Source organism: Streptomyces amritsarensis (genome assembly GCF_001953875.1).
Taxonomy (GTDB): Bacteria; Actinomycetota; Actinomycetes; order Streptomycetales; family Streptomycetaceae; genus Streptomyces; species Streptomyces amritsarensis.
Genome location: NZ_MQUR01000011.1, coordinates 1 through 56110, shown reverse-complemented (window position 1 = coordinate 56110; position 56110 = coordinate 1). Strand labels below are relative to the sequence as shown.

General features: G+C 72.0%; 53 protein-coding genes and 1 tRNA gene (1 of these 54 cut by a window edge). 24 read left to right on the top strand and 30 right to left on the bottom strand.

Annotated elements, in window-relative coordinates:
- Positions 1-1727: the 5' portion of a pyruvate dehydrogenase (acetyl-transferring), homodimeric type gene (gene aceE, locus AVW11_RS07570; RefSeq protein ID WP_030841246.1), read on the bottom strand. The gene continues 1006 nt to the left of window position 1, outside the view; the window shows 1727 of its 2733 coding nt (coding positions 1-1727); the start codon lies at positions 1725-1727; the stop codon falls past the left edge of the window.
- A 469-nt stretch (positions 1728-2196) separates the two neighbouring features.
- Here aceE and AVW11_RS07565 point away from each other — a divergent pair, with 469 nt between their 5' ends.
- The 6 genes from AVW11_RS07565 to AVW11_RS07540 all read left to right on the top strand — a co-directional run bounded on the left by AVW11_RS07565 (position 2197) and on the right by AVW11_RS07540 (position 6743).
- On the top strand, positions 2197-2625 hold the full coding sequence (locus AVW11_RS07565) for a DUF3052 domain-containing protein (protein ID WP_030841248.1): 429 nt from the start codon (positions 2197-2199) through the stop codon (positions 2623-2625).
- Between the two features lie 184 nt (positions 2626-2809).
- Positions 2810-3268, top strand: coding sequence for a peroxiredoxin (locus AVW11_RS07560; protein ID WP_030841250.1), 459 nt, complete (start codon positions 2810-2812; stop codon positions 3266-3268).
- Between the two features lie 140 nt (positions 3269-3408).
- Entirely contained in the window at positions 3409-3984 is a 576-nt protein-coding gene (locus AVW11_RS07555) for a TerD family protein (RefSeq protein WP_030657021.1), read from the top strand.
- 160 nt (positions 3985-4144) lie between these two features.
- Positions 4145-4720 carry a TerD family protein gene (locus AVW11_RS07550; protein ID WP_030841252.1) on the top strand — a complete coding sequence of 192 codons (576 nt, stop codon included), beginning with the start codon at positions 4145-4147 and terminating at the stop codon, positions 4718-4720.
- A 33-nt stretch (positions 4721-4753) separates the two neighbouring features.
- The gene (locus AVW11_RS07545; RefSeq protein WP_030841254.1) at positions 4754-5866 is read left to right on the top strand and encodes a DUF475 domain-containing protein; all 1113 of its coding nucleotides are present in this window, start codon (positions 4754-4756) and stop codon (positions 5864-5866) included.
- A gap of 136 nt (positions 5867-6002) precedes the next feature.
- Positions 6003-6743, top strand: a complete 741-nt coding sequence (locus tag AVW11_RS07540; protein WP_030841256.1) for a TerD family protein — start codon at positions 6003-6005, stop codon at positions 6741-6743.
- Between the two features lie 194 nt (positions 6744-6937).
- Here the strand turns inward: AVW11_RS07540 and AVW11_RS07535 are convergent, their stop codons facing one another.
- Entirely contained in the window at positions 6938-7705 is a 768-nt protein-coding gene (locus tag AVW11_RS07535; RefSeq protein WP_030841258.1) for a TerD family protein, read from the bottom strand.
- A gap of 194 nt (positions 7706-7899) precedes the next feature.
- On the opposite strand from AVW11_RS07535, the gene AVW11_RS07530 reads away from it, so the two are divergent.
- From AVW11_RS07530 to AVW11_RS07515, 4 genes are read left to right on the top strand one after another with little or no spacing between them, the layout of a single operon-like run.
- Positions 7900-9066 carry an HpcH/HpaI aldolase/citrate lyase family protein gene (locus AVW11_RS07530; RefSeq protein ID WP_030841260.1) on the top strand — a complete coding sequence of 389 codons (1167 nt, stop codon included), beginning with the start codon at positions 7900-7902 and terminating at the stop codon, positions 9064-9066.
- A gap of 26 nt (positions 9067-9092) precedes the next feature.
- Entirely contained in the window at positions 9093-11639 is a 2547-nt protein-coding gene (locus AVW11_RS07525) for a phosphoribosyltransferase (protein WP_079250553.1), read from the top strand.
- Positions 11636-12466, top strand: a complete 831-nt coding sequence (locus tag AVW11_RS07520) for an HAD family hydrolase (protein WP_030841264.1) — start codon at positions 11636-11638, stop codon at positions 12464-12466. The genes AVW11_RS07525 and AVW11_RS07520 overlap by 4 nt, the downstream gene beginning before the upstream one ends.
- Positions 12463-13122 carry an O-methyltransferase gene (locus tag AVW11_RS07515; RefSeq protein ID WP_030841267.1) on the top strand — a complete coding sequence of 220 codons (660 nt, stop codon included), beginning with the start codon at positions 12463-12465 and terminating at the stop codon, positions 13120-13122. Before AVW11_RS07520 ends, AVW11_RS07515 begins: the two co-directional genes overlap by 4 nt.
- A 69-nt stretch (positions 13123-13191) precedes the next feature.
- On the opposite strand, the gene AVW11_RS07510 is transcribed toward AVW11_RS07515, so the two are convergent.
- The 3 genes from AVW11_RS07510 to AVW11_RS07500 form a co-directional block, all read right to left on the bottom strand.
- The gene (locus AVW11_RS07510) at positions 13192-13410 is read right to left on the bottom strand and encodes an FmdB family zinc ribbon protein (RefSeq protein ID WP_030841271.1); all 219 of its coding nucleotides are present in this window, start codon (positions 13408-13410) and stop codon (positions 13192-13194) included.
- Positions 13411-13461: 51 nt separating this feature from the next.
- Positions 13462-14193, bottom strand: a complete 732-nt coding sequence (locus AVW11_RS07505) for a DUF4383 domain-containing protein (protein ID WP_234330898.1) — start codon at positions 14191-14193, stop codon at positions 13462-13464.
- Between the two features lie 152 nt (positions 14194-14345).
- Positions 14346-15629, bottom strand: a complete 1284-nt coding sequence (locus AVW11_RS07500; RefSeq protein ID WP_060178116.1) for a hypothetical protein — start codon at positions 15627-15629, stop codon at positions 14346-14348.
- A gap of 65 nt (positions 15630-15694) precedes the next feature.
- Here AVW11_RS07500 and AVW11_RS07495 point away from each other — a divergent pair.
- Positions 15695-15769: transfer RNA gene (locus tag AVW11_RS07495), tRNA-Val, on the top strand.
- A gap of 232 nt (positions 15770-16001) precedes the next feature.
- Complete coding sequence (locus AVW11_RS38005) at positions 16002-16433, top strand: hypothetical protein (RefSeq protein WP_063898487.1); 432 nt, start codon at positions 16002-16004, stop codon at positions 16431-16433.
- Here the strand turns inward: AVW11_RS38005 and AVW11_RS38920 are convergent.
- Positions 16419-16550 (bottom strand): hypothetical protein, encoded by a 132-nt coding sequence (locus AVW11_RS38920; protein ID WP_263973227.1) that lies wholly within the window; start codon positions 16548-16550, stop codon positions 16419-16421. The two genes, AVW11_RS38005 and AVW11_RS38920, sit on opposite strands and share 15 nt — an antisense overlap.
- 417 nt (positions 16551-16967) lie before the next feature.
- Here AVW11_RS38920 and AVW11_RS07485 point away from each other — a divergent pair, with 417 nt between their 5' ends.
- On the top strand, positions 16968-17873 hold the full coding sequence (locus tag AVW11_RS07485; RefSeq protein ID WP_240528143.1) for a glycoside hydrolase family 26 protein: 906 nt from the start codon (positions 16968-16970) through the stop codon (positions 17871-17873).
- A 320-nt stretch (positions 17874-18193) separates the two neighbouring features.
- Here AVW11_RS07485 and AVW11_RS36415 read toward each other — a convergent pair whose 3' ends face one another.
- Together AVW11_RS36415 and AVW11_RS07475 are read right to left on the bottom strand one after the other, a co-directional pair.
- Positions 18194-19246 (bottom strand): glycoside hydrolase family 26 protein, encoded by a 1053-nt coding sequence (locus tag AVW11_RS36415; RefSeq protein ID WP_051699580.1) that lies wholly within the window; start codon positions 19244-19246, stop codon positions 18194-18196.
- Between the two features lie 76 nt (positions 19247-19322).
- Entirely contained in the window at positions 19323-20567 is a 1245-nt protein-coding gene (locus AVW11_RS07475; protein WP_240528142.1) for a glycosyltransferase family 2 protein, read from the bottom strand.
- A 434-nt stretch (positions 20568-21001) separates the two neighbouring features.
- Between AVW11_RS07475 and AVW11_RS07470 the strand changes: the two genes are divergently transcribed.
- A complete protein-coding gene (locus AVW11_RS07470; protein ID WP_076043573.1) occupies positions 21002-22321 on the top strand; it encodes a UDP-glucose dehydrogenase family protein in 1320 nt (439 codons plus the stop codon).
- A gap of 160 nt (positions 22322-22481) precedes the next feature.
- On the opposite strand, the gene AVW11_RS39210 is transcribed toward AVW11_RS07470, so the two are convergent.
- Positions 22482-22556 (bottom strand): 50S ribosomal protein bL37, encoded by a 75-nt coding sequence (locus AVW11_RS39210; RefSeq protein WP_099895366.1) that lies wholly within the window; start codon positions 22554-22556, stop codon positions 22482-22484.
- Positions 22557-22680: 124 nt separating this feature from the next.
- On the opposite strand from AVW11_RS39210, the gene AVW11_RS07465 reads away from it, so the two are divergent.
- Positions 22681-23337 carry a TRADD-N-associated membrane domain-containing protein gene (locus tag AVW11_RS07465; RefSeq protein ID WP_240528141.1) on the top strand — a complete coding sequence of 219 codons (657 nt, stop codon included), beginning with the start codon at positions 22681-22683 and terminating at the stop codon, positions 23335-23337.
- Positions 23338-23353: 16 nt separating this feature from the next.
- Positions 23354-23578: a DUF2277 domain-containing protein gene (locus tag AVW11_RS07460; protein WP_030841298.1), complete on the top strand. Its 225-nt coding sequence runs from the start codon at positions 23354-23356 to the stop codon at positions 23576-23578.
- Positions 23579-23612: 34 nt separating this feature from the next.
- Here the strand turns inward: AVW11_RS07460 and AVW11_RS07455 are convergent, their stop codons facing one another.
- The 4 genes from AVW11_RS07455 to AVW11_RS07440 form a co-directional block, all read right to left on the bottom strand.
- Positions 23613-24146: a hypothetical protein gene (locus AVW11_RS07455; RefSeq protein WP_234330902.1), complete on the bottom strand. Its 534-nt coding sequence runs from the start codon at positions 24144-24146 to the stop codon at positions 23613-23615.
- A gap of 191 nt (positions 24147-24337) precedes the next feature.
- Positions 24338-24979, bottom strand: coding sequence for a DedA family protein (locus tag AVW11_RS07450; protein ID WP_030841304.1), 642 nt, complete (start codon positions 24977-24979; stop codon positions 24338-24340).
- Positions 24980-25249: 270 nt separating this feature from the next.
- On the bottom strand, positions 25250-26914 hold the full coding sequence (locus AVW11_RS07445; RefSeq protein WP_076043572.1) for an alkaline phosphatase D family protein: 1665 nt from the start codon (positions 26912-26914) through the stop codon (positions 25250-25252).
- A 186-nt stretch (positions 26915-27100) separates the two neighbouring features.
- A complete protein-coding gene (locus tag AVW11_RS07440) occupies positions 27101-27754 on the bottom strand; it encodes an HNH endonuclease family protein (RefSeq protein WP_076043571.1) in 654 nt (217 codons plus the stop codon).
- 524 nt (positions 27755-28278) lie between these two features.
- Here AVW11_RS07440 and AVW11_RS07435 point away from each other — a divergent pair.
- Positions 28279-28860: a TMEM165/GDT1 family protein gene (locus AVW11_RS07435; protein ID WP_060178119.1), complete on the top strand. Its 582-nt coding sequence runs from the start codon at positions 28279-28281 to the stop codon at positions 28858-28860.
- 268 nt (positions 28861-29128) lie between these two features.
- Entirely contained in the window at positions 29129-29650 is a 522-nt protein-coding gene (locus AVW11_RS07430; protein ID WP_079250552.1) for a DinB family protein, read from the top strand.
- Between the two features lie 266 nt (positions 29651-29916).
- Here AVW11_RS07430 and AVW11_RS07425 read toward each other — a convergent pair whose 3' ends face one another.
- Together AVW11_RS07425 and AVW11_RS37085 are read right to left on the bottom strand one after the other, a co-directional pair.
- On the bottom strand, positions 29917-30624 hold the full coding sequence (locus AVW11_RS07425) for an HAD-IA family hydrolase (RefSeq protein WP_076043570.1): 708 nt from the start codon (positions 30622-30624) through the stop codon (positions 29917-29919).
- Between the two features lie 174 nt (positions 30625-30798).
- The gene (locus tag AVW11_RS37085) at positions 30799-31695 is read right to left on the bottom strand and encodes a peptidoglycan-binding domain-containing protein (RefSeq protein WP_076043569.1); all 897 of its coding nucleotides are present in this window, start codon (positions 31693-31695) and stop codon (positions 30799-30801) included.
- A gap of 191 nt (positions 31696-31886) precedes the next feature.
- Between AVW11_RS37085 and AVW11_RS07415 the strand changes: the two genes are divergently transcribed.
- Complete coding sequence (locus AVW11_RS07415) at positions 31887-33956, top strand: MDR family MFS transporter (RefSeq protein WP_076043602.1); 2070 nt, start codon at positions 31887-31889, stop codon at positions 33954-33956.
- A gap of 48 nt (positions 33957-34004) precedes the next feature.
- Here the strand turns inward: AVW11_RS07415 and AVW11_RS07410 are convergent, their stop codons facing one another.
- The gene (locus AVW11_RS07410) at positions 34005-34484 is read right to left on the bottom strand and encodes a GNAT family N-acetyltransferase (RefSeq protein ID WP_030841328.1); all 480 of its coding nucleotides are present in this window, start codon (positions 34482-34484) and stop codon (positions 34005-34007) included.
- A gap of 188 nt (positions 34485-34672) precedes the next feature.
- Between AVW11_RS07410 and AVW11_RS07405 the strand changes: the two genes are divergently transcribed.
- Entirely contained in the window at positions 34673-35068 is a 396-nt protein-coding gene (locus tag AVW11_RS07405) for a nuclear transport factor 2 family protein (RefSeq protein WP_030841331.1), read from the top strand.
- 191 nt (positions 35069-35259) lie between these two features.
- On the opposite strand, the gene AVW11_RS07400 is transcribed toward AVW11_RS07405, so the two are convergent.
- Positions 35260-35607: an antibiotic biosynthesis monooxygenase family protein gene (locus AVW11_RS07400; RefSeq protein WP_076043601.1), complete on the bottom strand. Its 348-nt coding sequence runs from the start codon at positions 35605-35607 to the stop codon at positions 35260-35262.
- A 107-nt stretch (positions 35608-35714) separates the two neighbouring features.
- On the opposite strand from AVW11_RS07400, the gene AVW11_RS07395 reads away from it, so the two are divergent.
- Positions 35715-37784, top strand: a complete 2070-nt coding sequence (locus AVW11_RS07395) for a phosphatase PAP2 family protein (RefSeq protein WP_076043568.1) — start codon at positions 35715-35717, stop codon at positions 37782-37784.
- A 555-nt stretch (positions 37785-38339) separates the two neighbouring features.
- Here AVW11_RS07395 and AVW11_RS07390 read toward each other — a convergent pair.
- Positions 38340-39584: a cytochrome P450 gene (locus AVW11_RS07390; RefSeq protein WP_076043567.1), complete on the bottom strand. Its 1245-nt coding sequence runs from the start codon at positions 39582-39584 to the stop codon at positions 38340-38342.
- 241 nt (positions 39585-39825) lie between these two features.
- Here AVW11_RS07390 and AVW11_RS07385 point away from each other — a divergent pair, with 241 nt between their 5' ends.
- Positions 39826-40995: a steroid 3-ketoacyl-CoA thiolase gene (locus AVW11_RS07385; RefSeq protein WP_030841339.1), complete on the top strand. Its 1170-nt coding sequence runs from the start codon at positions 39826-39828 to the stop codon at positions 40993-40995.
- Between the two features lie 447 nt (positions 40996-41442).
- On the opposite strand, the gene AVW11_RS07380 is transcribed toward AVW11_RS07385, so the two are convergent.
- From AVW11_RS07380 to AVW11_RS07355, 6 genes are all read right to left on the bottom strand, one after another.
- Positions 41443-42342, bottom strand: coding sequence for an ECF transporter S component (locus AVW11_RS07380; RefSeq protein ID WP_060178301.1), 900 nt, complete (start codon positions 42340-42342; stop codon positions 41443-41445).
- On the bottom strand, positions 42339-44147 hold the full coding sequence (locus AVW11_RS07375; protein ID WP_076043566.1) for an ABC transporter ATP-binding protein: 1809 nt from the start codon (positions 44145-44147) through the stop codon (positions 42339-42341). Before AVW11_RS07375 ends, AVW11_RS07380 begins: the two co-directional genes overlap by 4 nt.
- A complete protein-coding gene (locus AVW11_RS07370; RefSeq protein WP_076043565.1) occupies positions 44144-45304 on the bottom strand; it encodes an energy-coupling factor transporter transmembrane component T in 1161 nt (386 codons plus the stop codon). Before AVW11_RS07370 ends, AVW11_RS07375 begins: the two co-directional genes overlap by 4 nt.
- Before the next feature lie 128 nt (positions 45305-45432).
- Positions 45433-46092 (bottom strand): SCO2322 family protein, encoded by a 660-nt coding sequence (locus AVW11_RS07365; protein WP_060178298.1) that lies wholly within the window; start codon positions 46090-46092, stop codon positions 45433-45435.
- Positions 46092-47366: a prenyltransferase/squalene oxidase repeat-containing protein gene (locus AVW11_RS07360; RefSeq protein WP_076043564.1), complete on the bottom strand. Its 1275-nt coding sequence runs from the start codon at positions 47364-47366 to the stop codon at positions 46092-46094. The genes AVW11_RS07365 and AVW11_RS07360 overlap by 1 nt, the downstream gene beginning before the upstream one ends.
- Before the next feature lie 300 nt (positions 47367-47666).
- Positions 47667-48716: an MBL fold metallo-hydrolase gene (locus tag AVW11_RS07355; protein WP_030852316.1), complete on the bottom strand. Its 1050-nt coding sequence runs from the start codon at positions 48714-48716 to the stop codon at positions 47667-47669.
- A gap of 181 nt (positions 48717-48897) precedes the next feature.
- On the opposite strand from AVW11_RS07355, the gene AVW11_RS07350 reads away from it, so the two are divergent.
- Entirely contained in the window at positions 48898-50361 is a 1464-nt protein-coding gene (locus AVW11_RS07350; protein ID WP_060178295.1) for an aldehyde dehydrogenase, read from the top strand.
- Positions 50361-50594, top strand: coding sequence for a ferredoxin (locus AVW11_RS07345; protein WP_030852321.1), 234 nt, complete (start codon positions 50361-50363; stop codon positions 50592-50594). The genes AVW11_RS07350 and AVW11_RS07345 overlap by 1 nt, the downstream gene beginning before the upstream one ends.
- Before the next feature lie 52 nt (positions 50595-50646).
- On the opposite strand, the gene AVW11_RS07340 is transcribed toward AVW11_RS07345, so the two are convergent.
- The 6 genes from AVW11_RS07340 to AVW11_RS07315 form a co-directional block, all read right to left on the bottom strand.
- Positions 50647-51018, bottom strand: a complete 372-nt coding sequence (locus tag AVW11_RS07340; protein WP_030852324.1) for a VOC family protein — start codon at positions 51016-51018, stop codon at positions 50647-50649.
- Positions 51019-51142: 124 nt separating this feature from the next.
- Complete coding sequence (locus tag AVW11_RS07335) at positions 51143-52183, bottom strand: TauD/TfdA family dioxygenase (protein WP_060178294.1); 1041 nt, start codon at positions 52181-52183, stop codon at positions 51143-51145.
- 30 nt (positions 52184-52213) lie between these two features.
- Positions 52214-53227, bottom strand: a complete 1014-nt coding sequence (locus AVW11_RS07330) for a HesA/MoeB/ThiF family protein (protein ID WP_076043563.1) — start codon at positions 53225-53227, stop codon at positions 52214-52216.
- Positions 53224-54123: a hypothetical protein gene (locus tag AVW11_RS07325; RefSeq protein ID WP_076043562.1), complete on the bottom strand. Its 900-nt coding sequence runs from the start codon at positions 54121-54123 to the stop codon at positions 53224-53226. Before AVW11_RS07325 ends, AVW11_RS07330 begins: the two co-directional genes overlap by 4 nt.
- Positions 54120-55331, bottom strand: coding sequence for an acyl-CoA dehydrogenase family protein (locus AVW11_RS07320; protein WP_076043561.1), 1212 nt, complete (start codon positions 55329-55331; stop codon positions 54120-54122). The genes AVW11_RS07325 and AVW11_RS07320 overlap by 4 nt, the downstream gene beginning before the upstream one ends.
- Positions 55332-55353: 22 nt before the next feature.
- The gene (locus tag AVW11_RS07315) at positions 55354-55674 is read right to left on the bottom strand and encodes a hypothetical protein (RefSeq protein ID WP_030852338.1); all 321 of its coding nucleotides are present in this window, start codon (positions 55672-55674) and stop codon (positions 55354-55356) included.
- Positions 55675-56110 lie beyond the last annotated feature (436 nt).

The window sequence follows — 56110 nt, the reverse complement described above, 5'->3', positions numbered from 1 at the left end:
GACTCCTTGTACGCGAGCAGCAGGTCGCGGTCGACCGCCTCGTACTGCTGGCCCAGCGGGTTGTAGATCTTGGCGCTCGGGAAGAAGGCGTCCATGCCGAAGGTGCGGTACTCGTCGGGCGCGATCAGCACGAAGCGCTTGCCGATCTCCTTGTCCCGCATCAGGTCCTTCAGGATGCGGACGAAGGCCATCGTGGTGGCGATCGACTGGTGGCCCGAGCCCTTCTTGGCGGCCGCGTAGGTCTTCTCGTCCGGCAGCTGCAGCGGCTTGGCGCGCACCACACGGGTCGGCACGTAGCCGCCGTGCGCACTGCGCTGGTCGTGCATGTACTGGATCTCGGGCGAGTTGCGGCCCGGGTGGTAGTACGGCGGGGCGCCGCTCTCCAGCTGCGCGTCCGTGATCGGGATGTGCAGCCGGTCGCGGAAGCGCTTGAGGTCGTCGACCGTCAGCTTCTTCATCTGGTGCGTGGCGTTGCGGCCCTCGAAGTTCGGGCCGAGCGTCCAGCCCTTCACCGTCTGCGCCAGGATCACCGTCGGCTGGCCCTTGTGCGCCTTGGCCGCCGCGTACGCCGCGTAGACCTTCTTGTGGTCGTGACCGCCGCGGCCCAGGTGCTGGATCTGGTAGTCGGTCATGTTCTCGACCATCGCGCGCAGCCGCTGGTCGCCGCCGAAGAAGTGCTCGCGGATGTACGCGCCCGACTCGGTGGCGTACGTCTGGAACTGCCCGTCGGGCGTGGAGTTCATCTTGTTGACCAGGATGCCGTCGCGGTCCTGGGCCAGCAGCGGGTCCCAGGAACGGTCCCAGATCAGCTTGATCACGTTCCAGCCGGCGCCCCGGAACTGCGACTCCAGCTCCTGGATGATCTTGCCGTTGCCGCGGACCGGGCCGTCGAGGCGCTGCAGGTTGCAGTTCACGACGAAGGTCAGGTTGTCCAGGCCCTCGCGGGCGGCGATCGACAGCTGGCCGAGCGACTCCGGCTCGTCCATCTCGCCGTCGCCGAGATACGCCCAAACGTGGGACTTGGAGGTGTCCGCGATCCCGCGCGCCTCCATGTACCGGTTCATCCGGGCCTGGTAGATCGCCCCCAGCGGGCCGAGGCCCATCGAGACGGTCGGGAACTCCCAGAAGTCCGGCATCAGCCGCGGGTGCGGATAGCTGGAGAGGCCGTACGGCGCCTTCGACTTCTCCTGGCGGAACGCGTCGAGCTGCTGCTCCGTGAGCCGGTCCAGGAGGTAGGCGCGGGCGTAGATACCGGGGGAGGCGTGGCCCTGGAAGAAGATCTGGTCGCCGCCGTCGCCCTCGTCCTTGCCCCGGAAGAAGTGGTTGAAGCCCACGTCGTAGAGGGAGGCGGAGGAGGCGAACGTGGCGATGTGGCCGCCGACGCCGATCCCGGGACGCTGGGCGCGCGAGACCATGACGGCCGCGTTCCACCGGGTGGCGTTGAGGACCTTGCGCTCGATCTCCTCGTTGCCGGGGAAGAAGGGCTCGTCCTTGGTGGCGATCGTGTTGACGTAGTCCGTGCTGCGCATCTCGGGCACGGCCACGCGCTTCTCGCGCGCCCGCTCGATCAGCCGCAGCATGAGATAGCGGGCCCGTTCCCGGCCCCGCTCGTCGACCGCTGCGTCGAGGGAGTCGAGCCACTCCTGCGTCTCCTCCGGATCGAAGTCCGGGACCTGACTGGGGAGGCCGCCAATGATGATCGGATTGCGATCGGATGCGGAAGCCACGCTGTTCCTTCGCTGTCGGGGGAGTCGGGCTGAGGCCTGACTGGGGCGCCGCCTCCCATGGTCTTACGCTCGGCCGTAATCGTCATCCGTACCACTGGGTAATCCCTGCGATCGGCGAGGAGAGCCGGCACGGTACGGACGGGTCCGGTTCCGCGGTGCGGGGTGGCAAGTGCGACCAAATCGCAACCTTACGCCCAGGCCGGTCACCGTCCCCGGGAGGCCGTTCGTCCCTCAAACAGGTAGGAAAGTCCTCATGCGATGCGAATGAGCTGGAATGGTGTGGGATGAATCACCAGAGGTGCACACGGGCACGCTGAAAGTTGCGGCGAGACGGCCGCAATCGTCACCGTTTCGACGGTCTCGGCGGCCGGGTACTTGCGCGATCCGCCGCGCCCGTGTGGACTACGCCCAATGCTGCGCGTACGCGCGCCGCCGAAGACATTCACCGAACATGAGCAGGAGGCACCCCGTGAGCGCGACCGCGGACCACGCGGAGAGCCTGGCCGCCCGGCTGGGTTTCCAGTCCGAACAGGTGGTCCAGGAGATCGGCTACGACGACGACGTCGATCAGGAATTCCGTGACCTCGTCGAGGAACTCGTCGGCGAACTCGTCGACGAGGAGTACGACGATGTCGCCGACGCGGTTCTGCTGTGGTTCCGCGAGGACGACGGCGATCTGACGGACGCGCTGGTCGATGCCACCGAGCTGGTCGAGGACGGCGCACTGATCCTGCTGCTGACCCCCAAGACGGGCCGTGACGGCTACGTCGAGGCCAGCGACATCAGCGAGGCCGCCGAGACCGCCGGCCTCTCGCAGACCAGGAGCGTCAGCGTCGGCAAGGAATGGGCCGCCACCAAGCTGGTGACGCCCAAGACCGCCGCCAAGTCCAAGCGCTGAGCCGCGCCCGCTGCCGAGCGGACACGCTTCCACACCCCGCCGACCAGGTGACCCCGGTCGGCGGGGTGTGTGCGTTTCCCGCGTTCCGCGCGTTTCAGGGACCCCGGTACGCCCGGTCAGGATCTAGGCTGTGACTCACCCGAACAGCCCAACGCGGGGATGCGGGAACGAAGGGATGCGAGAGATGGCGATCGAGGTCGGCGACAAGGCCCCGGACTTCGAGCTCAAGGACAACCACGGCGCCACCGTGCGGCTCTCCGACTTCCGGGGGGAGAAGGCCGTGGTGCTGCTCTTCTACCCGTTCGCCTTCACCGGCGTCTGCACCGGCGAGCTGTGCGAGCTGCGCGACCAGCTCCCGCGCTTCCAGAACGACGACGTCCAGCTCCTCGCCGTCTCCAACGACTCCGTGCCGACCCTGCGGGTCTTCGGCGAGCAGGAGGGGCTGGAGTACCCGCTGCTGTCGGACTTCTGGCCGCACGGCGAGACCTCGCGCGCCTACGGCGTCTTCGACGAGGACAAGGGCTGCGCGGTCCGCGGCACCTTCATCATCGACAAGGACGGCGTGGTGCGCTGGACCGTCGTCAACGGACTGCCCGACGCGCGTGACCTGAACGAGTACGTCAAGGCGCTCGACAGCCTCTGAGCGCGTCCGCACGGTCCATTGCGTGCAGTTCCCTGCGAAAACCGTTTACAGGCGGGAACCCGTCACTAGGATCGAAACGTTGATCCGGTAGCAACCGCACGACGGGGCACCGCCCCACACAGAAACCCTATGGAGGACCCGTGGGAGTCAGCCTCAGCAAGGGCGGCAACGTCTCGCTGACCAAGGCCGCGCCTAACCTGACGGCGGTCATCGTCGGTCTCGGCTGGGACGCTCGCACCACCACCGGTGTCGACTTCGACCTCGACGCCAGCGCGATCCTGACCAACGACCAGGGCAAGGTCGCCAGCGACGCGAACTTCGTCTTCTTCAACAACCTGAAGAGCCCCGACGGATCGGTCGAGCACACCGGTGACAACACCACCGGTGAGGGCGAGGGCGACGACGAGGCGATCAAGGTCAACCTCGCCGGGGTCCCGGGCGACGTCGCCAAGATCGTCTTCCCGGTCTCGATCTACGAGGCCGAGACCCGCCAGCAGAGCTTCGGACAGGTCCGCAACGCCTACATCCGCGTGGTGAACCAGGCCGACAACACCGAGCTCGCCCGCTACGACCTCTCCGAGGACGCCTCGACCGAGACCGCCATGGTCTTCGGCGAGCTCTACCGCAACGGCGCGGAGTGGAAGTTCCGCGCCATCGGCCAGGGCTACGCCTCCGGCCTGCGCGGTATCGCGCAGGACTTCGGCGTCAACGTCTGAGTCCGAGAGCAGTTCGTCCGTCCGGCGCCGTGCACTGTGTGTACGGCGCCGGACGCGCTTCGCCCGCACCACGGCACCACTGCTCCGCCGCACCACAGCTCCGCCCGCTTGACCGCAGCACCGCCACATCGCCACACCGTCGTCCGGGGAGGACCACAACATGGGCGTCACACTCGCCAAGGGGGGCAATGTCTCCCTGTCCAAGGCCGCACCGAACCTCACCAGGGTTCTGATCGGTCTCGGATGGGACGCGCGCTCGACCACGGGAGCCGACTTCGACCTCGACGCCAGCGCGCTGCTCTGCAACGGCGGCCGGGTGCTGGGGGACGAGTACTTCGTCTTCTACAACAACCTGAAGAGCCCCGACGGCTCCGTCGAACACACGGGGGACAACCTCACCGGCGAGGGCGACGGCGACGACGAGTCGATCATCATCGACCTCACCAAGGTCCCGGCGAACGTGGACAAGATCGTCTTTCCGGTCTCCATCCACGAGGCGGACAGCCGCCGGCAGAGCTTCGGCCAGGTCAGCAACGCGTTCATCCGCGTGGTCAACCAGGCCGACGGCCAGGAACTGGCCCGCTACGACCTTTCCGAGGACGCCTCCAGCGAGACCGCGATGATCTTCGGTGAGGTCTACCGGTACGGCGGCGAATGGAAGTTCCGTGCGGTGGGGCAGGGGTACGCGTCGGGGCTCCGGGGCATCGCTCTAGACTTCGGGGTCAACGTTTCGTAAAGCCGTACAAGACGCATGGGGTGCCAGGTGCCAGTGGTTCTGAAAACCTTCGGCTGGTCGTTCGCCATCACGGCGCTCGGCCTCGCCTTTGCCGCGTGGCAGTGGGGGTGGGAGGCGTTCGGGATCGTACTGATCCTGTCGATCCTCGAAATCTCGCTGTCCTTCGACAACGCGGTCGTCAATGCCGGAATCCTGAAGAAGATGAATGCCTTCTGGCAGAAGATCTTCCTCACGATCGGCATCCTGATCGCCGTCTTCGGTATGCGGCTGGTCTTCCCGGTGGCGATCGTCGCCATCAGCGCGAAGGTCGGCCCCATCGAGGCGATCGAGCTGGCCCTGGACCACCCGGAGCAGTACGAGGCCCTGGTCACCGACGCCCACCCGGCCATCGCCGCGTTCGGCGGAATGTTCCTGCTGATGATCTTCCTCGACTTCATCTTCGAGGACCGCGACCACAAGTGGCTCGCCTGGCTGGAGCGTCCGCTGGCCAAGCTCGGCAAGGTCGACATGCTGTCGGTCTGCATCGCCCTCATCGTGCTGCTGGTCTCCGCGATGACCTTCGCCGTCAACGCCCACACCAGCACCGGGCACGCGGACAAGTCCGCCACCGTGCTGCTCGCCGGCGTCGCCGGCCTGATCACCTACCTGATCGTCGGCGGCCTGTCCTCCTACTTCGAGGACAAGCTGGAGGAGGAAGAGGAGCGCGAGCACGACGAGGAGGAGAAGGCCAAGGCCGCGGGCAAGCCCGTCTCCGCCGTCGGCCTGGCCGGCAAGGCCGCGTTCTTCCTCTTCCTCTACCTCGAAGTCCTCGACGCCTCGTTCTCCTTCGACGGGGTCATCGGCGCCTTCGCCATCACCAACCACATCTTCTGGATGGCGCTCGGCCTCGGCATCGGAGCCATGTACGTCCGTTCGCTCACGGTCTACCTGGTCCGCCAGGGCACCCTGGACGACTACGTCTACCTGGAGCACGGCGCGCACTACGCGATCGGCGCGCTCGCCGTCATCCTGCTGATCACCATCCAGCACGAGATCAGCGAGATCATCACCGGCCTCATCGGCGTGGTGCTGATCGCGGCCTCCTTCTGGTCCTCGGTGCGCCGCAACAAGCGCCTGGAACTGGAGGGTTCCACCGCCGAGGCATGACCGCGGCGCTAATGCGGAACGCTCCATTGCGGGGCGGTCCGCCGGGTTCACGGACCCGGCGGGCCGCCCCGTTCTCCGTGGTCTTCGCGGGGACCAGGGGATCAGGACCAGGGGATCAGGACCAGGGGGGTAGGGGATGGGCTTCTTCGACGGCATCTTGGGCAGCCGGGCCGTGCAGTTCCAGTCGGGCAGTGCCTCGTCGAACGCGATCGAGCTGACCAAACGGCAATCGACGGTGTCGCTCACCAGGCAGGGCGCCGTCCACGGCAACCTGCGCGTCAACCTGTCGTGGCGCATGCGCACCTCGGACATCGGCGGCCGCTCCGGGCAGAGCGGCCAGCTGTTCCGCCATCCGTTCAAGCTGTTCAAGCCGGACATGGTGCAGGCGCACACCCAGGGCATGGTCAACGTCGACCTCGACATGGGCTGCCTGTACGAGCTGACCGACGGCACCCGCGGCGCCGTCCAGCCGCTGGGCAACCTGCTGGGGGACCTCAACGACCCGCCGTACGTCAAGCTCAGCGGGGACGACCGGTTCGGCTCGGGGTCGGGGGAGACCCTCTACATCAACCTCGACCACGCCGACGAGATCAAGCGGCTGCTGGTCTTCGTCTACATCTACGACCAGACCCCGGCCTTCGACCGGACGCACGCCATGGTCACCCTCTACCCCGTGACGGGCCCCAGGATCGAGATCCCGCTGGACGAGCGGCACCCGCAGGCCCGCTCCTGCGCCGTCGTCTCCCTGGAGAAGGTCAAGGGCGAGCTCGTCGTCAAGCGCGAGGTGAAGTTCGTGTACGGGTTCCAGTCCGAGCTGGACCGGCTGTACGGCTGGGGGCTCCAGTGGGGGCGGGGCTACAAGAGCACCAAGAGGTGACCGGAGCTGCCGAGCCCCCGGGCCCGCCGGGCCACCGGGGTCCGCCGGCCACCCGGCCCGACCCCCAGGCGCCCGCGGAGCCTGGGCCTCTCACCGCCAGGTGCCCCTGGGCCCGGGCCTGCGAAGCCCGAGGCCCCCGGGCCCGCGGCCCCGGAATCGGTTCCGCGCCCGGTTCCGTGCCGGGCGCCGCGCTCTCAGCGTCGGATGAACTGCGGGCCCTGCACCGGCAGCCGGAAGGACGGGTCGCCGCCCGGACCCGGCACCGGGGCCGGGGACACCGGCTGCGGGTACCCGTAGGCGGGCTGGGCGGTCGGCGGAGCCTGCGTCGGCGGGGTCATCAGGGCCGTCTGCTCGGAGGCCGGGCCCGCCGCGGGGGCCGCGGCGCCGGTGCCGGCGCCCGTGTCGGGCTCGGCGGCGTTCTCGTCGACCGAGATCCCGTGGTCGGTCGCCAGGCCGACCAGGCCGTCGGAGTAGCCCTCGCCGAGCGCCCGGAACTTCCACCCGTCGCCCCGGCGATACAGCTCCCCGCAGATCAGCGCCGTCTCCGCGCCGGTCTCGGGCCGCACGTCGAAGTAGGCCAGCGGCTCGGAGCCGCCGGTCGCGGTGGCGTCGTAGAGCAGGATCCGCAGGTCGCGGACCTGCTCGAAGGGGACGTCCTCGGCCGAGGCGACGACCAGGATCCGGTCCACGCTCGGGGTCACCGTGCGCAGGTCCGCCTGGACGGCGTCGGTGATCGCGTCGCCGATCTGCTTCTTGCCGAGGCGCCAGACGGCCCCCGAGGGGTGCCGGGGCTGGTTGTAGAAGACGAAGTCCTCGTCCGAACGCACCCGGCCGTCCGGGCCCACCAGCAGCGCCGAGGCGTCCACGTCCGGCACCTGGGGGCCGCCGGTCCAGCGCAGCACCGCCCGGACCGCCACGGGGGCCACCGGGATGTTCGAGCCCTTCTGCATCGCGTGCGTCATGCACGTCATCCTGCCCTCCCGGGGTGGAGCGGGACAATGCGGCCCCCCGTAGGGCCTTGTACCGATCGCGAGAGCTGGGCATGGTGCAAGAGGGTTACCTGAACTTCATGTGCTTGAGGAACTCTTGACTCACGTTCGTACGTACTATTACCGGCCATGCCAGTTGGGCCGCCGAGGTTGTACGGGGGAAGCACATGCGTCACTTTGGGCACATATCGCCCACGGTCCGTAAGGACCTCTTCCACCAGGAACCGGCGGAGTTCACCGGGGCCTCGCCCGCCCGCGTCCTCGCGGCGGCCCTCGGAGCCACCCTCTACAGCCCCGCCACCCGCCCCGCACTGGCCGAGGACATCCGCAAGCAGGCAGCCCGCGGAGTCGTCTCCATGGTCCTCTGCCTGGAGGATTCCATCAGCGACGCCGATGTCGTCGGGGCCGAGGAGAACCTCGTCCGCCAGTTCTCCGACCTCGACGGCGACGCCGCCGAGCTCCCGCTGCTCTTCATCCGCGTCCGCACGCCCGAGCAGATACCGGACCTGGCGCGCCGCCTGGGCCGCTCGGTGCGGCACCTGGCCGGATTCGTACTGCCGAAGTTCGACGAGCGGCGCGGCATCCCGTTCCTCGAAGCCGTCGCGGACGCGGAGGCCGCCGGTGGACGGGACCGGCTGTATGCCATGCCGGTGCTGGAGACCCCCGAGCTCCTCCACCTCGAAACCCGCGTCGAAGCCCTCGCCGGCATCTCCCGCACGGTCAACAGCCACCGCGAGCGGGTCCTGGCGCTGCGCCTGGGCGTGACCGACTTCTGCTCCGCCTACGGGCTGCGCCGCACCCCCGACATGACCGCCTACGACGTCCAGATCGTCGCCGGCGTCATCGCGGACGTCGTCAACGTCCTGAGCAGGGCCGACGGCACCGGCTTCACCGTGACCGGCCCCGTCTGGGAGTACTTCCGCAGCCAGCAGCGCCTCTTCAAGCCGCAGCTGCGCCGCAGCCCCTTCCTGGAGGAGGGCGTCGAGGAACTGCGCACCGCGCTGATCGAGCACGACCTGGACGGCCTGCTGCGCGAGATCGAGCTCGACCGGGCCAACGGGCTGCTCGGCAAAACCTGCATCCACCCCGCCCACGTCACGCCCGTGCACGCCCTGTCGGTCGTCTCCCACGAGGAGTTCTGCGACGCCCAGGACATCCTGCGGCCCGAGCGCGGCGGCGGCGGAGTGATGAGATCGGCTTATACGAACAAAATGAATGAGGTGAAGCCCCACCGGGCCTGGGCCGAGCGCACCATGCTGCGCGCCGAGGTCTTCGGTGTGGCGAAGGAACAGGTCGGCTTCGTCGACCTGCTCACGGCCGGGCTCCAGGTGTGAACGGGCCGGTGCCGAAGCAGACGGCGATGACCACGAGGACCACCACGAGGACCACAAGAAGGGGCAAGACGATCGACGAGGTGTGGTCGGGAACCTGGGTCGCGGACCGGCTGGGCGTCGCCCTGCACGACTCCGAAGGCGGGCCGCGGCCGGGCCCCCGGCTGAGCCCGCGGCTGACGGACCTGCTCGGGCTGGCCCTGCGGCGCAACCCCAAGCGCGCACACCTGCTCGTCTCACAGGTACTGGGCAAGCACGTCCCACAGTCCCCGCACACCGTGTACGCCGCCGGACACGGGCTCGGCACACGCGTGCGGGCACTGCTCGGCGACGACGCCGCGGCGGCGGCCGTCGTCCTCGGCTACGCCGAGACCGCCACCGGCCTCGGCCACTGCGTCGCCGACGGCCTCGGCTCGGCCCCGTACCTGCACTCCACCCGCCGGCCCGTGCCGGGCGTGGCGACGGCCGGGGGCTTCGAGGAGGCGCACTCGCACGCCACCTCCCACCTGCTGCTGCCCGAGAACCCCGCGCTCCTCGCCGGCGACGGGCCGCTCGTCCTCGTCGACGACGAGTTCTCCACCGGCAACACCGTCCTCAACACCATCCGCGACCTCCACGCCCGCCACCCCCGCTCCCGCTACGTGGTCGTCGCCCTCGTCGACATGCGCTCCCCGGCCGACCGCGACCGCCTCACGGCCTTCGCCGCCGAGCTCGGCGCACGGGTGGACCTCATCGCCCTCGCCTCCGGCACGGTCACCCTCCCGGACGGCGTCCTCGCCAGGGGACAGGAGCTGGTCGAGGAGTACGAGCAGACCTCCGCGGCGGACGCGGCCGGACCGGGGGGCGCCCCGCGGCCCGTCCTGCGCGTCGACCTGAACTGGCCGCACGGCCTCCCGGACGGCGGCCGCCACGGCTTCACCCCCCTGCACCGCCGGCGCCTGGAGGCCGCCCTGCCGGACCTCACCGCCCGGCTCACGGCCGCGCTCGGCAGCGCACCCGGACGGGTCCTCGTACTCGGCAACGAGGAGCTGATGTACGTGCCGCTGCGCCTCGCCAAGGCGCTGGAGGAGACGGGCACGGCCGACGAGGTCCGCTTCTCCACCACCACCCGCTCCCCGGTGCTCGCCGTCGACGACCCCGGCTACGCCATCCGGACCCGCCTCGTCTTCCCGGCCCACGACACCCCCGCCGACGGCCCCGGCGACCGCTACGCCTACAACGTCGCCCGCCCCTCGGACGCCGCCGGCTTCGACACCGTCGTCGCCGTCGTGGACTCGGCCGGCGACACCCCCGAGCTGCACACCGGACTCCTGGCGGCACTCGCCCCGCACACCGGCCGCCTCGTCCTGGCCGTCGTCCCGTCCTACCTACCGCGGACACCTCCCACCGCGTCCGGCACGCCCGCCGGCACCCCCGACCACCGGCAGGAGCCGATCATGACCGAGCCCCTGCGCGGGCCCGCCTTCTCCTCCTACGCCCCCGAGGACGTCGGCTGGCTGCTCCAGGACCTCTCCGGCGTCCAGCTCGAGGCCCCGACCGAGGAACGCGAGGAGGCCATCCAGGCCGGCGGCGCGCACTACGCCGAGTCCCTGCCCGTCGAGTACCAGCCCTCGCCCCAGTACCAGGAGCTCTACCGCAGCGCACTGGCCGCCTCCGCCGCCCGCGTGGCCCGCGCCGTCGGCACGGTCACCGAGACCGTCCTCGCCGAACGCTCCCCCTCCCCGGTCCTGGTCTCCCTGGCCCGCGCCGGCACCCCCGTGGGCGTCCTGATGCGCCGCTGGGCCCGCGCCCGGCACGGCCTGGACCTGCCGCACTACGCCGTCTCCATCGTGCGCGGCCGCGGCATCGACGCCAACGCCCTGCGCTGGCTGGCCGCCCACCACGACCCCGCCGACGTCGTCTTCGTCGACGGCTGGACCGGCAAGGGCGCCATCACCCGGGAGCTGAAGGAAGCCCTGAAGGAGTTCCCCGGCTTCGACCCGGAGATCGTCGTCCTCGCCGACCCCGGCTCCTGCGTGCCCACCTACGGCACCCGGGAGGACTTCCTCATCCCCTCCGCCTGTCTCAATTCCACCGTCTCCGGGCTCGTCTCGCGTACGGTTCTCAGGTCCGACCTGGTCGGACCCGCCGACTTCCACGGCGCGAAGTTCTACCGCGAGCTCGCCGGGGCCGACGTCTCCGTCGAATTCGTCGACGCCGTCGCCGCCCACTTCGACGACGTGGCGGACGCCGTCGACGAGGAGGTCAAGGAGCTCCTCGCGGCCGACCGCACGCCGACCTGGGAGGGCTGGGCGGCCGTCGAGCGGATCAGCGAGGAGTACGGCATCCACGACGTGAACCTCGTCAAGCCAGGCGTCGGCGAGACCACCCGCGTCCTGCTGCGCCGGGTGCCGTGGAAGATCCTGGCACAGCGCGGCGCCGGGGCCGACCTGGACCACGTACGCCTGCTCGCCGAGCAGCGCGGCGTCCCGGTGGAAGAGGTCGACGGGCTGCCGTACACCTGCGTCGGGCTCATCCACCCCCGATACACGCGCGGCGCCACCGGCGCCGACGGAAAGGCTGTGGCCTCCAAGTGACTGTCCTCGTAGCCAGTGACCTCGACCGTACGCTCATCTACTCGACGGCCGCCCTCGGTCTGACCATGCCCGACCCGGTGGCCCCGCGGCTGCTGTGCGTCGAGGTCCACGAGAGCAGGCCGCTGTCCTACATGACGGAGACGGCCGCGGCACTGCTGGCGGAGCTCACCGAGGACCCGTACGTCGTCTTCGTCCCCACCACCACCCGCACGCGCAAGCAGTACCAGCGCATCCGCTTCCCCGGCCGCCCGGCCCGCTACGCGATCTGCGCCAACGGCGGGCAGCTCCTCGTCGACGGCGTGCCGGACCGCGACTGGCGCCGGCAGGTCGCGGCCCGCCTCGCCGAGGAGTGCGCCCCGCTGGAGGAGGTCCACGACCACCTGCTGGCCGCCGCCGACCCGGCGTGGCTGCGCAAGGCCCGGGTGGCGGAGGACCTCTTCGCGTACCTCGTCGTCGAACGCGCCCTGGTTCCCGACGAATGGCTCAAGTCCCTGGCCGAGTGGGCCGGCGCCCGCGGCTGGACGGTCTCCCTCCAGGGCCGGAAGATCTACGCCGTGCCCGGCCCGCTCACCAAGAGCGCCGCCATGCGCGAGGTCGCCCGCCGCACCGGAGCGACCACGACCCTGGCCGCCGGCGACTCGCTCCTCGACGCCGACCTGCTGCTGGCGGCCGACGCCGCCTGGCGCCCGGGCCACGGCGAACTGGCCGACGCACGCTGGACGGCGCCCTCGGTGACCCCCCTCACCGAGGCGGGTGTCCTGGCCGGCGAGGAAATAGTGCGCGCATTCGCCCGTGAGGCCGGGCGGCTCGGCAGACTGGACGCATGAGCAAAGGCAACAGCACGAAGATCACGGACGAGCTGTACCAGTACATGCTCGACCACAACCCCCCGCTGGACTCCGTTCAGCGGGGGCTGGTGGCGAGGACGTACGCCACGTTCCCGGATGTCGCCGGGATGCAGTCCGCGGAGGAGCAGGGGCCGCTGCTGGCCTTCCTCGTCCGGCTGACCGGCGCCCGCCACATCGTCGAGGTCGGCACCTTCACCGGCTTCTCGGCCCTGTCGATGGCCCAGGCACTGCCCGCCGACGGCCGCATCATCGCCTGCGACGTCTCCGAGGAGTGGACGGCCTACGGCAAGGAGGCCTGGGAGGAGGCCGGCGTCGCCGACCGCATCGAGCTGCGCATCGCGCCGGCCCTGGAGACCCTGCGCGCGATGCCCGCCGAACCCCACATCGACATGGCCTACGTGGATGCCGACAAGGAGAGCCAGATCTCGTACTGGGAGGAGCTCGTCCCGCGCATGCGCACCGGCGGCCTGATCGTCACGGACAACACGCTGTACCACGGCACCGTCCTCGACGAGTCGGCCACCGGCTCGGCGGCGGGCGTACGCGCCTTCAACGACCACGTGGCGGCCGACCCGCGCATGGACTCCGTCCTGCTGGCGATCTCGGACGGCCTGACGCTGTCGCGCAAGCGGTAGCGCTGTGGGCTGCAGCCTGTCCAGCCGTAGCCGTAGCCGTAGCCGTAGCCGTAGCCGTGGCCGCAGGTGTCAGCCGCAGCCGCCACCACCGCAGCAGCCCCCGCCGCCGCCCATGGGACGCGCGGCCGCGGGGGCGCTGCTCGACCCGCCCACGGCGACGGCGGACAGCAGCTTGACGGTGTCGGCGTGCCCGGCCGGGCAGTCGGCGGGGGCGGAGGACTCGGCCATGGGGCGGCTGACCTCAAAGGTGTCGTCGCAGGTCCGGCAGCGGAATTCGTAACGAGGCATGCGCACAGGCTAAGCGCGCCCGCCGCCTGCGCGCTACGACTCCCGGACCTCCTAGACGGTGTCGGGTCGCGCGAGCCGCGCCCGCGCCAGCCGTGCCCGGTCCTCCCGGGCCGCCTGCTCGGGGTGGCGGGCCCGCCAGTACGGATTGTCGTGCGGCAGCGCGCTGCCCACCCGCCCGTACATCCCGAACCACATCAGCATCACGCCGACGACGAAGCTGAACAGCACGTTCTGGATCTTGAAGGCCAGGAAGTTCAGCCCCGTGTCCAGCAGCGCGAGGTTCACGAACCCGCTGGCGATGAACAACACGCCCAGCACGATGTTCAGCGTCGAGGCGAAGGTCCCGCCCACCACCATCCCGACGATGAGCAGGCCCCCGATGCAGATCGACAGGACGCTCAGCGCACCGTTGGTGTTCAGCGCGAGCACCGTGTCGCCACCCGTGTCGAAGAACCCGATCCGGTCGACCAGACCCAGGATCCCGAAGACCACCAGCAGCACCCCGGTCAGCCCCGCCCCGACGCGGTACACCTGGCTGAGCTTGTGGTCGGTGGGCAGGTGCTCGTCGAGCCGGGCATTGACCGGATGCAGGGCGCGCTGCACGCGCCGCGCCACCGGGTGCGGGTCCCGCGGCTCACGGGGCTCGTAGGGCTCGTGGGCCACGTACGGCGCGTAGTGCTCATGAGGCTCGGTGCACCCGTACGCCGCATGCGGCGCATACGGGGCGTGGGACACCGGGGGCACCTGGGACGCACGCCGCTTGTGGAAGGTGTGGGCAGCCATGGAGGCCTCCTCTGCTCCGTCCCGTACCCTCCAGCATCCGTCGCCGAACGCCCCACGACAACCAGCGACGACGGACGACGACGGGCGAGGGGCGGGCGGCGATGGGCGGCCACAGAGGCCGAGGCGGCGGGGGCCGGGGCAGCGGAGGCGGTCTAACCGTGGCCGAGCTCTTCCCGGATCCCGGCCACCACGCGGTTCACGGACACCCGTACGGCCTCCATCTCCTGGAGGAACGCCCAATAGTCCGGGTGGCGGCCCTCCAGCCCTTCCAAGGCCCGGCCCACCCGCGCCACCGCCTCGTCCAGCGGCCGCGCATGCCGCGGATCCGGCACGGTGCGGCCCGCCATTGCCAGCCGCTGCGCGTCCCGGATCGCGAACCGGGTCCGCTCCACCTCCGCCTGCGGGTCCCGCGCCACCGCCTCCAGCCGCGTCAGCCGGTCCTGCGCCGCCGACACCGCCTCGTCCGTCGCGTCCAGCGCACCACGGACCGCCTCGATCAGCGCCCCGACATCGGCCCAGCGCTGCTCGTCCCGGGCCACGCCCGCCTCCCGCAGCCGCTCCTCGGCCCGCGACACGTCCCGCACCGCCTCGTCCGGCACGTGCTGGAGGTCCTGCCAGCACGCCGCACTGAACCGCCGCCGCAGCTCGCTCAGCACCGGATCCACCCGGTCCGCCCGATTGCGCAACGCCTGCGCCCGCGTCCGCAGGCTCACCAGCCGCCGGTCGATCTCCGCCGCCCGCTCGGGCAGCCGCGCCGCCTCGACCCGTATGGCCTCCGCGTCGCGCAGGATCCGGTCGGCACGCTGCACCGTCTCCTGCACCCCGTGCCGGGCCGCGCCCTGGTTCAGCTTGGTCAGTTCCGGCCCCAGCGCCGCCAGTCGTGCCGCCAGGTCGTCGGCCCGCATCCCCTTGGCCCGCACGGCGTCCAACGCGTCACTGGCCCCGATCAGCGCGGCCCGGGCCCGCTCCCGGGCCGGCGCGACCCGCGCGAGCTGCGTCTCGGCCTTGTCCAACAACGGCTGCAGGCTCTGCGCGAACCGGTCCAGCTCCCCCTTGACCCGCACGAGTTCGTCGCGGGCGCGCGTCAGCTCGTCCCGCGCGCGCGTGGCCACCGAGGCCTCCAACTCGGCCCGGTCCAGGTCGTGCGCGTCGACCGCCTCGATGTAGACGTGGCTGACCTGGTCGATGCGCTGCCCGAGCGCGGCGAACCCCTCGGTCGCCTGCCGCGCCGCGGGCGACCCGTCCGCCGCGGCGATAGTCTCGATCGAGATCCGCAGATCCCGCTGCGCCGTGTCCAGCTCGTAGAACGCGGCCGCGGCGGCGTCCTTGGCCGCCTGCGCATCCGCCCGCCGACTCTCGTCCCGCCCACCGAACCACCGCCGGGATGCCGTCGTCACAGTCCCTCTCCCGTACGTGTCCGCCATGCCCCGGTCCATTCTCTCCCACGGGAACCGGTTTGCGTGGGGGGTGCGCCCGCCATGTAGGCTGTCCACTCATCCACGGGTGCGTAGCTCAGGGGTAGAGCGCTGCTCTTACAAAGCAGATGTCGGCGGTTCGAAACCGTCCGCGCCCACCATGCTTGACCAGGCATTTCTTGATGAACGGGCTTCCGGAGAACCTCCGGGAGCCCGTTTTTTCCATCCCGGGGGACGGACCTGGTCCTGAACTTGTTCTTTGACCTTGCAATTCGTTGTGGGGCGGTAGGGGGTCTTCTCCCGGCGGACGGTTTTGCCCCGCGTCGCAGAACCTTGACCGCCCTGGTCAGGCCCTCCCAGGGCGGTGTCAGCCTCGTGCTGGATGATCCAGCCATGCTGATCGCGACCAACGAGCGTGGCCACGTGGTGAAGCGCGCCACCAAGCCCGCCATCGGAACGATGCTGGCCAACCTGCGGCAGGGCAACGCCCACATGGTCGTCGAGCGGGTGGAGGGGGAGCGGCCCGGCGACTGGTACATCCAGGTCCTGCTGCGCGAGAACAACACCTACCAGCTCGAATACCGGGACGGCATGGCGGAGCAGCACTTCCAGACCATGACCGTGTCCCAGGAGAAGGTCCTGACGGCACTGCTCGGCTGGGCTGCCGCGAAGCCGGGCTGGCAGGACGCCTTCATGTGGAACAACATTGGCGAGCAGTTCAGCTCCAGCGACCATGGCGCGAACCGTGCAGTGGTCCCACTTCGGGACAGGTGCGTCGTGGTCGGAGCGCGTGGTTCGACGAAGGCTGCCTCAGCGTCCGGATAGTGCCCAGGTCAGCGACCAGTCCGAGGCGCTTTCGCCGATCGGCTTGTCCGAACCGTCCAGCAGCGTCGCGCCGATGGCGAGCACCTGGGCCTCAGCCATATCGAGGTCAGCGACCATCACGTCGATCTGCCACTACCCCGCGGGCCAAAGGGGAGATCCTGCCGAGGTGTTGGCAGCCGCTGCGCCGGATGCCGGTGACGTGCCGGAACGGGATGCGCAGACGGTGGAACGACCCCGTACGGGAGCCCGGCATGGTGCTGCCGGACGGTCGGTGGCCTCGCCGGTCGAAGCTCTGCGCCTACCAGGTAGGTTTCTCGTGTGTCCACCTGCGATCAAGCCGACTTCGCCGGCCCCGCGGCCGGCCGGTCGTGCCGCCGGGCGTTTGCGGCGGTGCTGCTGGCCCTGTCGGCGGTCCTGACGGGCTGTTCCGGCGCGGGTGCCCCCGAACGGCCGGTGGAGAGCCCGGTTGCGCGCGGAAGTGCTCCGGAGCAGATCGCGACCCCTCCCAGCCCGACAGCGCCGGCCGTCTCCCCTGTGGCTCAGCGACTGATCCCGGCGCGGGGCAAGTACTTCGGCGTCAGCACGCTCAAGACGCCGTGGTCGCCCCAGGAGACGGACAACGTGGCGCAGCGGGCGGGCGGGCGGCCGAACCTGCTGGAGTACTTCGCGAAGTGGACCGAGGACTACCGCCCGGAGGCCGTCGACGCGACGTACCAGCAAGGCGCTGTCCCGCTGCTGACGTGGGAGCCCTGGGGTTCGGTGGCGGCCGGGACCGAGCAGCCGCAGTACGCGCTGGCGGAGATCTCCAACGGCCGCCACGACGCCTACATCAGGCGGTTCGCCCACCACGTGAAGGCACACGGCCGGCCGGTGATACTGCGGTTCGCGCACGAGATGAACGGCACGTGGTTCCCGTGGGCGGAGCGGCGCAACGGCAACAGCGCCGGCGAGTACGTGGAGGCCTGGCGCCACGTCCACGACATCTTCACCGAGGTCGGCGTGCGCAACGTGGCCTGGCAGTGGAGCCCGAACATTCTGCGGACGGTGGAGAAGGTCCGCCTGCAGCCGCTGTACCCGGGCGACAGGTACGTCGACATCATCGGCCTGAGCGGCTACAGCAAGCACGAGACGCGCGCCGCCGACGTCTTCGAACCGGCTCTGAATGAGATACAGGCGTTCACCGGGAGGCCTGTCCTGATCGCGGAGACCGGCGCTCGGCCCGGTGACGACAAGGCCCTGTGGATCGCGGACTTCTTCACCTGGCTGCGGGGGCGCCCCGACGTGATCGGCTTCGTGTGGTTCGAACGGAACATCGAGCAGGGGGGCAAGCAGGACTGGCGGTTCGCGGAGACCGCCGAGACGCAGAACGCCTTCCGCGGCGGGCTCGCCGGCCTGGAGCTTGCGGACGCTCCGAGCGGCGAACCGATGGCGTCGGGCTGAGCGTCAGGTCTGTGTGCCCGGAGCGCACGGGTCCGAGGTCCGAGGCCGTCCGCGGTTGCCGGTCCGACCGCCGCGTCCTCCCGCCCCCCGTGTAACGGGGCATCCTGCGCCGCGCACCGTGCGCCGGGCGGAGAGATTCAGCTGACCGGCACAGGTCACGTACGGGACGTCACCGTGGTCGCCGGCCTCTTGCGGGCCTACGGCAGCACGTCCGCCGACGCGCCGGGAGGGCGCGTCGATCAGGTTGTCGCCGAGCAGCACGGCGAACGGCCGGGCACCCGCCAGGGGTTCGGCACCCTCCCGGGCCGGCGGGGAACGAGTCAGCCGGACTGCCCGGCGGCCGACACGAGGTCGATTCCGCTGAGTCCCGTCCTGAAGGACTGGGTCGTCGCCGGGTCGGTGGTGAAGCGCCAGTCGGCGCCGCCGCCTTCGCTCTCACTGCGCTCGAACCAGATGAACCCGATGACGTCCGGCACCTTGTCGAGCCAGGTGAAGAAGTCGGCGGTCCAGGCGGCCTTGAGGGGGCCCGGCCGGGCCCCGGTCTCGGTGATGAGCACCGGGTGGGCGGCGAACCTGCGCAGGGCTTCCAGGGTGGGATCGAACACCTGGGCCGCATTGGTCTCCTCTGCCGCGTAGCCGACGAGACCGACCCAGTCGACGTACTCCTTACCGGGGTACAGGGCCTGGAGGCCCACCTTCGGTACGGGGCGCAGGATGTTCGGGCTCCACACCCAGATGACGTTCTCCGCCCCGGCCGCCTTGAAGAGCCCGTGGATGTGCTGCCACGCCTTGACGTAGTCGCCCGGCTTGTTGCCGCTGCGCTGTTCGGACCAGGGATACCAGTTGCCGTTCATCTCATGGGCGAAGCGCAGGGCGACGGGCCACTTGTGATCACTGACACCTTGGGCGAAACGGCTGATGTACGCATCGTGCTTGCCCGCCGCGATGGACGCGAGGGAGTACGCGGGCTGGTCCGTCCCCGCCTTGGGGCCCGCCCAGGGCTCCCAGGAGAGCACGGGCAGCATGCCCTGCCGGTAGGAGGCGTCGACCGCCTCGGGCCTGAAGTCCTCCGTCCACTTGACGAAGTACTCGACCATGGTGGGGCGGGTGCCGGCTGCGGTGGCCACCTTGTCGAGCTCCGAGGTGGACCACGGTGCCTCGAAGGTGCTGACGCCGAAGTGCTTGCCCTTCGGCGCGAGGAAGTCCGCGCGCGTCGGTATCGGTTTGTCGACGGAGCCCGGCTTGAGTCGTTCGGTGAGGCCCGGCTTGTTCTCCTGCTGTCCGAAACCCGCGAAGGCGGGCGTCGCGTTGGACTGCACCAGCAGGTAGACGCCGTAGCTGAGCCCGCAGAGCAGCACCAGGTTGAACGCCATCCACAGGCGAAGCCGGATGCCGGTACCGCGGTTCCACCAGCGCAGGCGCCTGCGGCGCCGACTGCTGACCCTGGCCCTAGACACTCATCATCACCGATCCGAACAGCAGGGCTCCGCCGAGGAGGTAGGGGATGACGACCAGGGGGCTGCGGGTTCGCTCACCGGCGAAGCTGTCGGCGCGCGTGCCCCAGCTGGCGTTGTGCGCCATACGGAAGAACCCCAGCAGTCGTACGGGCAGCAGGAGGAGCGTGTTGATCAGCATGAAGACCGGGAGGAAGAGCATGTCCTGAGGGCGGTAGGCGAAGTGCCTGCCGAACCTGACCGCCATGGAGAGGATGGACATGACGGCCGCGAGCGCCAGTATGAAGACCAGGGCGTGCCAGGTCACCTCGGGTAGCGGCAGCTCGTTGTAGATGCCGGGCTTGTCGCGCTGGAAGGCGGAGACGCCCCACGACGCGAACGTGCCGAGCAGCACGAACGGGACGAGGATGTCGGCCATGTAGAAGAGCCAGAGGATCTTGGCGTGGCGGAGCATCCACCAGAACATGCGCATCGTGTTGTACTGCGAACCGCGCGCCCAGCGGTACTGCTGCTTCGCCAGCTTCTTCAGTTCCAGGGGTGCGTCGGTGTACACGAGAGACGTGGACTGGTAGACGCACTTGTAGCCGGCCTTGAGCGTGTAGTTCGTCAGGGTCCGGTCGTCGCTCACCTCGAGGAAGACTCCCAGGAACTTCTCGTTGAGGAAGTCCTCCATGCACGTGTCGAGTATGTGCTTGCGGAACGCGATGGTGCGGCCGGGCAGGCAGCCGACGGTGCCCACGACGCTCATGGCGGGCATCGAGTACTGGCACCGGACGCTCTCCAGCCAGTCCGCCCAGCGTGTCAGGACGGAACGGCCGGGGTCCAGGATGCGCTGGCGGGTGGTGACGCCGCCGACGCGGCGGTTGCGGAACGGCTTGATCAGCTCGGTCAGGGTGTCCTTGGTCCAGATGGTGTCCGAGTCGACGAGCACCGCGATCTCACCCGTGGCGTGTTCCAGGCCGACGCGCAGGGCATTGCGCTTGCCGGGGATCTCGGTCCAGAGCCACATCACGCCGACGTCGTTGCAGATCCGTTCCAACTCGGGATTCCGCCGACCGTTGATCACCACGATGATCTCCGTCGGCTGCTGGTCGATGATGCGCCGGAGAACGGACCGGAACAGGTCCTCCGGCTCGTCGACCACCGGGATGATGACGGAGGTGGAGGCGTGATAGGCCCGGGTCCAGGGCTTGTAGCGGCGGGCCAGCAGGATACGAAGCACCCAGAGTGCCCAGATCATGGTCATGAAAACGGCGAACGGGTAGACACTCCCGTGATTCCACCATTCTCTGATCTCAAGCAGGAACGCGAGCATGTGCCATCCCCGGAACCGGGCCATCAGGCGCAGGGCGCGCGCGACGGCCACATGTCCCGTCTGTGTAGAGCGAGTGAAGAGAACGTGACGGCTCTGTCGAGCAAACTCTCAAGGCTCGATCAAGCTAGGGGACCTTACGAGTCTCCGGACTGTCTCAATTCGGTCATTACGTATCAATGGTCTCGACTGTGAGTCCGAATCGTTCTGGGACTGATGTCGAAAAGATGCCCGATCCGATACAACCATTGCCGGGTTGCCGCTGTAGGTCATCTGGTGAATTCGTGAGTCTTTTGCGGGTTTAAGGTGTTGATCCAAACAGCGAAACAACCGCACACGGGGCGGCTGACCGAGGGGGCGGCGTGCCTTTCCGCGTCACAGTAATAGGCACCGGCTACCTCGGTGCCACACACGCGGCCTGCATGGCCGAGATCGGGCACGAGGTACTCGGGGTCGACGTCGACCCGGAGAAGGTCGCGGCGCTACAGGCCGGCCGGGCACCCTTCTACGAGCCCGGTCTGGAGGTTCTCCTCGCCAAGCATGTGGCCGGCGGCCGCCTGCGGTTCACCACGTCCTACGAGGAAGCGGCCGCATTCGGCGACGTGCACTTCTCCTGCGTCGGAACACCGCAGGTCAAGAACGGCTATGCCGCGGACGTGCACCAGGTCGACGCGGTGATCGAGCAACTCGCGCCCCATCTCAGGCGGCCGTGCCTGGTGGTGGGCAAGTCGACCGTGCCGGTGGGCACGGCGTCACGCCTCGCCGATCGGCTGTCTGAACTCGCACCGGTCGGCGAACTCGCCGAACTGGCCTGGAACCCCGAGTTCCTACGCGAAGGCTTCGCGATCGAAGACACCCTGAGTCCCGACCGGCTGGTCTTCGGTGTCCGCTCCGACACGTCACGAACGACCCTCGAAGAGGTCTATCGGCCGGTGACCGACAAGGGGGTCCCGGTCGTCGTCACCGACTTCCCGACCGCAGAACTGGTCAAGACGTCCGCCAACGCCTTCCTGGCCACCAAGATCTCCTTCATCAACGCCATGGCAGAGGTCTGTGAGGCCGCCGGAGCCGACGTCGGCACGCTTGCCGAGGCGCTCTCCCACGACGAACGCATCGGCGGCCGCTTCCTGCGCCCAGGAGTCGGATTCGGCGGCGGCTGCCTGCCCAAGGACATTCGCGCATTCATGGCCCGGGCCGGAGAACTCGGTGTCGACCAGGAGCTCGCCTTCCTCCAAGAGGTGGACTCCATCAACATGCGCCGCCGTACGCGTACCGTCGAACTGGCGCGGGAGCAGTGCGGCGGGCAGTTCCTGGGCCGCAGGATTGCCGTGCTCGGGGCCGCGTTCAAACCCGACTCCGACGACGTGAGGGACTCGCCGGCGCTCAACGTGGCAGGCCGCATCCAGCTGATGGGGGGTGACGTCACGGTCTACGACCCCCAGGCCATGGACAACGCGCGCAAGTCCTTCCCGAGCCTCGGCTATGCCCAGAGCCCGCAGGACGCCCTGCAGGGAGCGCATCTCGTCCTTCTGCTGACGGAATGGGAGGAGTTCCGCAACCTGGATCCGCAGTCGCTTCGCGATGTGGTCGCCGTCCCACGTGTCGTCGACGGCCGTGGAGCGCTGGATCCCGCGCAGTGGCGTCAGGCCGGATGGACTTATCGGGCGCTCGGCCGGCCGTGACACCCCGCGTGCCCGGGCGCGGGAAGTGAAGACCGGAGCCTGACGGCCGCGGCGGCGGATCAGGTGGCCGACGGGGCGTCACACCCCGACCTGACGGTCGCGCAGGCGTCCGACATGCGAAGACCTCCGGCCCCGTGGGGCCGGAGGTCTTTCGGTCGGCTCAGGCGTTGGGGCGCTTGCCGTGGTTGGCCTTCTTCTTCTTGCGGGCCCGCTTCTTGTTGCCTCGCTTGGCCATGGTGACAGTCTCCCTACTCTCGGTGACCTTCATGACGCCGCCAGTCTAGGCGCGGGCGGGGGCGCCCGCATCAGCGCCGCTCCGCACTCTTGGCCGCCGCACCCCGGCATGGGATCGTCGGAGGATGGGCGACTGGCTCGCATGGGGTGCGGTGGCTGCGGCGGTGGTCGCGGCGGTGCTGGTAGTGGCGATCACGGAACGCTCCCTCGGCGGCGGCTTCGAGCGCAGGAGGAACGAGGAGCGGGAGCGGCTGCTCGCCCATCTCGGCACCGAAACCGCCGGACCGGCCACCGCCGTCGTCGGGCCCCGGAAGTTCGAGGACGTCGGAGGCATCCGGACCCCGCACCCGCAGGCGGAACTCGGCGACCGGCGGGACGACTTCACCCCGATCCTCGTGGAGTACTACGCCTACGGGCTCACGCAGGCGCGCAGCAGCTTCGGGACGAGCCAGCGCTTCGCCGGCGCGGGCGCGGCGATCCTGCTCCTCGGCATCGGCCTCGCCGTCCGGAAGGCCGAAACCGGCGGGGAGCTGTACCTCGGCATCGTCACCAGCGCGACGGGCCTGGTCACGACCCTCATCGGGCAGCTCTTCCACCGCCGGGCCGACATCGCACTCCAGCACATGGCCGACCAGACCGCCGCACTGCGCGACGACCGCCGGGCCGCCGAGACCACCCAGCAGGCCATCGGACTGCTGGAAACCGTCGACGACCCGGAGCTGAGGGCCCGCCTCCAGGCCGGTCTGATCATGAAGCTTTCCGGGGCCGAACTGCCCCGGTGAGCGGGATAGTGGAGACATGTGCCGATCGATTAAGACCCTGCGTCCGCCCGCCATCCCCGAGAAGGCGACCGAGGAGGAGATCCGGGCCGCCGCCTTGCAGTACGTACGGAAGGTGTCCGGCTTCCGGGTGCCCGCCGCGCACAACCGCGAGGTCTTCGACGCGGCGGTGGACGCCGTCGCCGAGGCCACCGCGGCCCTGCTCGACGGGGTGCACGTACGGGGGCAGACCGCCTCCGCGTGATCCCCCGCCCCGGCCAGGACCGGCCGGGGCCGGCCTACGCAGCCGCGCGCCGGCGCAGCACCCACACCCCTCCGGCCAGCGCGGTGACGGCGAGGGCTGCGCCGACGGCGATCTGGGTCGTGCTCATCGAGCCGACGCTGCCGCCCGTTCCGCCGCGCGCGGCGCCGGGGGTGACCTGGAGGGAGACGGTGACGCTCTGGCCGCCCGGGCCGCCGCACTCGAAGGTGACGCGGTGCGCGCCGGGGAGGGCGTTGGAGAAGACGGTGGCGCTGCCGAACAGGTTGGTGGCCTCCAGATTCCCGGGGGTGAGCCGTACCTCGTTGAACGCGGTCGACGTGACCCGGGCGACCTTGGTGCCGCACCCCTCGACGTTCAGGGCGACCCGGCCGCCCGGGGCGACCGTGGTGGGCGAGACGCCGGCAGAGGGCGACGCGGCGTGGGCGAGCGTGGCGGGTGTGGCGGCGGCGATGACGAGGGTGGCGGCCGCGGCGGTCATCAGACGGCGCGGAGCGGCGGACCGCGAGCGGGGTGCGGTGGCCGGCGGCTGGGCGAGCGGCGTGGCGGGCATGGAGAGAACTCCTCGGCTCCTCGAAACGGCGCGGCCAGGCCACGGATGTGACGCCGATTCGGTTGCGCACCGTTCTCCGGACGCTAGGAGCGATGCCCGCCGGCTGCGATCGGGGCCGGGTGAACGGGTGAGGCACTGCTCCGCCCGGGGGAGCCCGCAGGGCCCGCCGCCCCCTGACCCCGCGGACGCCCCTACGCCGCGGGGGTCGCGGTCGGAGCCGAGGGCGGGCGGCGTACGAGGAAGGCCGCGAGGGCGCCCGCGGCGAACAGGGCGACGATCGACACCGCGGTCCCGAGCCACTGCGTACCCAGCCACTGGGTGCCGAAGTAGCCGAGGGCCACGCTGTAGCCGGCCCACGCCATGCCCGCCAGGACCGACCAGGGCAGGAACTCCGCGACCTTGCGCTGGGTCTTGCCCGCGCCGAGGGACACCACCGAGCGGCCCGCCGGCGCGAAGCGGGCGATCACCACGAGGGCGCCGCCACCGCGCGCGAGGGCCGTGCCCAGGCGTTCCTGGGCACGCGTGAGCCGACGGGAGCGGGCGATGGCCCGGTCCAGCCGGGCTCCGCCGCGCCGGCCCAGCCGGTACGCGGCCATGTCGCCCAGCACCGACGCCGTCGTCGCGATCACCAGCAGCAGCAGGATGTCCGGTACCTGCTCGGGCCCCGGAACCTGCACCGGTCCCGCCGCTCCGGCGGCGGCGGCCGCCGCCGCGGCGGTGATCACCAGGACTCCGCTCGGCAGCACCGGAAGGAAGACGTCGAGCAGGATGGACACCGCCACCAGGGCGTAGATCCATGGGCTCGCGGTCAGCGACCCCAGAGTCTCAAACAAAGCGGGACTCCCCAGTCCGGTTGACGTGCTGCGGCATGAAGCGCCGCGACGTCGCGGGGGAGCGGCAGGGGCGGCTGACAGCCATACAGCGTACGCCCGGCGCTCCCGCCCCGGGTGCCCGGGGCGGGAGCGCACACCACAGCGGTGTCGCCCCCCGCCCCTGCCTGACCGGCCCAGGTCCCGGCCGCGCCGCCCCCGGAGTCACGCCCCCGGCCCGGCGGCCGTGCCGGCGGCCGGCGGGCCACCGGCGCCGTGCCCCGGCACACGCCGCTATTGCGCCGCCGTCAGCTCCCGGTCCAGCACCGTCACCAACCCGGCCCGCCCACGCTTCTTGCGCGCCTGGTCCAGTCGCAGCCGCGCCGTCCGCCCGGACAACGCCAGCGTCATCAGCTGGTTCCCGAACCAGGGACCCCCCGTACGCCGCCAGTTCAGCGGCGGCCGCCCCGTCCGCCCGTGCAGGGAGAAGCCGCGTCCCAGCCACCGGCCCGTCCGCGACCAGCCCAGCCGGAACCCCCACTTGACCACGGTGTGAATGGAATTGTGAACGGGCGAGCACGTCAGCTGGAACACCCGCGCCGTACTGGGTATTCGAGGCTCGGCCACATACGCGTGGTGCACGTCCCCCGACAGCACGCACACCGTCGCAGGCGCCCGGGGCCCCGTACCCACCTCCTCGATCAGATCCGTCAGCGCCGCGAACGACGCCGGGAACGCCGCCCAGTGCTCCAGATCGCTGCGCCGCCGCAGGTCCTCGCCGATGCGAGCCCACCGCGGCCCGCGCTCCCCGCGGCACAGCGCCGCATTCCACGTCTCCGCGTCATGGATCAGCGGCGGCATCAGCCAGGGCAGCGAGGACCCGATCAGCAGGTGGTCGTAGCCCCCGTGTCCGGCGAGGGCGTTGTCCCGCAGCCACTGCTGCTCCGCCGGATCGAGCATGGCCCGCCCGTCCTCGGCCAGTACCCGGGCGGCCCGCGTGTCCACCATCAGCAACCGGGTCCGCCCGAAGTCCCGCCGGTAGCTCCAGCGCACCGTGGCCGGATCGGCGTCCGCCGCGGACGCGAAGGCCCGTAGCGCGTCCGTGCCGTCGGGGTCCTCGCGGACCGCTGCGTACAGTTCGTCCGCCGCCAGCTCGGCGGCCGAGAGATTGCCCAGGTGCTGGTACACCCAGTACGACATCAAACCGCTGAGGACGCGCTCCCGCCACCACGGGGTCGCCCGCATCTCCGCGAGCCACGCCGCGCTCGTGTTCCAGTCGTCGATGACGTCGTGGTCGTCGAACATGTGCAGGCTCGGCACTGTCGACAGCAGCCAGCGGATCTCCGGGTCGAGCCACGACTCGTAGTAGAGCCGGGTGTACTCCTCGTAGTCCGCGACCTGGGCGCCGGGCGCCTCCCGCAGATCCCGTCGGGCGGCCAGCCACTGCCTGGTCTCCCGCGACAGGGCGTCCGCGTACACCTGGTCGCCGAGCAGGAGCAGGAGGTCCGGCCGCTCCGCCTCCGGGTCGGCGGCCAGCCGCGCCGCGAGGGTGTCGAGCGCGTCCGGCCCGTGCGGCCCCCGCCGGCCGGCGGGGGGCGCGGCCTGCCGGCAGGAGCCGAAGGTGATGCGCAGCCCGGGTCCGCGCCCGGGCCGGCCCGGTCCCGCCACGGCCGGAGTGGTGATCGTGCTCGGCGGGAAGCCGCTGTCGGGCAGCGGCCACACCTGCCGGCCGTCGAGCAGCACCTCATACGGCGTCGTGGTGCCCGGGGTCAGCCCGGTCACCGGCACCAGCGCATAGTGGTGGCCGGCTATCTGGAAGGTCCGCGCGCTGCCGCCGGCCCCGCCCGTGCACCGCACTTCGGCCGTGCACGGGCGGTCCGCCTCCACCCATACGGTGGCCGATCCGCCCGTCTCCCAGTCGACGTGGCGCAGCAGCGGCCCCAGACGCAATCCGGCCATGCAACTCCCCCTCCTCCTTAGCCCCTTCGATCACGGTACGACGGAGAGGGGGAGCCACGCCTCCCCCTGGCGGGGGAAAGATCGACCGGTGGGGCGGGCGGGGCGCGCCGGCGGCCGGTCCGACCGGCGACGGGCCGACGCCCGCCCGTCGCCGGTCGGCGCCCGGTCAGCCGCCGGTCAGGTCGGTCAGCAGCCGTTCAGCACGTTGACCAGGGCAGTCTTCTCGCCCGAGTCCATGCTCAGGCCCCAGTACTGCTTCACGCCGACCCACATGCGCGCGTACGTACAGCGGTAGGCCGTCCGCGGCGGCAGCCACTTGCCGGGGTCGAGGTCGCCCTTGGCCTGGTTGACGTTGTCGGTGACCGCGATGAGCTGCGGGCGGGTGAGGTCGTTGGCGAACTGCTGGCGCTTGGACGTGGTCCAGGAGGAGGCGCCGGAACGCCAGGCCTCGGCGAGCGGGACGACATGGTCGATGTCGATGTCGGAGGCGGCCGTCCAGGTGGCGCCGTCGTACTCCGAGTACCAGCTGCCGCTCACCGCGGCGCAGGCGGAGTCCTGGACGACGTTCACCCCGTCCCGCTTGAGCACGGTCTCGCGGGTGTTGCAGGTGCCGGAGACGGTGCTCCAGTGCGGGAAGAGGTCGCGGCTGTACCCGCTGGTGGATCCTTCTGTCTTCGGGGTGACCGTGGCCAGGTAAGCGCGGGCGGCCGAGGCGCTGATCGGGGTGGGAGGGGCGGCCTGGGCGGTCGGGGCGTTCAGGAGGGAGGTGAGCGCGGCGAGCGAGGCCACTGACGCGAGCACGCCAAGGCGACGCGCGTAGACGTGGGGTGTGAGTGCCATGGGGGCTCCCTGGGTGCGGGGGGTCAGGCCGATTCGCCCCGGCGGGGCGTGGCCATGCTGGCGCCCTCGGGTTGCGAGGGGATGGGCGCCAGGTGACAGCGTGGCGACATGAGCACGTCACATCAAGCCACGCAAGGCCCCGGATTTAAATGGAAGTTGAGATTCCGCAGTCGTGGGGAGGCGGGTGCGGGAGCGGGGCGGGGGGCAGGGCGGTACAGGGCAGGACCAAAGGCCCATTCCGGCCGGTCGTCGGCGTCGCGTACTCTGTTCGGAGCAGAAGGGGAGTAGCTCTTCGCCGGACCGTCGACATACTGCTGGGTCACCCAGCCGGCGCCCGGAGGCAGGCCGCACAGCAGCAGCGGCAGGCCAGCGAGACCTTCGGCCGCAGTGTCCTGTCCCGTCGTGGGCGCGTTCCGTACGCGCACGCGCACGCCAGGGCGCCGCCGAGCCGAAGCGACCCCTGACACATCCCAGGTCTCTCGGTACCGATGGCGTCCTGCCCGACCGATTGAGGTTCCACCCCCGTGTTCAGCTTCAGCATCACGGCGATCGCCTTCGGCGTCGTCTTCCTTGCCGAACTCCCCGACAAGACGGCCCTCGCCGGCCTGATGCTCGGCACGCGCTACCGCGCCTCCTACGTCTTCGCGGGCGTCGCCGCCGCCTTCGCCGTGCACGTCGCGCTCGCCATCGCCGCCGGCAGCGTGCTCACCCTGCTCCCGCACCGCCTCGTCCAGGCCGTCGTCGGCATCCTCTTCCTCCTGGGCGCGGCCATGCTGCTGCTGAAGAAGAACGACGGCGACGAGGAGATCAAGCCGCCCGCCGACCAGTCCTTCTGGAAGGTCTCGGGAGCCGGCTTCATGCTGATCCTGGTGGCGGAATTCGGAGACCTGACCCAGATCATGACCGCCAACCTGGCGGCACGGTACGACGACCCCGTCTCGGTCGGCATCGGCGCGGTGCTGGCGCTGTGGGCGGTCGCCGGTATCGGCATCCTGGGCGGCCGCACCCTCATGAAGTACGTACCGCTGCGACTCATCACCAAGATCGCGGCCGCCGTGATGGCGGCGCTGGCCGTGTTCTCGCTGTACGAGGCCGTCGCGGGCTGAGCCGCCTGGGCCGCTCGGGCGGGCCGGACGGGCCGGGCCGCCCGGTCGGGCTGGGCCGGCTGCGAGGCGTGAGCGGGCCGCGGCAGGCGGCGGGGGAGGGCGTGGCCGGCCGCCGGGGTCCGGAGGCGGAAACTCCGTTGCGGACGGCGCGTCCGGGCGGCACGCTCTGCGCGTGATCGACTCGACCCCCTCCACCGGCCCCGGCCCCTCCCCGGGCGCCGGCTCCGGCCCCGAGCCCGCCCCGGACCGCCGTTTCGGCTGGTCCAACATGTTCGTCGACCCCGACGCGGACCCGCGCGCCGACGGGGGCTTCCGCGGCGAGCGGGACGTGCTCACCGGGTATCTCACCGACCAGCGGCTGACGCTGGAGCTCAAGTGCCAGGGCCTCGACGCGGAGGCCCTCGCGCGGCGCTCCGTGGAGCCGTCCGACCTGTCCCTGCTGGGACTCCTGCGCCACCTCGCGGGTGTCGAGCAGTACTGGTTCCGGCAGGTCATGGCGGGCCAGGACGTACGCAGGCACTACCGCTCGCAGGAGGAACCCGCCGGGGAGTTCACCGGCGCGGCGGCCGACCCGGAACTGGTCGCGGACGCGTGGGCGACCTGGCGGGCCGAGGTCGCCTTCGCGGAACAGCTCGTCGCCCAGGCCCCCGGCATGGACGTCACGGGCGACTGCGGCGGCGAGCCGATGGAGCTCCGCGAGGTGCTGGTCCACATGATCGAGGAGTACGCCCGCCACAACGGGCACGCGGACTTCCTGCGGGAACGCATCGACGGGCGCGTGGGGCAGTAGGCCGCCGGCCCGGCCCGGCTCGGCCCGGCGCAACGCAGGGGCCGGCGGGAACACCCTGCCCGGCGTGATCAGGAACCATCTCGAACAGCGCAGCGGTCTCCGCGCGCCCGGCCGGCGGCCGTCTCCAGCGGCCTGCCCCGCGGCGGACAGATATCGGGCCCCGCCGTGTGGACTCCGGCGCCTCCGCTCCGAGGTGCGCGGGGAGGTGGCGGCGGAGTGGGCTCCGGGACGCGCGCCCCGAAGGCCCGCCGGCTGCGGGGCCGGCCCTACTGCGCGGGTGCGTCCTGGGGCCGCGGCCGCACGGTGATGCGGATCGAGCCGTCGGCCTCGGCCGTGACGTCGAGGGACGTCAGGTCCGGGACGTGCACCGTCGGGCCGTGCGCGGCGGCGCGGGGGCCCACGCCGATCACGCGCATGCCCGCCGCCCGGCCGGCGGCTATGCCCGCGGCCGAGTCCTCGAAGACGATGCAGTCGGCCGGGTCCATGCCCAGCGCGGCGGCGCCCTTGAGGAAGCCCTCGGGGTCCGGCTTGCTGGCTCCGACGGACTCGGCCGTGACCCGCACCACGGGCATCGGGAGCGCGGCGGCCGTCATCCGGGCGGTGGCCAGCGCGGCGTCGGCGGACGTGACCAGGGCGTGCGGCAGACCGCCGATCGCGGCCATGAAGTCCGGCGCCCCCGCGACCGGGACCACGCCGTCGGTGTCGGCCGTCTCCCGGGCCAGCATCTCCGCGTTCTCGGCGAGGTTGATCTCCATGGGGCGGTCCGGCAGGAGCACGGCCATGGTGGCGTAGCCCTGGCGGCCGTGGACCACCTTCAGGGCTTCCTGCGGGTCCAGCCCGTGGGAGAGGGCCCAGTCGCGCCAGCAGCGTTCGACCACCGCGTCGGAGTTGACGATCGTGCCGTCCATGTCAAGGAGCAGGGCCTTGGCGGTGAGGGCTACGGGTGCGGTGGTCGTGGTGGTGCTGGCCGGCATCGACGGGGCTCCAGACGGGCGGGAAAAGAGAACAAGTGGTTCCGTCCACCGGTCAGGGAGTGAGGACGGAACCACTTTGTTCCATCACGATACAAAACGTGGGGCCGACTGCGCCACTCGCGGACATGTGACCCCCGTCGCCCCGACGTCCGACGCCCCTCTCCCCGTGCCGGGCTACCCCTCCAGCGCCTTGCGGGTGAGGGGCCCGTAGACGCCCCACTCCTGGTCGTCGATCCCGTTGTAGAACTGGAACGTCGACAGTGCGTCCTCGACCCGCGAGTCGAACCTTCCGTGGAACCTGCCCCGGTACAGGCCCTCTGCCGCCAGCAGCCGCTGGAGCTTCTCCACCTCCGGACCCGAATCCCCGTAACGCAGGACCGGGGCCTGCGCGGGCGTCGGGCTGGCGGAACGGCTCACGCCCGGCGACGCGCTCGGCGACGGGGGCGCGGACGAAGCGGAACGGGACGCGCTCGGCGACGGGGACGCGGACGGCGACGCCGACTTCGAGGCGCTCGGCGACGCGGAAGCCGACGGCGACGCGCTGACCCCACTCGGGCTGCCCGACGGCACGACCGGAGCCGCGCTCACCGCAGGCGCCGAAACCTTCGCGTCCAGCAGCGTCGTATCGCTCTCAGGGGAGGCGGGCAGTACCCACACCGCCACGGCCGTCCCGCTGAGGGCCACCGCCGCCGCGGCTCCGGCCAGCACGGCCAGCCGCCGCCGGCGGGCAGCGGAACCGGACCGCTCCTCCGGGCCCCCGCCCCCGCCGCCTCCTGCGCCGGGTGCGGTGACCGCCGCCGGGACCGCGTGGAGCTGGACCGTGTCCGCCGGGTGCGGCGCAGGCGCCGACCCCGCCTGCCACGGGCCGTCCTGCCACTGCCCGGCGGCGGGCGCCACGGGCATCCCGTACGCCGGGGTGTCGTCCTGCGCGCGCAGCGGCCGCGCCGAGGCCTCCGGCGGGGACACCGCTCCGGCCACCGGCTGCGGGAACGGCGGCGCGGCCTCGGCGGCAAGCTCACCGGGATCGGACAACGTCACGTACGGACGGATGCGCAGAGGGTTGAAAGCCACACCCGGTGCACACCCGCAGGCGGCGCCGGCGGCGTCGCAATTCGGACAGTGCTCACCGTTCACTGGGGACTCCCTCCCTGGCCATTGCCTGCGATTATGCAGACCCTCCGCGCCCCTCCCAACCGTCCGAGAGGCCATAACCGGACACACCGCTCAGGATGGAAATGTTGATCCGGCCGGAGGAGGAATCGATGGCTCAGGATGCGACCAAAGGTGCCGCGGACCCCGTTCCCGGCCCGCACAAGCCCGACCCCTCGGGCGAGCACGACTCCCGCGAGGTACTCGTCCCCATCGGCGCCCTGCTCCTGGGCCTGCTGATCGCGGCGCTCGACCAGACCATCGTCTCCACCGCCCTGCCGACCATCGTCAGCGACCTCGGCGGCATGGCCCACCTGTCCTGGGTCGTCACCGCCTACATGCTCGCCGCCACCGCGGCCACACCCCTGTGGGGCAAACTCGGCGACCAGTACGGCCGCAAGAAGCTCTTCCAGTACGCCATCGTCCTCTTCCTGATCGGGTCGGCGCTGTGCGGACTCGCCCAGGACATGCCCCAGCTCATCGGCTTCCGCGCCCTCCAGGGCCTGGGCGGCGGCGGACTGATCGTGCTGTCGATGGCGATCGTCGGCGACATCGTCCCGCCCCGTGAACGAGGCCGCTACCAGGGTCTCTTCGGCGGCGTCTTCGGCGCGACCAGCGTGCTGGGCCCCCTCCTCGGCGGCGTGTTCGTCGACAACCTCTCCTGGCGCTGGGTCTTCTACATCAACCTCCCCATCGGTCTCGTCGCCCTCGTCGTCATCGCCGCAGCCCTCCACATCCCGGCACGCCCCTCGAAGCACACCATCGACTACCTCGGCACCTTCCTCATCGCATGCGTCGCCACCTGCCTCGTCCTCGTCGCCTCCCTCGGCGCCACCTGGGGCTGGGGCTCGGCCCGGATCATCGGCGTCGCCGTCCTCGGTGTCGTGCTGCTCGCCGCCTTCCTGCTCGTCGAGCGCAAGGCCGCCGAACCCGTCCTGCCCCTGAAGCTCTTCCGCATCCGCACCTTCTCCCTCTGCTCGGCGATCAGCTTCGTCGTCGGCTTCGCGATGTTCGGGGCGATGGTCTACCTGCCGACCTTCCTCCAAATCGTCCAGGGCGTCTCACCGACCATGTCCGGCGTCCACATGCTGCCGATGGTCATCGGCATGCTGATCTCCTCCACCGCCTCCGGGCAGGTCGTCAGCCGCACCGGCCGCTGGAAGGTCTTCCCGATCGCCGGCACCGCCGTCACCGCCCTGGGCCTGCTCCTCCTACACCAGCTGCACCGCACCAGCTCCACCTGGGAGATGAGCGTCTACTTCTTCGTCTTCGGCGCCGGACTCGGCCTGGTCATGCAGGTCCTCGTCCTCGTCGTGCAGAACGCCGTCAGCTACGCCGACCTCGGCGTCGCCACCTCCGGTGCCACCTTCTTCCGCTCCATCGGCGCGTCCTTCGGCGTCGCCATCTTCGGCACGGTCTTCACCAACCAGCTCGACGACAAACTGGCCGCCTCCCTGGCCGGGGTGGCCCTGCCCGCCGACGCGGGCATCCCCCAGCTCGAGGCGGACCCCCGCGCCATCGGCGCACTCCCCGCGGACCTCCGCCCCCGCGTGCTCGACGCGTACGCCACCGCCATCACCGACGTCTTCCTCTACGCCGTGCCCGTCGTCCTGATCGCCTTCGTCCTCGCCTGCTTCCTGAAGGAGGACAAGCTCCGCGCCTCCGTCACCGCACCCGACGTGACCGAGACCCTGGCCTCCAACCCCGTCCAGCGCTCCTCCCACGACGAGGTCGCCCGCGCCCTGTCCGTCCTCGGCACCCGCGAGGGCCGACGCCACGTCTACGAGAAGATCACCGAGAAGGCCGGCTACGACCTGCTGCCCGCCTCCAGCTGGCTGCTGCTGCGGATCAACAAATACGGCTCGGCGGAACCGGCACTGCTCGCCGAGCGCGTCAACGTACCGCTGAAGGTCATCACGGACGCCGCCCGCCAGGTCGAGGAGCGCGGCCTCGCCGTCCGGGAGGGGCTGCCGCTGGTGCTGACCGAGCAGGGCAGCGCGGCCGCCGCGAAGCTCAGCGCGGCCCGGCAGGAGTCGCTCGCCGAACTGCTCGGCGACTGGTGGGGGCCCGACCGGCCGACCGACCTGGTCAAGCTCGTCGAGGAGATCAACACGGAGCTCTGCGGATCGGACTCCGAAGAGCCCTACGACGCCGAACCGCGACGCGACCACGCCGCGCCCTAGCCGCCCGCCGCCGTCCGCCCCCGCCCGCCGCGGACGTCCGCCGGACGGTCAGACCAGGCGCTTCTCGAACCAGTGCTCCGCATACGGGCCGGAGTTGTACGCCGGTATCTCGGCATAGCCGTGACGCGCATACAACGCGCGCGCCTCCACGAGATCCGACCGGGTGTCCAGCCGGACCCGCTCGGCGCCCCACGCACGGCTCTGCGCCTCCAGGGCCCGGAGCAGGGCCGCCCCGCCACCGGTACCGCGGGCACGCCGGTCGACATACACCCGGGTGAGCTCGGCCGTCACCGGGTCGAGCAGCCGGACCCCGCCGCACGCGAGTGCCTCGCCGCCGAGACGGCCGACGACGAACTGCCCCGCCGGCGGTACCAGCCCGTCGTCCGGGAAATCCAGCAGCCCCTGGTCGATCTCGGCCTCGGTGACCCCGCGTTTCCAGTACCGGCCGGCGACCTCGGCGTAGTAGGCGCGGCGCAGCCGGACCGCGTCGCCCGTCGTGAACGGTTCCGGGGACACGGCCCACGCCATGGTGACCGTGGGAGTGGGAGTGGGAGTGGGAGGGGGAGTCGGAGTGGACGGAGGTGTGGGGTGTTCGCCGTGAGTGGTCATGGCGTCATTGTGGAGTTACCGCACGGGCTCCCGCGTGGAATATCCACATAGGCGGGCTGATGATAGGAACAACGACGATTCTGCCTACCCGGAGGGTGTGAAACGCCATGGCAGAGCATCCGGACTGTGCCCTGATCCGCCGCGGCTACGAGGCCTTCGGCAAGGGCGACATGGAGGCGCTGGGCGCGCTCATGACCGCCGACGTCATCCACCACGTGCCCGGCAACAACCCCATGTCCGGACACCACAAGGGCCGCGAGCACGTCCTCGACTTCTACCGCCGCCTCGGAGAGGAGACGAAGGGCACCTTCCAGGTGCACCTGGAATCGGTGCTCGCGGACGGGCGGGGGCACGTGATGAGCTTCCACACGGCGCGTGGTGACCGCGGCGACCGCGGCATCGAGATCCGCGAAGGCCTCTTCTTCACCATCGTCGGCCACAAGATCACTGACATCGACCAGTGCACCGCGGACATCGACGAGGAAGACGCCTTCTGGAGCTGACCCGCCCCTGATCCGTCCGACCCGCCCCTGGTCTGCGCCCGACCCGCCTCGAATCGGCCCGGCCGATCCGGCCCCTGCGGCCCCTCCGGCCGGTCCGACTCACCCGACCGATCCACCGATCCACCGATCCGCCGACCCGACCCCGAGCGCTCGGACCCCGGGACACCACCCGGGGTCCGAGCGCTGACGGATCAACCCTTCTTCGGCGCCGCCTGCTGCACGACCTCGAACGACCACACCGTCGAAGCCGAGGCCGCCGGCTTCGGCCGCTCCGCGCCGCCCGCACCGTCCGCGCCGCCCTCGCCGCCGCCCTGGTGAGCGGCCTTCATCGGCCCCTCCATCCACGCCTGGAAGTCCTCCTCCGAACGCCACCGCGTGTACACCAGGTACTGGTCGGTGCCCTCCACGGGGCGCAGCAGCTCGAACCACTCGAAGCCGTCCGAGCTCTCCACCGCCCCCGCCCGCGAGGCGAAGCGCCGCTCCAGGACCTCCCGCTGTTCGGCGGGAACCGTCAGTGCGTTGATCTTCACGATGCTCATGGAAGCCATCCTAGGGATCCTGCGGGGGATATCGTCGTGCCGGTATCGGAGCGCGGCAGCCAGGCGGAGTCGGGGTTGCGGTCAACAGGGCGGGAGGCCGGCGAGGCGTGGCGAACGCGGCGGAGCACAGCACAGCGAACGGACATGCCGGGGTCATAGGCGGCAACAGCAGGCTCGGCGCGGTGCGGCTCCTCCTGTGGGCGCTGGCCGGCGCCCTCGCCGTCAGACAGGCCGTCGCGGTGCTGCGCGTGCCGCCGGCCGAGTGGCTGGGCGGCTTCCACCTCCCCGGCGGCCTCCCCGGCCCGGGCGGCGCAGCCGCCGGGTCGGTCTACGACATCGGGCAGTTCGCCGGCACCCCCTTCGCCGGGTTGGTCCTCAAGCCGCTCGCGGGCCTGGCGGCCCCCTCGCTGGAGGTCGCCTGGACCTGCGTGACGCTGCTGTTCGTCGCCGCGATCGGACTCGTCGCCGCCCGCGGCCTGCCCGACCCCGTGCCGCGGCGCACCGCGCTGCTCGCCGCGCCCGTCCTCACCGCCCTGATGATGGTCTCGCTGCCCGTCCGCGAGGCCGCCTCACCAGGCCGGACCGCCGTCGTCCCCGTCCTGCTGGTCCTCCTCGCCGCCTTCCGGGTGCCCGGCGACCGGCCCGCCGGCTTCCTCGTCGGCCTCGCCGCCGCACTCCAGCCGGCACTGCTGCTCTTCGCCCCGCTGCTGTGGCTGACCGGCCGCCGCCCCGCCGCCCGGACCGCCGCCGTGGCCTTCGCCGCGGCCACCGCCCTGTCGTGGGCGGCCCTGCCGCGCGACTCCTGGACGTACTGGGTGCACCACCTGGGCGGCTCCGGCCTCGGCGGTGCCCCCGACGGCCTCGCCAACCAGTCCGTGCACGGCGCGCTGCTGCGCCTCGGCCTGACCGGACCGGCCGAGGTCCTGCTCTACGCCGCCCTCGCGGGCGCCATCGCCTGGTTCGGCCTGCGCCGCGCGGTCCGCTACGCCCGCGACGGCCAACTGCTGCTCGCCGTCGCCGTCACTGGCTGCGTGGCCGTCGCCGTGTCCCCGACCGGCTGGCGCCACCAGCTGCTGTGGGTGCTGCTCGCCGTCGCCGGCAGGGTGGGCCGGCGCGCCGCCGACCGGCGCGTGTGGCCGGTGGCCGTGGTCCTCGCCATGACCCTGCCGAGCGCGGTACTGCTGCCGAACCTGACCGCCCTGGCGCCCGTACGGGACAACGTGCTGCTGCTCACCGCGGTGGCGGCGGCCTGCGCGGTGCCGTTCCTGCCGCGCTCGTCCCCGTACTGGCGCGACCCCGTACCCACCGCCTACGGCCGGCCTGCGGCGGCCCGCTGGTCCTGGGTGCCGCTGCTGCCGTTCTGGCGGCGCGTGCTGTCCCGCCCGAACCTGCTGCTGGAACTCCTGCTGATACGGGTCGGCTACTCGATCTACTCCCACATCCGGGCGGCCGCCCCCGCCAGCCGCTCCCTCGCCGAGGGCAACGGCAGCCAGATCCTCGGGATCGAGAAGGCACTGGGACTCGACATCGAGCACGCCGTCAACCACGCAGTGGTGGACACGCCCTGGCTGGAGGCCTTCTTCAACTTCTACTACACCTCCTTCCACTTCGTGGTCCCGCTGGCGATCCTGGCTGTCCTGTACTGGCGGCGCCCCGGCGACTACCGCTGGGCCCGGGCCTCCCTGGGCCTGGCCACCGTCCTCGCCCTCGCCGGCTTCTGGCTCTACCCGCTCGCCCCGCCGCGGCTGATGCCCGGCCTCGGCTTCGTCGACACCGTGCACGGTCCGCAGGACCTGGCCAACCCGTCGTACGGGGCTATGACCGCGATCTCCAACCAGTACGCGGCGATGCCCTCGCTGCACTTCGGCTGGTCGCTGTGGTGCGGGATCGTGATCGTGGTGCTGGCCCCGAAGGGCTGGCAGAAGCTGCTGGGGGCGCTGCACCCGCTGATCACGGTGTGCGCGATCGTCGCCACCGCCAACCACTGGGTGCTGGACGCGGTCGGCGGTGCGGTCGTCGTGACCGCCGGCTTCGGGCTCGTCCACGTCCTGTCCGGGCCGCGCGGCCTCCAGGCGGACCTTCCGGTGCAGCAGAGCGGAGACGGCGCGGAACGGGCCTCGGCGGCCGACGCCACCGCGGCTGCGGCGGCCGAGCCCGTCGCAGGGGCGCGCCCCTGACTCCGGGCACGCGACCCCGTCGGCTCCCGCCGCGCCGCCCGCGCGGCAGTGTCCGCAACGGCCCCGGGCCCTCGTGCCCGACCCGCCGGGCGACCCGCCGGGCGACCGCCGGCGGCGGCAGGGCCGCGGTGCACGGCGGTTTCCCGGCCATCTGCCCGACGCGGCGCTCGGCTCGTCCGTGACGCCGCTGCTCCGGGCCGGCGCCGCCCGTACCACGGTGCGGTTCCGTGCACGCCGTGATCCGGCCGGTCACGTCGTGCACCCCACCGTGTGCTGAGAGGGCGCCGCCCCGCACGCGGGCCGGCCCACCGCCACCGCCGGGGCCCGAAGGCCCGGCACGCACGACGGCAGGTTCTGCGTCCCGCCGCGGACCGTGCGGGCCGAAGGGGCGCCGGGGCGCACATCGCCCCGGCGCCCCTTCGGCTGGATCGCCGCTGTGAGTAAGGATCACCCCGTTCGGGTGGGCCCGCCACTCGAACGGCGGGTCCGAAAGCGACCAGCGGACGGCAGGGGCCGGGCGTGGGAGGAGCGGCCCCTGCCGTCCTGGGTCACGGGTCAGCCGTGGCTGACCCGGAGCTCCTTGATGCCGTTGAGCCAGGCGGCCCGCAGCCGCCGGGGGCCCTCGCCGGCCAGCCGCAGGTCGGGCAGCGCGTCGGCCAGGGCGTTGAAGATCAGGTCGATCTCCATGACGGCCAGGGACTTGCCGAGGCAGAAGTGCGGACCGCCGCCGCCGAAGCCCAGGTGCGGGTTCGGGTCGCGGGTGATGTCGAAGACGTCCGGGTTCTCGAAGACCTCGGGGTCGTGGTTGGCGGAGGAGTAGAACATCCCCACCCGGTCTCCCGCCTTGATCTTCTGGCCGCCGAGCTCGGTGTCCTGGGTGGCGGTGCGCTGGAAGGACACCACCGGGGTGGCCCAGCGGACGATCTCCTCGGCGGCGGTGGACGGCCGGGTCGCCTTGTAGAGCTCCCACTGCTCGGGGTGCGTCAGGAAGGCGTGCATGCCGTGGCTGATGGCGTTGCGCGTGGTCTCGTTGCCGGCGACCGCCAGCAGCAGCACGAAGAAGCCGAACTCGTCGGAGCCGAGGTTGCCCTGGCCCTCGGCGGCCACCAGCTGGGTGACGATGTCCTGGGCCGGGCACTCCTTGCGCTGTGCCGAGAGGTTCATCGCGTAGCCGATGAGCTCCATGGCGGCGTTGGAGCCGACCTCGGCCGTGATCGCGTACTCGGGGTCGTCGTAGGCGATCATCTTGTTCGACCAGTCGAAGATCTTGGAGCGGTCCTTCTGCGGTACGCCGATCAGTTCGGCGATGGCCTGCAGCGGGAGTTCGCACGCCACCTGCGTCACGAAGTCGAAGCTCCCGTCCGCCGCTGCCGCCGACGCCTCCTCGACGATCCTTCGGGCCCGGTCGCGCAGGGCCGCCTCCAGTCCCCGGATGGCCCGAGGGGTGAAACCGCGCTGCACGATCTGGCGGACGCGGGAGTGCTCCGGCGGATCCATGTTCAGCATGATCAGCCGCTGGGCGTCGATCGCATCGCGCTGGATGTGCTCGTTGAAGCGGATGATCGCGGTGTTGGTGGTCGAGGAGAACAGTTCGGGGTGCGTGGAGACGTACTTGACGTCCGCGTGCCGGGTCACTGCCCAGTAGCCCTCGTCGTCGAAACCGGTGACTCCCCGCCGCTGCGGGCACCACCACACGGGAGCGGTCTGCCGCAGCCGTGCGAACTCCGGGTAGGGGACCCGGCTCTGGAGGAGGTCGGGGTCGGTGGCGTCGAAGCCGTCGGGGAGCGCGGGGCAGGACATCGGGCAACTCCAAAGTCTGACGGACCATCAGAAGTTGGCTTGAAGGTAGTAACGAGTTCCAGAAGTGACAAGGGTCGGCGCGCCAACTGTTGCGTGTGGAATCCGTGCAGGGCACGTGCAAGACCCTTGCGTGCCGGGCTCCAGGTCATAAGACTGCGGATAGAACTAGAACGCGTACTAGTTCAGGGCGGGGCGCCGGGACGGCCCGCCGCGCTGGCGCTGTGCAGGAGAGGACGAGCTCATGGCCGCGGAACCCGTCATCGTCGAAGCCGTACGCACCCCCATCGGCAAGCGCGGAGGTGCGCTCGCCAACCTCCATCCCGCCTACCTGCTCGGTGAGACCTACCGCGAACTCCTCGCCCGTACCGGAATCCAGCCCGACTGCGTCGAGCAGATCGTCGGCGGCACCGTCACCCACGCCGGCGAGCAGTCCATGAACCCCGCCCGCAACGCCTGGCTCGCCATGGGCCTCCCCTACGAGACGGCCGCCACGACCGTGGACTGCCAGTGCGGCAGCTCGCAGCAGGCCAATCACATGGTCGCCAACATGATCTCCGGCGGGGTCATGGACATCGGCATCGCCTGCGGGGTCGAGGCCATGAGCCGCGTGCCGCTGGGCTCGGGCTCCAAGCACGGCCCGGGCAAGCCCTTTCCGGACGAGTGGAACGTCGATCTCCCCAACCAGTTCGAGGCCGCCGAACGCATCGCCCGCAACCGGGGCCTGACCCGCGAGGACGTCGACCGGCTGGGGCTGCGCTCCCAGGAGCGGGCCCAGGCCGCATGGGCGGAGGAGCGCTTCAAGCGCGAGACCTTCGCCGTGCAGGTGCCCACCACGGAGGAGGAGCAGGCCGCCGGCCAGGGCATGTGGCGCCTGGTCGACCGGGACGAGGGCCTGCGCGACACCAGCATGGAGGCCCTGGCCCGGCTCAAGCCGGTCATGCCCACCGCCGTGCACACCGCGGGCAACTCCTCGCAGATATCCGACGGCGCGGCCGCCGTCATGTGGGCCTCGCGCAAGATGGCCCGCGCCCTCAAGCTCAAGCCGCGCGCCCGGATCGTCGCCCAGACGCTCGTCGGCGCCGACCCCCACTACCACCTCGACGGGCCGATCGACGCCACGCGGGCCGTGCTCGGCAAGGCCGGCATGTCCCTCAAGGACATCGACCTGGTCGAGATCAACGAAGCCTTCGCCTCCGTAGTCCTCAGCTGGGCCAAGGTCTTCGACCAGGACCTGGAGAAGGTCAACGTCAACGGCGGCGGCATCGCCCTCGGCCACCCCGTCGGCGCCACCGGCGCCCGCCTGATCACCACCGCACTGCACGAGCTGGAACGCCGCGACAAGGAGTTCGCGCTGATCACCATGTGCGCCGGCGGCGCACTGGCGACCGGGACGATCATCCAGCGCCTCTGACAGCGCCCGCGCGCACACCCCCGCGCGCACAGCGCCCGCGATCCCGTGGGATGGGATGCAGAAGGCCCCGGCGGCCGGACCTGGGGAGGTCGGCCGCCGGGGCCTTCGTATGTCTCGCTGCTCCCGCTCCTGCGGGTGCTGCTGCTGCCCGCCGGCGGCTTAGTACCAGTGGTTGGCCTGCCAGAAGTTCCAGGCGCNNGAGGGAGAGGGGTTCGTCGGCGGCGGGTGAGGACCCGTGCCGCCTTGCGACACGTTCAGTTCTACAGACCGCCCCGGGGCGGTGGCAAAGCCCGCGCCTACTAACGCGCCTCGCACACCCGGGCCGGCCGAACCCTCCCAAAAAGGGCAAGTACCCGGCTGTCGGCCGCCCCGGGGTCTCCTACCGGACCTCGTATGTGACCTGCGTCCTGTGGGCCGCCTCACCGGCGAGGGCCCCCGGACTCACCCTTAGTGGCCGGACCCGCACCCGTCCGCGACAGGTCTGCGCCCTTCCGCGCCGCCGGAATCGAAGGAGGCGGGCGCATCGAACGCGGCCCTGCGCGTCGCCCGCCGCAGCGCCCGCAGCAGCGTGCCGCCCAGCGTGAGCGTCAGGACGACCGTCAGCACCGCCCGGCCCAGGTCCCAGCCCAGCGACGTCGCCAGGTAGTACGCGACGAACCTCGCCAGGTTCGCGGCCAGCGGCTCCCCCGCGTGGAAGGAGATGCCGTCACTCATACCCGGGATGATCGTCCACCCCTGCAGGTTCATGACCGCGCCGTACGCGAAGGCGCCCGCGAAGCCGTACGCGGCCAGCATCAGCAGCTCCGCCCGGCCCCGGATCCGCTCCGGGCCCGGCAGCAGCCCGGCCCCCAGCGCGAACCAGCCCATCGTCAGCATCTGGAACGGCATCCACGGCCCGACCCCGCCCGTCAGCAGCGCGGAGGCGAACATCGTCACCGAGCCCAGTACGAAGCCGAAGCCCGGGCCGAGCACCCGCCCGGCCAGCACCATCAGGAAGAACATCGGCTCCAGGCCGGCCGTGCCCGCGCCCAGCGGTCTCAGCGCCGCCCCGACGGCCGCGAGCACGCCGAGCATCGCCACCGCCTTCGCGTCCATGCCGTGGTCGGCGATCGTCGCCACGACCACGGCGACCAGGAGCGGCAGCAGCGCGGCGAACAGCCACGGGGCGTCCTGGGAGTGCGCGAGCAGCCCCGACTGCCGGTCGGCGAGGAGCGGCCAGCCGAAGGCCCCGATGCCGATGAGGGTGACCAGCACCAGGGCGGCGGCGCCCCGCGGGCCGATCCGGACCGGCCGGTTCTTCGGGCGGTTCTTCGGGCGGTTCTGCGGCCGGTCCGCCGGGCTCTTCATCGGGCCGCCGCCGCGTCGAGGGCCTCGGCGACCTGCCCCACGGTGAGCCAGCGGCCCGGCGCCAGCACCTTCGCCACCTGGGGCGCGAAGGCCGGCGAGGACACCACCACCTCCGCCGTCGGGCCGTCCGCCACGACCTCCCCGCCCGCCAGGATCACCACACGGTCGGCCAGTTCCGCGGCCAGCTCCACGTCGTGGGTGGCCAGGACGACGGCGTGCCCGTCGGCGGCCAGGCCCCGCAGGATCTCGATCAGGCGGGCCTTGGCGGCGTAGTCCAGACCACGCGTCGGCTCGTCGAGCAGCAGAAGAGCCGGCCGGCCCGTGAGGACCAGCGCCAGCGCCAGGGCCAGCCGCTGGCCCTCGGACAGGTCACGGGGATGCGTGTCGTCGGGGACACCCGGCAGCAGGCCGCGGACCAGCGCCCGGCAGGTGCCCGGCGCCGCCCCGGCGTCGGAGTCGGCGGCGGCGCACTCGGCGGCGACCGTGTCGGCGTAGAGCAGGTCGCGGGGCTCCTGAGGGACGAGGCCGACATGGCGCACCATCTCGGGAGGCGGCGTGCGGTGCGGGGTCCGGCCGCCGACGGTCACCGCGCCGGCGGTGGGGGCGAGCGTACCGACGAGGGTGGAGAGCAGGGTGGACTTGCCGGCGCCGTTGCGGCCCATCAGGGCCACGATCTCGCCGGGCGCCACCGCGAGGTCGATGCCGCGCAGCACCTCGGTGCCGGCGCGGCGCAGGCCGAGGTTGCGGGCCCGAGCGGTGTCGCCTGCGGCGGGCTCGGTGGGTTGCGGCTTGCCGCGGCGCAGCAGACGGGCGAGCAGTCCGGGTGCGGCGCCGCCGCCGGGGGCGCCGCCCCCGGACCCCCGCGCCTCAAACGCCGGCGGGGCTGGAGGAGCGGGGCGCCTCGCGGGTCCGGGCAGAGCCTGGGCAACGGCGCCGGGGGCGGGCCCGGTCACAGGGTGCACGGGGTTGCCCGGTGCGGAGCCCGCCGCAGGTGAGAGGCGGCTGCGCAGGGGGGCGGCCCGGCGGCGGGCGTCGCGGACGGAGAGGGGGAGCGGGGACCAGCCCGCGAGGCGGCCCAGGGAGACCACCGGCGGGCAGACCGGGGAGACGGCCATCACCTCGGCCGGCGAGCCCAGCACCGGTGCCGCGCCGCGGGCGGGCAGCAGCAGGACGCGGTCGGCGTACTGCACCACCCGCTCCAGCCGGTGCTCGGCCATCAGCACGGTGGTGCCCAGGTCGTGGACCAGCCGTTGCAGGACCGCCAGGACCTCCTCGGCCGCCGCCGGGTCCAGCGCGGACGTAGGCTCGTCCAGCACCAGCACCTTCGGGTGCGTGGTCAGCACCGAGCCGATCGCCACCCGCTGCTGCTGGCCGCCGGACAGCGTCGCGATCGGCCGGTCGCGCAGTTCGTTGAGGCCCAGCAGGTCGAGGGTCTCCTCCACCCGGCGGCGCATCACCGCGGGCGGCAGGCCGAGGGACTCCATCCCGTAGGCCAGCTCGTCCTCCACCACGTCCGTCACGAAGTGCGCCAGGGGGTCCTGGCCCACCGTGCCCACCACGTCCGCGAGCTCCCGCGGCCGGTGCGTACGCGTGTCACGGCCCGCGACCGTGACCCGGCCGCGCAGGGTGCCGCCGGTGAAGTGCGGGACCAGTCCGCTCACCGTCCCCAGCAGCGTGGACTTGCCGACCCCGGACGGGCCGACCAGCAGCGTCAGCTCACCCTCCGGGATCTCCAGGTCGACATCCCGCACCGACGGGGCGCAGGCGCCGTCGTAGGTGACCGACACCTGCTCGAAGCGGATCACTGCGATGCCTCCTTGGGCGGTACGGGTGCCACGAAGGCGGGCAGCAGGCCGATCAGCACCGCGGCCGCCGGCCACAACGGCAGCGAGGGCGCCACCAGCGGGACCACACCCGGATGCAGACCGGCCGGATCGACACCGCCGGCGTGGATGAGCAGGCCGGCGACGGCAGCCCCGGAACCGGCGACCAGCCAGGCCCGCATCCCCCACCGGTCGGGCCGGTAGCGGGTGCGCACCGACCGGCGTCCGCCGAGCCGCAGACCCGCAAGCGCCAGGGCCGCCCCGAGGCCGAGCACGGGCAGCCCGTACGCGGCGCCCTGCGCGGCCAGCAGCCCGTAGGTGCCCGCGCACATGCCGAGCAGGCCACCGAGGGTGAGGACGGTGGTGGTGTGCCGGACGGCCGACGGGACCGCGGCCGTACGGCCGTAGCCGCGGGCGTCCATCGACGCGGCGACCGCGACCGAGCGCTCCAGGGCGCCCTCCAGCACCGGCAGGCCGATCTGCAGGACGGCCTTGATCCCGCCGGTGGGGCGGCCGCGCAGCCGGCGGGCGGTGCGCAGGCGCACGACGTCGGCGACGAGGTTCGGCGCGAACGTCATGGCGACGACGACCGCCACCCCGGCCTCGTACAGGGCGGCCGGCAGGGACTTCAGCAGCCGGGACGGATTGGCGAGGGCGTTCGCGGCGCCCACGCAGACCAGGAGCGCGGCCAGCTTCGCACCGTCGTAGAAGGAGAAGACGAGCTGTTCGGCGGTGACCCTTCCGCCGAACCGGATGCCCTGCGCCCACGCGGGCAGCGGGACCTCCGGCAGGGCGAAGAGGGTGTGCGAGCCGGGGATGGACGAGCCCAGGAGCATCGAGAAGACCAGGCGCAGGCCGATGACGACGAGGCCGAGCTTGAGGAAGGCCCCGTAGGAGCGGGCCCAGGGCGCGTCCGTGCGGCGCGCCGCCACCACGAAGCCGGCGACGCCGACGATCAGCCCGAGCACGAGGGGATTGGTCGTGCGGGACGCGGCGGTGGCAAGACCCAGGGCCCACAGCCACCAGGCCCCCGCGTGCAGGGCGGTGGCCCGGCCGGCCTGCGGGGGCCGGAAGCGTTCGTACGCCGACCGGCGCGGGGAGTCCGCCGCCGCGGGCGCGCTCCGCCGGGCCGGGGGCACGCCGCCGGGTGCGGCTCCGGTGGGCGCTCCGGTGCGGGGCGCTCCGGTACGGGGTCCGCCGCGTGTTCCCGTCGAAGCCCCGCTGTGTACCCCGCCGGGGGCTCCGGCGGGGCGTGACGCGCGGTGGGTCATCGGTTCCGGCGGCGGGACTGCCACACAGCCGCGGCGGCCAGGGCCGCGACCGCGGCGATGCCCACCAGCAGCCCGGCGGAGGGGCCGCCACCGCCCGGGGCGGACCCGGACGGCTCGGCGGACGCCTGCGCCGTGCCGGTCTCCGCGATCTGCTCGCCGCAACCGTGCCGCGGATAGTCCGAGATCGCGCACAGCAGCGCCGCGCTGTTGTAGCGCAGCGGTTTCGCGACCGCCGCCAGCGCCTCGGCCGTCGTGGCCTCGGGCGCCACCTGCGCACAGGCCGTGCGCGGTGCCTCCTGCGGCACCACCTCGCCCGTCGGGGCGTCCGCCTGCACACCGAAGTCGATGACGAGGGCCACCCGCTTGCGGCCCTCCGCCGGGGCGGTCGCCCCGCACACGGCCTCGAAGTCGGCCGCCGCCCGCGGCTTCGCCGCCTCCGTCGCCGCGTCCTTGCTCACCGCGAAGCGGAAGCCCTGGACGGAGCCGTCCGCGGGGCGGGCCAGTGCCGGGCCCTGCGTGGCGTACGTCCACCGGCCGTCGGCCGCGCCGTCCCAGAACGACCAGTAGCGGTAGCCGGCCGCCAGCGCCGGAGCGGCGGCCAGCAGGGCCAGGACGATGCCGAGGGCGAGGGCCGCGGCGGGCAGGCGGCGGCGCATCAGAGCTGGTTCTTCTTCCGGCGGCCGCTCAGCAGGATGCCGATGCCCATGCCGGCCGCGGCGCCCGCGCCGATGATCCACCAGAGGTTCTGGCCGCCGGAGGGCTCCTTCTTCTCGCCCTCCACCTCGGTCGCGCCGGTGTCCGCGCCCTGCGGGGCCGGGCCCGTCGCGTTCAGTGCGGCCACGAGGTCGGTGCCGCCGAAGGACTTGGGGTCGGTGCCCGTGGCGTGCGCGGCGAGGACCAGGGTGCCCAGGGCGGCCGGGGAGCCCTTGGCCCACTCGGCGGAGTTGCCCTTGAGCCACTCCAGCGCGCCCGCCGCCGACTGCTTGTGCCCGGCCGCGGCCAGCGCGATCACCGCGTCGGCGGTGTTGCCGATGTCCGCGGCCGGCTGGTCCGCACCCGGGGTGAGGGCGGTGAGGTGGCCGTCCTTCTTGAGGGCCTCGGCCAGGTAGCCGGCGCCGCCCTGGGCGGCGGCCGCGGCACCGGCCGCCGGGTCCGCGGCCGCCGCGGCCGGGCAGGCCAGCGCGGTCGCGGGGGTGTCCGTACCGGACGGGACGACGGCCGTGCCCTTGCCCAGGCCGGCCAGGGTCGCGGCGGCCGTGGCGTCGGCGTTGGCGACCAGCTTGCCGCCGACCGGCTGGAACGCGAAGGCGCCCCGGTCCGCGGCCGGCTCGGCGGCGCAGCCCAGCTGGAAGGAGAGCAGCGACTCGTACGGGGACTTGCCCGCCTTCGACTTCGTCTCGGCCGGCTTCTCGCCCGCCGTGGCCAGGGCGCTGATCACGAGGGCGGTCGAGTTGGCGTCGGTGCCGCCGTCCATGGCGCCGCCGGGGTTGGAGCTCCAGCCGCCGTCCTCGTTCTGTACGGACTTCAGCCAGCCCACGGCCTTCTTGACGGTGTCGTCGTGGCCGCCGAGCGCGGTCAGCGCCTGCACGGCCGCGGCCGTCGCGTTGGAGTCGATGTACGCGGTCGCGTCGCAGTCCTTGGCGGTGTCGGCGCGGAAGGCGGGGAAGGAGCCGTTCGCGCACTGCTGTGCGACCAGCCAGTCCACGGCCTGCGCGGCGGGCTTCACGCCGACGGTGTCCTGGGCGAGCAGCGCGAAGGACTGCCGCCACACGCCGTCGTAGGTGGGGTCGTTCTTGCCGTAGAGCCCGGAGGGGATCACCGGGGGCGCGGAGGGGGAGGGCGGCGCGGTGTCGGCGAGGGCTGCGGGGGCGGCACCCGCACAGAGCACGGCGGAGGCGGCGAGCGCGGCGGCGCTGCGGCGGACGGTCATGGGGGAGGGTGCCTCTCCTGCTGGGGAACCGGGGCAGGCACGCACGGGCACCGGGCTCCGGCTCCGTTTCCTCGACGGTGCCGGCCGCCGGGAGGACCGGCGGCACGAGCCGCGCACTGGCGTACGGGGCATTCCGGCTTCCCGCCCGGGTGGTGCCGGGGCGGGTCACGGTTGCGGGTCAGCGCCGGAATCGCACCGGCTTCCCCCCGTACGGGTGTGGACGACCGCCTCACTCTACCGGCCCGTAGCTCCCGGGCCCGGTGGCGTCCGGTGGATCATGGCCGGACCGGGTGCCGGGCCTCACAGCGCCCGGTACGCCACCGGGTCGGTGCCCGGGACAGCCTCGGCGCGGCCCTGCTTCACCAGCCGCCGCAGATGCGCCTCCGCCTCGGACACGGCGATGTTGCGGGAGCCGTACGGGATCTGCTCCCAAGGCCGGTTCCACTCCATCCGCTCGGCCAGACCCCACGGGGTCAGCGGCTCTGCCAGCAGTGCCCGCAGCCCCGCCAGGCGTTCCTCGTGGTGGTCCAGGAGCTCCCGTACGCGGCCGGGTGCGTCGGTGAAGGCGTGCTGGTGGGCGGGGAGCACCTCGGCCGGCGCCAGGCGGCCGACGCGTTCGAGGGAGTCGAGGTAGTCGCCGAGGGGATCGGTGACGCGGGTGTCCTCGGGGGCCTCGTACAGGCCGATGTGCGGGGAGATCCCGGGCAGCAGGTGGTCGCCGGAGAAGAGGCGGCCGTTGCCGGGGAGGTTCGCCGGGTGCTGTTCCTCCAGGTGCAGGCAGACGTGGCCGGGGGTGTGGCCGGGGGTCCAGATCGCCCGCAGCCGGCGCCCGGCGAGGGGGAGCAGCTCGGCGGGGACGATCTCCCGGTCGGGGACCGCGGCGCGCAGCCCGGGCAGGGTCCGCATGCGGCCGCTCGCGCGGGCGGCGCGCAGCGGGGCGATGTGCTCCTCGGGGGCTCCGGCCGCGGCGAGCTTCGCGCTCATGTAGTCGAACCACACGCCGGGCTCGGAGGACCGGGTGCGCAGGACGACCTCGGTGTCGGCGGCGTGCATGGCGATCCACGCGCCCGACGCCCCGCGGACCTTGCCGGACAGGCCGTGGTGGTCGGGGTGGTGGTGGGTGATGACCACGCCGTGGACGTCGGCGATCGCGATGCCGAGTGCGGCGAGGCCGGCGACGAGGGTGTCCCAGGACTCGGGGTCGTCCCAGCCGGTGTCGACGAGGACCGGGCCGCGGTCGGTGTCGAGGACGTGGACGAGGGTGTGTCCGAGGGGGTTGTCGGGGATGGGCACCTTGATCCCCCACACGCCTCCGCCGTGATCGGTGACCTGTGACGTGTCCTGCGGCATGAGCCCTCCGCCTGTCGGCCGTCCTCGAACGAGAACGCGTTCCAGTAGTAGCCCAAGTCGACCATCCGGGCGGCTTTCTGGCTAGTCGTTGGATCTTCTCCCCTCTTCCGTCCCGGCCGTGGACTCCTAGAACTAGAACTGGTATCAGTTCGGGAACGCCAAGCCGCAGGAGGCCTCAGCCATGACGGAGCTCGTGGAACACGGAAAACTGTTCATCGGCGGAGAGTGGACGGATCCGCTGGGCACCGACACCATCCGGATCGTCTCCCCCCACACCGAGCAGGTCATCGGCTCCGTCCCGCACGCCTCCGAGGCCGACGTCGACCGCGCCGTCGCGGTCGCGCGCAAGGCCTTCGACGAAGGGCCCTGGCCGCGGATGACGCTGGAGGAGCGCATCGCGGTCGTCTCCCGCATCAAGGACGCCATCGCCGTCCGCCACGAGGAGATCGCCCGCTCGATCAGCTCCCAGAACGGCTCCCCGTACTCCTGGAGCGTCCTGGCCCAGGCGCTCGGCCCGATGATGGTCTACGACGCCGCGATCACCGTCGCCCGCGCGTACCCCTACGAGGAGCACCGCCAAGGCGTGCTCGGCCCGATCCTGGTGCGCCGTGAGCCCGTGGGGGTGGTCGCCGCCGTCATCCCGTGGAACGTCCCGCAGTTCGTCGCGGCCGCCAAGCTGGCCCCCGCCCTGCTGTCCGGCTCCACCGTGATCCTCAAGCCCTCCCCGGAGGCGCCGCTGGACTCCTACATCCTCGCCGACATCGCGCGCGAGGCCGGGGTACCCGAGGGCGTGCTGTCGATCCTGCCCGCCGACCGCGAGGTCAGCGAGTACCTCGTCGGCCACCCCGGCATCGACAAGGTCGCCTTCACCGGCTCCGTCGCCGCCGGCAGGCGCGTGATGGAGGTCGCCGCGCGCAACCTCACCCGGGTCACCCTCGAACTCGGCGGGAAGTCCGCCGCCGTCGTCCTCCCGGACGCCGACGTGGACAGTGCCGTCGCCGGGATCGTGCCCGCCGCCTGGATGAACAACGGCCAGGCCTGCGTGGCGCAGACCCGGATCCTCGCCCCCCGCAGCCGCTACGAGGAGGTGGCCGAGGCCCTCGCGGCGGCCGCCGGCGCACTGGTCGTCGGCGACCCGCTCGACCCGGCGACGCAGCTCGGCCCGCTCGTCGCCCGGCGCCAGCAGCAGCGCTCACTGGACTACATCCGGATCGGCCAGGAGGAGGGCGCGAAGGTCCTGGCGGGCGGCGGCCGCCCGACCGGCCTCGACCGGGGCTGGTACGTGGAGCCCACGCTCTTCGGCGATGTCGACAACTCCATGCGGATCGCCCGCGAGGAGATCTTCGGGCCCGTCGTCTGCCTGATCCCCTACACGGACGAGGCGGAGGCCGTACGGGTCGCCAACGACTCGGAGTTCGGCCTCAGCGGCAGCGTCTGGACCGGCGACGTCGAGCACGGCATCGACTTCGCCCGGCGGATCCGCACCGGCACCTTCAACGTGAACACCTTCAGCCTGGACATGCTGGGGCCGTTCGGCGGCTACAAGAACAGCGGTCTCGGGCGGGAGTTCGGCCCGGAGGGCCTGGGCGAGTACCTGGAGCACAAGATGATCCACCTGCCGGCGGGCTACGAGGCGGGTGCCTGATGGGGGACCGCTGGCAGGTCGAGGTGGACCGGGGGGTCTGCATCGGCTCGGGCATGTGCGTGAACCACGCCCCGGACGGCTTCGTCCTGGACGCGGCGCGCCAGTCCCACCCCCGCAGCCCGCAGGCGGACGCGAGTGAACCGGTCCTCACGGCGGCGGAGGGCTGCCCGGTCGAAGCCATCATGATCACCCTGGCGGGCACCGGCGAACCGGTCTTCCCACCGGAGGAGTAGGGCGGCGGAGGTGGGGCGGGAGCCGACGGCCCCGCCCCACCTCCGCGAGGCGTCACTTGCGCTCGGCGGCGCTCCGCTCGACGCAGAACTCGTTGCCCTCCGGGTCGGCGAGCGTCACCCACCCGGTGCCGTCGGGCCGGCGGTGGTCGCCGACGACGGTGGCGCCCAGGGCGAGGATGCGCTCCACCTCCTCGTCGCGGGTGCGGTCCTGCGGCTGAAGGTCCACGTGCACACGGTTCTTGACGCTCTTGGCGTCGGGGACGGTCACGAAGAGCAGGGCCGAACCGGGCGCCGTGACCAGCGCCTCGGGGTCTCCGGGGAAGTCGTCGTCGGCGAGCGAGCCGTCCAGGACGGCGGCCCAGAACCGGCCGAGCAGGTAGGCGTCGGAACAGTCAACTGTGATGTGTCGTACGAGAGAAGCCATGGGCCGGACTATCGGACGCGCCGGCGATCCCTGTCCAGCGAAATAAGCTCCACCTCCCGGACTGGCCGGGAGTGCGGTCCGGGTCCGGCCGGCCGGGCGGGCCGGGCCGGACCCCGGGCGTCCGTCAGGCGGCCGCCGCCAGCCCGCGGGCGGGCCGCCGCGCGGTGATCGCGTTGTGGCTGCGGCCTTCGCCGAGGTCGTCGAGGACCGGGCGCAGGTCGGCCAGGGCGAAGGAGCGGCGCAGCCAGCGGTCCGCACCGTCGTAGCGCGGGGTGAAGCCCGTCCGCCCGTGCACCGTGCGGCGGTTGTCGAGGATGACCAGCTCGCCGGGCCGCAGCACGATGCCGCGCAGGGACCCGAGTACGGCGTCCTCCAGCTCGGCGAGAGCGGCCCGGGCCGCCGGGGTGGTGCCGATCGTGCCGTGGAAGTCCACCCGCAGGTCGGGGTTGGCCTCCGGGCCGGAGAGCACCGGCACGGGCGGCGTCAGGACCTCCTCGTCCGTGTCGTGCACGAAGGAGGTGCTGAACCTGGTCCTGAACTCCGGTCGGCGCAGGGCGGCGACGGTCTCCTCGGCCAGGTGCGGCAGGACGTCGCCGATGCCGCCGGTCACGGTGGCCGCGCGTCCGTCGCGGTCGCCGCGCAGGCAGATCAGGCTCAGGAAGTGCGGGGCGGCGGGGTGGAAGCCGTCCTCCGTGTGGAGTTCCAGCAGGATGGAGCCGCTGTTCTCCTGGCGGTTCTCGGCGCCGCGCTTGGGGCTGACGTCCTGCACCAGGTTGCCGCTCTTCTCGTCGCTGTACGAGATCGAGCGGCCCAGGACCGACATCACCATCAGCTGGCCGAGCGTCGCCACCGGGACGTCGGTCCAGGCCGGCTCGTCCTCCACCCGGGCCGGGGTGGCGGGCAGGCTGCCGAGGGGGAGCCCCCGCAGCAGAAGGGTGCCGCCGGCGTTGCTCTCGTCGCGGAAGGAGATCAGTGCGCGCCGGACCCGGCTCGGCAGGGCGGCCGCGGCGAGCTCCACGGCGTGGAGGAGGTCGGTGCTGTGCAGGGAGTAGTCCGCGTACTGGGCTGCCACCTTCAGTGCGGCGGCCTCGATGATGTCGGACTCCGTCTCGCTCAGCACGATCCCGGACGGGCGCGCGTCGGCGTACGCGAATTCTTTTCTCATGAGGGCTTTCCTTTCTGCGGGTCGGCTCGGCTAGGCGGCCGGTGCGTAACGGCGGCCGAGGCGGTAGACGGCGGCGGGACTGAAACCGCGCCAGGCCTGCTCGCGCGGGAGGTGGCCCAGGAAGCGGGCCCGCTCCCAGTGCCGGGCGACCCGGTCCACGACCCGGCGCCCCGGCTTCAGTGCGATGTGGTGGACGTCGACGGCGACGGTGCGCGGCACGTCCGCGCCCGCCACCAGCTGATTGACCATGTGCACGGCGAGCGAGCCGAACTGGGTGGCCGCCTCGGTGAGTTGCGGCACGCTGTAGTCGGGCCGGCCCAGACCCCTGCGCAGTTCGCGGTACATCTCGCCGGGGATGTGCGACCTGGGGGCGATACGGAAGATCACTTCCCAGGTGCTCAGCACGTCGGCGTCCTCGGCCAGCAGCTGGCCGTCGAAGATCCTGCGGACCAGCCGGTAGTCGAAGCACTGGGCGGCCAGCATGCCGGCCATGTCCCAGCCGGTGACCAGGGGCTTGCGCTGGCGGCACGCCTCCTGGTGCAGGGCGATCTTCGCGCGCAGCCCCGACGGGGTGGTCACGTCGACCCCGTCGATGACGACCTCGGCCCGCCGGACCAGTTCCCGGACGTTGTCCCGGGTGATGCCGACGGGCACCACCTCGGCCCGGACGTGCGGGTTGATGGCGCGCAGGGCGTCGGCGCCCACCTCGGCCTTGTTGCGGCCGAGGTCGTCGACGGTGGCGTTCTGCCGGTTGAGGTTGTTCAGCTCGTAGGTGCCGACGTCCGCGAGGACGAAGTCGCGGTACCCCATGCGGCCCAGGGGCTGCACGGTGGCGCCGCCGATGGAGCCGCACCCCGCGATGAGCAGGGGGGTGTGCCGGATCTGCTCCTGGAGCGCTGCGGGGATCAGACCGCGGTTGCGCTGGGTGAGGGAGGCGTAGAACAGCTCCTCGTCCAGCTCGCGCGCCTCCGAGGGGGTGCCCACGTCCGGCGGGCCGCCCGGCCCGGTGGTCGTACTCGTGCTCGGGTCCGTGCTCCGGCTCATGTCCGTGCCTCCTGCCGTGCCTCCCGGAAGGCGGTCAGCCGCGCCGCGACCGATCCGGTCTCCCCGGAGGCGAGGATCGCGTCGAGGTGGTTCAGGGTGGGGCGCAGCGCGTCCCCGCGGGTGAGGACGAAGGGGTACGAGCGCTGCTGCTGGTCCCACATGGGGGCGAACAGGTCGGTGGGGTCGGCCGGCAGCGCGGGCACATCGAGGGTCCGCGTGTCGAAGCCGAGCATCGCCAGCTGGAGGATGGCCCCGTTCGGCTTGCCGTCGCCCACGATCGCGGATCCGTCCTCGGCCAGCGCCTGCAGACAGCCCTCGGCCCAGCCCCGGTACACCCACCAGGGCACGGACACCGCGGCCTGCGAACGCTCCATGGCGTAGTCCCGCATGAGCCGCTTGCCCTCCCACACCCGGTCCGCCGGCGTGGCCGGGCCGAGTTCGTCGGCGAGCCGCAGGCCGTAGTCGCGCTCCACGACGAACGGGCGGTGGGCGTCGTCCCCGAGGAGCGTGTGCTCGGGGCTGCGGGTGCGGGCCAGCGTGCCGTAGCCGCGCAGCCGCCAGGTGTCCTCCTCCACCACCAGGGTGTGCTGGTCCTGGAGGGCGTGGGCGTCGTACGGCTCGCCGGCGAGGTCCGCGGCGGCGGCGAGCCCTTCGTCGAGCCAGCCCCGCTTGAGGTACTGGGCCAGCCGGAACCGGTAGATGTCGTCGAGGTACGCGGCAGGCAGCTGCGCCCCCCGCACGGTGAGGGTCAGCAGGCCCTCGGGGCTGGCGGAGCGGAACAGCGGCTCGCCGTCCACGCGGCTGTCGAGGTCGGGCAGCCGGATGTCGGCGGTGTCGCGCAGGACGCGCTCCCGGTAGGAGGCGGTGGCGGGCCCCGTGGAGGTGGCGGTGGTCACCGGACCTCCGGGACGCCGAACAGCTCGCCGGTGATGACCAGCGCGAGGGCCTCCGGGCTGCCTTCGTAGATGCGGGGGCCGTAGGCGTCGCGCAGGACGCGGTCCATCCCGTCCTCCCGCTGGAAGGCGGCGGCGCCGATCAGGCTCATGGCGGCGTCGGCGTTGTCGATCGCGGCGCGGTCGGCCACCAGCTTGGCGACGGCGGGTTCGTAGGCCGGGGTCGGGATGACGGTGTCGGCCTTCAGCACCGCGTCCAGGTACAGGGCGCGCGCGGCGGACACCCGGGCGGACATGTCCGCGAGCTTGCGGGCGGACATCTGGTGCTCGAAGAGCAGCCGGCCGCCCTGGCGGCGGGTGCCGGTCCACGCGACGGCGCGGTCGAGGGCGTGGCGGGCGATGCCGGTGGCGACCGCCGCACAGGTGACGCGGGTGAGGTTGCCGATGGCGACGTTCAGGTCCCAGCCGCCGTTCTCGTCACCGATGACGTTCTCCTCGGGCACCCGGGCGTTGTCGAGGATCAGTTCGCCGGCGGGGGCGGTGCGGTACCCCACCTTGTCGTGGATCTCGCCGCGGGTGACGCCGTCCTGTTCGAGCTCGGTGACGAAGCAGGTCAGTCCGGTCGAACCGGGGGCGCCGTCCAGGTTCGCCATGACGGTGGCGTACGTGGCGACGGGGGCGTTGGTGATGTAGCGCTTGGTGCCGGTCAGCAGGTACTCGCCGCCGGAGCGGCGGGCGACCGTCATGTCCTGCGCGTGGGGCGCCTGCTGCGGCAGGACCAGGTCGGTGCCGTTGCGCTCCTCGGCGACCGCGTTGCAGGCGAGGACCGGCTCCGGCCCGAGGAAGGCGGGGAGGTACTTCTCCTGGAGGCGCGGGTTCTCGCAGATCAGCAGCGGGGTCTGGAACAGGCCGGTGGCACCGAAGACCAGGGCCATGCCCGGGTCGGCGCAGGCCAGCTCCTCCAGGGTCAGCGCGATGGCGAGTTGGCTCAGCCCGAGCCCGCCGAAGTCGCGCGGGATCGCCATCCGCAGCAGGCCGAGTGCGTGGCCCTTGCGGACGGTGTCCCAGTCGACCTGGCCCTTCTCGATCCGGTCGCGCTCGGCGGCGCCGGGGGCGATCTCCTCGCGGGCGAAGGCGACGACCTGCTCCAGGAAGGCGGCCTCGACGGAGTCGAGCAGCGGGTGGGCGGCGGGGTTGTGCGCGTACGTCATGGTGGTTCCTTGTCCGGTGGGGTCAGTGCTGGATGGCGAAGGTCGTCAGGGCCTGCCCGACGGCGAACGTCTGCATGACCGGGCCGTGGGCGGCGACCCGCCGGCTGGTGACGGTCCGCAGGAAGGTGCGGCGTCCCGCGGTCAGGGCCTCGAGGTCCGCGGAGGCGATGCGGAACACATGGGTGGGCTGCGCGTCGGTGAGGGCGCCACGGGGGTCCAGCGTGAACTCGGCGGAGGGCTCGCTGACCACGAAGCGGACGGTGGCGCCCGCGGCCTGCCAGGCGGGGGCGGCCTGCGCGGCGGCGGCCAGCGCGTTCGGGATTTCTTCGGACGAGAGGGCCATGCGGAATTTCCTTCGCGTTCGGGGTCGAAATGACCTGTGGGTACCGGACGGCGGGCCGGCGGGCGCAATGCGCCGGGAATCCGTGGGGTTACCGCTGGAAACCTGATCCATGGGAGCGGAAAGTGCTTCCGAAGGGAATCGGGCAGATTCGGCTCGGGCTTCTTCGTTCGTAGCGCCGGCCGTGCGGTGATCATCAAGCTACAGATATGCCCGATGCCCTGTCCAAGAATTCAATTGCCGCTCCATGCGAATGGAACGGACCGTCCAGCGGGCGGTAATCGGTCGTCCATCGGCGGCTGGAAACGGCCGATGGAACGGAATGTGCGGCCGCTCGCGGGGTGCCGTGCGCGGGTCTTCCGCCCCACGCGAAGTGGGCTTGCAGCCGGGGGAGGCTGCAAGCCCACGTTCAGGGGGATGTGTGGTTGTTCGCGGCGGG

Coding starts and splice junctions, on each gene's coding strand:
- AVW11_RS07445 (WP_076043572.1), bottom strand. CDS start 26,914: ATGGCCGGATTGCGTCTGGGGCCGCTGCTGCGCCACGTCGACTGGGAG.
- AVW11_RS07350 (WP_060178295.1), top strand. CDS start 48,898: ATGACGGAGCTCGTGGAACACGGAAAACTGTTCATCGGCGGAGAGTGG.
- AVW11_RS07385 (WP_030841339.1), top strand. CDS start 39,826: ATGGCCGCGGAACCCGTCATCGTCGAAGCCGTACGCACCCCCATCGGC.
- AVW11_RS07330 (WP_076043563.1), bottom strand. CDS start 53,227: ATGAGCCGGAGCACGGACCCGAGCACGAGTACGACCACCGGGCCGGGC.
- AVW11_RS38920 (WP_263973227.1), bottom strand. CDS start 16,550: ATGGTCGCTGACCTCGATATGGCTGAGGCCCAGGTGCTCGCCATCGGC.
- AVW11_RS07415 (WP_076043602.1), top strand. CDS start 31,887: ATGGCTCAGGATGCGACCAAAGGTGCCGCGGACCCCGTTCCCGGCCCG.
- AVW11_RS07455 (WP_234330902.1), bottom strand. CDS start 24,146: ATGCCCGCCACGCCGCTCGCCCAGCCGCCGGCCACCGCACCCCGCTCG.
- AVW11_RS07315 (WP_030852338.1), bottom strand. CDS start 55,674: ATGGCCCTCTCGTCCGAAGAAATCCCGAACGCGCTGGCCGCCGCCGCG.
- AVW11_RS07405 (WP_030841331.1), top strand. CDS start 34,673: ATGGCAGAGCATCCGGACTGTGCCCTGATCCGCCGCGGCTACGAGGCC.
- AVW11_RS07430 (WP_079250552.1), top strand. CDS start 29,129: ATGTTCGTCGACCCCGACGCGGACCCGCGCGCCGACGGGGGCTTCCGC.
- AVW11_RS07400 (WP_076043601.1), bottom strand. CDS start 35,607: ATGAGCATCGTGAAGATCAACGCACTGACGGTTCCCGCCGAACAGCGG.
- AVW11_RS07320 (WP_076043561.1), bottom strand. CDS start 55,331: ATGACGTACGCGCACAACCCCGCCGCCCACCCGCTGCTCGACTCCGTC.
- AVW11_RS07530 (WP_030841260.1), top strand. CDS start 7,900: ATGCGTCACTTTGGGCACATATCGCCCACGGTCCGTAAGGACCTCTTC.
- AVW11_RS07345 (WP_030852321.1), top strand. CDS start 50,361: ATGGGGGACCGCTGGCAGGTCGAGGTGGACCGGGGGGTCTGCATCGGC.
- AVW11_RS07515 (WP_030841267.1), top strand. CDS start 12,463: ATGAGCAAAGGCAACAGCACGAAGATCACGGACGAGCTGTACCAGTAC.
- AVW11_RS07560 (WP_030841250.1), top strand. CDS start 2,810: ATGGCGATCGAGGTCGGCGACAAGGCCCCGGACTTCGAGCTCAAGGAC.
- AVW11_RS07510 (WP_030841271.1), bottom strand. CDS start 13,410: ATGCCTCGTTACGAATTCCGCTGCCGGACCTGCGACGACACCTTTGAG.
- AVW11_RS07525 (WP_079250553.1), top strand. CDS start 9,093: ATGACCACGAGGACCACCACGAGGACCACAAGAAGGGGCAAGACGATC.
- AVW11_RS07380 (WP_060178301.1), bottom strand. CDS start 42,342: ATGAAGAGCCCGGCGGACCGGCCGCAGAACCGCCCGAAGAACCGCCCG.
- AVW11_RS07335 (WP_060178294.1), bottom strand. CDS start 52,183: ATGAGAAAAGAATTCGCGTACGCCGACGCGCGCCCGTCCGGGATCGTG.
- AVW11_RS07360 (WP_076043564.1), bottom strand. CDS start 47,366: ATGACCGTCCGCCGCAGCGCCGCCGCGCTCGCCGCCTCCGCCGTGCTC.
- AVW11_RS36415 (WP_051699580.1), bottom strand. CDS start 19,246: ATGGCGTTCAACCTGGTGCTGCTCTGCGGGCTCAGCTACGGCGTCTAC.
- AVW11_RS07365 (WP_060178298.1), bottom strand. CDS start 46,092: ATGCGCCGCCGCCTGCCCGCCGCGGCCCTCGCCCTCGGCATCGTCCTG.
- AVW11_RS07390 (WP_076043567.1), bottom strand. CDS start 39,584: ATGTCCTGCCCCGCGCTCCCCGACGGCTTCGACGCCACCGACCCCGAC.
- AVW11_RS07410 (WP_030841328.1), bottom strand. CDS start 34,484: ATGGCGTGGGCCGTGTCCCCGGAACCGTTCACGACGGGCGACGCGGTC.
- AVW11_RS07475 (WP_240528142.1), bottom strand. CDS start 20,567: ATGATCTGGGCACTCTGGGTGCTTCGTATCCTGCTGGCCCGCCGCTAC.
- AVW11_RS07355 (WP_030852316.1), bottom strand. CDS start 48,716: ATGCCGCAGGACACGTCACAGGTCACCGATCACGGCGGAGGCGTGTGG.
- AVW11_RS07460 (WP_030841298.1), top strand. CDS start 23,354: ATGTGCCGATCGATTAAGACCCTGCGTCCGCCCGCCATCCCCGAGAAG.
- AVW11_RS07425 (WP_076043570.1), bottom strand. CDS start 30,624: ATGCCGGCCAGCACCACCACGACCACCGCACCCGTAGCCCTCACCGCC.
- AVW11_RS07540 (WP_030841256.1), top strand. CDS start 6,003: ATGGGCTTCTTCGACGGCATCTTGGGCAGCCGGGCCGTGCAGTTCCAG.
- AVW11_RS07505 (WP_234330898.1), bottom strand. CDS start 14,193: ATGGCTGCCCACACCTTCCACAAGCGGCGTGCGTCCCAGGTGCCCCCG.
- AVW11_RS07550 (WP_030841252.1), top strand. CDS start 4,145: ATGGGCGTCACACTCGCCAAGGGGGGCAATGTCTCCCTGTCCAAGGCC.
- AVW11_RS07500 (WP_060178116.1), bottom strand. CDS start 15,629: ATGGACCGGGGCATGGCGGACACGTACGGGAGAGGGACTGTGACGACG.
- AVW11_RS07340 (WP_030852324.1), bottom strand. CDS start 51,018: ATGGCTTCTCTCGTACGACACATCACAGTTGACTGTTCCGACGCCTAC.
- AVW11_RS07440 (WP_076043571.1), bottom strand. CDS start 27,754: ATGGCACTCACACCCCACGTCTACGCGCGTCGCCTTGGCGTGCTCGCG.
- AVW11_RS38005 (WP_063898487.1), top strand. CDS start 16,002: ATGCTGATCGCGACCAACGAGCGTGGCCACGTGGTGAAGCGCGCCACC.
- AVW11_RS07465 (WP_240528141.1), top strand. CDS start 22,681: ATGGGCGACTGGCTCGCATGGGGTGCGGTGGCTGCGGCGGTGGTCGCG.
- AVW11_RS07535 (WP_030841258.1), bottom strand. CDS start 7,705: ATGACGCACGCGATGCAGAAGGGCTCGAACATCCCGGTGGCCCCCGTG.